Source organism: Martelella alba, from assembly GCF_006516955.1.
Lineage (GTDB): Bacteria > Pseudomonadota > Alphaproteobacteria > Rhizobiales > Rhizobiaceae > Martelella > Martelella alba.
The window spans coordinates 113448-171118 of the sequence record NZ_VHLG01000002.1 but is presented as its reverse complement, the minus strand read 5'-3'; the positions used below and the strand labels follow the sequence as shown (position 1 = coordinate 171118).

General features: G+C 59.9%; 49 protein-coding genes and 1 riboswitch (2 of these 50 cut by a window edge). Of the genes, 29 read left to right on the top strand and 20 right to left on the bottom strand.

Going from position 1 to position 57671, the window contains the following annotated elements; genetic code table 11:
- From FJU08_RS04315 to FJU08_RS04305, 3 genes are all read left to right on the top strand, one after another.
- Positions 1-354, top strand: partial view of a threonine synthase gene (locus FJU08_RS04315; RefSeq protein ID WP_210245184.1) — the 3' end only. 939 nt of this gene lie to the left of the window's left edge; only the last 354 of its 1293 coding nucleotides appear in the window; its start codon lies off the left edge, out of view; its stop codon occupies positions 352-354.
- Positions 344-1315, top strand: a complete 972-nt coding sequence (locus FJU08_RS04310; protein WP_141147748.1) for an LLM class flavin-dependent oxidoreductase — start codon at positions 344-346, stop codon at positions 1313-1315. The genes FJU08_RS04315 and FJU08_RS04310 overlap by 11 nt, the downstream gene beginning before the upstream one ends.
- A gap of 61 nt (positions 1316-1376) precedes the next feature.
- Positions 1377-2198 (top strand): IclR family transcriptional regulator, encoded by an 822-nt coding sequence (locus FJU08_RS04305; RefSeq protein WP_141147747.1) that lies wholly within the window; start codon positions 1377-1379, stop codon positions 2196-2198.
- On the opposite strand, the gene FJU08_RS04300 is transcribed toward FJU08_RS04305, so the two are convergent.
- Positions 2195-3850, bottom strand: coding sequence for a U32 family peptidase (locus FJU08_RS04300; protein ID WP_141147746.1), 1656 nt, complete (start codon positions 3848-3850; stop codon positions 2195-2197). The two genes, FJU08_RS04305 and FJU08_RS04300, sit on opposite strands and share 4 nt — an antisense overlap.
- A 308-nt stretch (positions 3851-4158) precedes the next feature.
- On the opposite strand from FJU08_RS04300, the gene FJU08_RS04295 reads away from it, so the two are divergent.
- From FJU08_RS04295 to FJU08_RS04245, 11 genes are all read left to right on the top strand, one after another.
- On the top strand, positions 4159-5145 hold the full coding sequence (locus tag FJU08_RS04295) for a GAF domain-containing protein (RefSeq protein WP_181409741.1): 987 nt from the start codon (positions 4159-4161) through the stop codon (positions 5143-5145).
- 168 nt (positions 5146-5313) lie between these two features.
- Positions 5314-6825 (top strand): aldehyde dehydrogenase, encoded by a 1512-nt coding sequence (adh, locus tag FJU08_RS04290; RefSeq protein WP_210245188.1) that lies wholly within the window; start codon positions 5314-5316, stop codon positions 6823-6825.
- Positions 6826-6959: 134 nt separating this feature from the next.
- Positions 6960-7337 carry a DUF779 domain-containing protein gene (locus FJU08_RS04285; protein WP_235890597.1) on the top strand — a complete coding sequence of 126 codons (378 nt, stop codon included), beginning with the start codon at positions 6960-6962 and terminating at the stop codon, positions 7335-7337.
- Between the two features lie 280 nt (positions 7338-7617).
- Positions 7618-8979: a M16 family metallopeptidase gene (locus tag FJU08_RS04280; protein WP_181409740.1), complete on the top strand. Its 1362-nt coding sequence runs from the start codon at positions 7618-7620 to the stop codon at positions 8977-8979.
- Complete coding sequence (locus FJU08_RS04275) at positions 8976-10364, top strand: peptidase M16 family protein (RefSeq protein WP_141147742.1); 1389 nt, start codon at positions 8976-8978, stop codon at positions 10362-10364. The genes FJU08_RS04280 and FJU08_RS04275 overlap by 4 nt, the downstream gene beginning before the upstream one ends.
- A 374-nt stretch (positions 10365-10738) precedes the next feature.
- Entirely contained in the window at positions 10739-11887 is a 1149-nt protein-coding gene (fucO, locus tag FJU08_RS04270) for a lactaldehyde reductase (protein ID WP_141147741.1), read from the top strand.
- 248 nt (positions 11888-12135) lie between these two features.
- The gene (locus FJU08_RS04265) at positions 12136-13248 is read left to right on the top strand and encodes an ABC transporter ATP-binding protein (RefSeq protein WP_141147740.1); all 1113 of its coding nucleotides are present in this window, start codon (positions 12136-12138) and stop codon (positions 13246-13248) included.
- A 43-nt stretch (positions 13249-13291) separates the two neighbouring features.
- Positions 13292-14248: an ABC transporter substrate-binding protein gene (locus tag FJU08_RS04260; protein WP_141147739.1), complete on the top strand. Its 957-nt coding sequence runs from the start codon at positions 13292-13294 to the stop codon at positions 14246-14248.
- 33 nt (positions 14249-14281) lie between these two features.
- Complete coding sequence (locus FJU08_RS04255) at positions 14282-15955, top strand: ABC transporter permease (protein WP_141148128.1); 1674 nt, start codon at positions 14282-14284, stop codon at positions 15953-15955.
- A 227-nt stretch (positions 15956-16182) separates the two neighbouring features.
- On the top strand, positions 16183-18006 hold the full coding sequence (locus tag FJU08_RS04250; RefSeq protein ID WP_141147738.1) for an SLC13 family permease: 1824 nt from the start codon (positions 16183-16185) through the stop codon (positions 18004-18006).
- Between the two features lie 138 nt (positions 18007-18144).
- Entirely contained in the window at positions 18145-18648 is a 504-nt protein-coding gene (locus FJU08_RS04245) for a GAF domain-containing protein (RefSeq protein ID WP_141147737.1), read from the top strand.
- A gap of 104 nt (positions 18649-18752) precedes the next feature.
- Here the strand turns inward: FJU08_RS04245 and FJU08_RS04240 are convergent, their stop codons facing one another.
- From FJU08_RS04240 to FJU08_RS04225, 4 genes are all read right to left on the bottom strand, one after another.
- Positions 18753-20039, bottom strand: a complete 1287-nt coding sequence (locus FJU08_RS04240; protein ID WP_141147736.1) for a TRAP transporter large permease — start codon at positions 20037-20039, stop codon at positions 18753-18755.
- A 3-nt stretch (positions 20040-20042) separates the two neighbouring features.
- Positions 20043-20570 (bottom strand): TRAP transporter small permease, encoded by a 528-nt coding sequence (locus FJU08_RS04235; RefSeq protein WP_141147735.1) that lies wholly within the window; start codon positions 20568-20570, stop codon positions 20043-20045.
- Between the two features lie 90 nt (positions 20571-20660).
- On the bottom strand, positions 20661-21647 hold the full coding sequence (locus FJU08_RS04230) for a C4-dicarboxylate TRAP transporter substrate-binding protein (RefSeq protein ID WP_141147734.1): 987 nt from the start codon (positions 21645-21647) through the stop codon (positions 20661-20663).
- A 36-nt stretch (positions 21648-21683) separates the two neighbouring features.
- The gene (locus FJU08_RS04225; protein WP_141147733.1) at positions 21684-22385 is read right to left on the bottom strand and encodes a GntR family transcriptional regulator; all 702 of its coding nucleotides are present in this window, start codon (positions 22383-22385) and stop codon (positions 21684-21686) included.
- A 154-nt stretch (positions 22386-22539) separates the two neighbouring features.
- On the opposite strand from FJU08_RS04225, the gene uxuA reads away from it, so the two are divergent.
- The 11 genes from uxuA (at position 22540) to ribH (ending at position 35251) form a co-directional block, all read left to right on the top strand.
- On the top strand, positions 22540-23736 hold the full coding sequence (uxuA, locus tag FJU08_RS04220) for a mannonate dehydratase (protein ID WP_141147732.1): 1197 nt from the start codon (positions 22540-22542) through the stop codon (positions 23734-23736).
- Positions 23737-24201: 465 nt separating this feature from the next.
- Entirely contained in the window at positions 24202-25554 is a 1353-nt protein-coding gene (locus tag FJU08_RS04215; protein WP_141148127.1) for an extracellular solute-binding protein, read from the top strand.
- A 66-nt stretch (positions 25555-25620) separates the two neighbouring features.
- Positions 25621-26934: a carbohydrate ABC transporter permease gene (locus FJU08_RS04210; protein WP_141147731.1), complete on the top strand. Its 1314-nt coding sequence runs from the start codon at positions 25621-25623 to the stop codon at positions 26932-26934.
- An 11-nt stretch (positions 26935-26945) separates the two neighbouring features.
- Positions 26946-27770: a carbohydrate ABC transporter permease gene (locus FJU08_RS04205; RefSeq protein WP_141147730.1), complete on the top strand. Its 825-nt coding sequence runs from the start codon at positions 26946-26948 to the stop codon at positions 27768-27770.
- Positions 27770-28828, top strand: coding sequence for an ABC transporter ATP-binding protein (locus FJU08_RS04200; protein WP_141147729.1), 1059 nt, complete (start codon positions 27770-27772; stop codon positions 28826-28828). Before FJU08_RS04205 ends, FJU08_RS04200 begins: the two co-directional genes overlap by 1 nt.
- Positions 28829-30286, top strand: coding sequence for a glycerophosphodiester phosphodiesterase family protein (locus tag FJU08_RS04195; protein WP_141147728.1), 1458 nt, complete (start codon positions 28829-28831; stop codon positions 30284-30286).
- Positions 30283-31305 (top strand): LacI family DNA-binding transcriptional regulator, encoded by a 1023-nt coding sequence (locus FJU08_RS04190; RefSeq protein WP_210245183.1) that lies wholly within the window; start codon positions 30283-30285, stop codon positions 31303-31305. The genes FJU08_RS04195 and FJU08_RS04190 overlap by 4 nt, the downstream gene beginning before the upstream one ends.
- A 29-nt stretch (positions 31306-31334) precedes the next feature.
- Positions 31335-32141, top strand: a complete 807-nt coding sequence (locus tag FJU08_RS04185; RefSeq protein ID WP_141147727.1) for an inositol monophosphatase family protein — start codon at positions 31335-31337, stop codon at positions 32139-32141.
- Positions 32142-32247: 106 nt separating this feature from the next.
- A riboswitch (FMN riboswitch) is annotated at positions 32248-32393 on the top strand.
- A gap of 115 nt (positions 32394-32508) precedes the next feature.
- On the top strand, positions 32509-33549 hold the full coding sequence (ribD, locus tag FJU08_RS04180) for a bifunctional diaminohydroxyphosphoribosylaminopyrimidine deaminase/5-amino-6-(5-phosphoribosylamino)uracil reductase RibD (protein WP_235890574.1): 1041 nt from the start codon (positions 32509-32511) through the stop codon (positions 33547-33549).
- A gap of 30 nt (positions 33550-33579) precedes the next feature.
- Positions 33580-34779 (top strand): 3,4-dihydroxy-2-butanone-4-phosphate synthase, encoded by a 1200-nt coding sequence (ribB, locus tag FJU08_RS04175; RefSeq protein ID WP_141147726.1) that lies wholly within the window; start codon positions 33580-33582, stop codon positions 34777-34779.
- A 31-nt stretch (positions 34780-34810) separates the two neighbouring features.
- Positions 34811-35251 (top strand): 6,7-dimethyl-8-ribityllumazine synthase, encoded by a 441-nt coding sequence (gene ribH, locus FJU08_RS04170; RefSeq protein ID WP_141147725.1) that lies wholly within the window; start codon positions 34811-34813, stop codon positions 35249-35251.
- Between the two features lie 10 nt (positions 35252-35261).
- Here ribH and FJU08_RS04165 read toward each other — a convergent pair whose 3' ends face one another.
- The 9 genes from FJU08_RS04165 to FJU08_RS04125 form a co-directional block, all read right to left on the bottom strand.
- Positions 35262-36380 (bottom strand): bifunctional transcriptional activator/DNA repair enzyme AdaA, encoded by a 1119-nt coding sequence (locus FJU08_RS04165; RefSeq protein ID WP_141147724.1) that lies wholly within the window; start codon positions 36378-36380, stop codon positions 35262-35264.
- Between the two features lie 71 nt (positions 36381-36451).
- Positions 36452-39772 (bottom strand): error-prone DNA polymerase, encoded by a 3321-nt coding sequence (locus tag FJU08_RS04160; protein WP_141147723.1) that lies wholly within the window; start codon positions 39770-39772, stop codon positions 36452-36454.
- A 9-nt stretch (positions 39773-39781) separates the two neighbouring features.
- Positions 39782-41260, bottom strand: a complete 1479-nt coding sequence (locus tag FJU08_RS04155) for a Y-family DNA polymerase (protein ID WP_141147722.1) — start codon at positions 41258-41260, stop codon at positions 39782-39784.
- On the bottom strand, positions 41160-41765 hold the full coding sequence (locus FJU08_RS04150) for an ImuA family protein (protein WP_141147721.1): 606 nt from the start codon (positions 41763-41765) through the stop codon (positions 41160-41162). The genes FJU08_RS04155 and FJU08_RS04150 overlap by 101 nt, the downstream gene beginning before the upstream one ends.
- A gap of 141 nt (positions 41766-41906) precedes the next feature.
- Positions 41907-43544, bottom strand: coding sequence for a hypothetical protein (locus FJU08_RS04145; protein ID WP_141147720.1), 1638 nt, complete (start codon positions 43542-43544; stop codon positions 41907-41909).
- Between the two features lie 314 nt (positions 43545-43858).
- Complete coding sequence (locus FJU08_RS04140; protein ID WP_141147719.1) at positions 43859-44695, bottom strand: ABC transporter permease; 837 nt, start codon at positions 44693-44695, stop codon at positions 43859-43861.
- On the bottom strand, positions 44692-45405 hold the full coding sequence (locus FJU08_RS04135; RefSeq protein WP_141147718.1) for an ABC transporter permease: 714 nt from the start codon (positions 45403-45405) through the stop codon (positions 44692-44694). Before FJU08_RS04135 ends, FJU08_RS04140 begins: the two co-directional genes overlap by 4 nt.
- A gap of 186 nt (positions 45406-45591) precedes the next feature.
- Positions 45592-46371 carry a transporter substrate-binding domain-containing protein gene (locus FJU08_RS04130; protein WP_141147717.1) on the bottom strand — a complete coding sequence of 260 codons (780 nt, stop codon included), beginning with the start codon at positions 46369-46371 and terminating at the stop codon, positions 45592-45594.
- Between the two features lie 42 nt (positions 46372-46413).
- Entirely contained in the window at positions 46414-47211 is a 798-nt protein-coding gene (locus FJU08_RS04125) for an ABC transporter ATP-binding protein (RefSeq protein ID WP_210245182.1), read from the bottom strand.
- Between the two features lie 175 nt (positions 47212-47386).
- Here FJU08_RS04125 and FJU08_RS04120 point away from each other — a divergent pair, with 175 nt between their 5' ends.
- The 4 genes from FJU08_RS04120 to FJU08_RS04105 are packed head-to-tail and all read left to right on the top strand — an operon-like array spanning position 47387 to position 51677.
- On the top strand, positions 47387-48256 hold the full coding sequence (locus FJU08_RS04120; protein WP_235890573.1) for a dimethylarginine dimethylaminohydrolase family protein: 870 nt from the start codon (positions 47387-47389) through the stop codon (positions 48254-48256).
- A gap of 3 nt (positions 48257-48259) precedes the next feature.
- A complete protein-coding gene (locus tag FJU08_RS04115; protein ID WP_141147716.1) occupies positions 48260-48898 on the top strand; it encodes a TetR/AcrR family transcriptional regulator in 639 nt (212 codons plus the stop codon).
- Between the two features lie 3 nt (positions 48899-48901).
- Positions 48902-50095: a pyridoxal phosphate-dependent aminotransferase gene (locus FJU08_RS04110; RefSeq protein WP_141147715.1), complete on the top strand. Its 1194-nt coding sequence runs from the start codon at positions 48902-48904 to the stop codon at positions 50093-50095.
- A 1-nt stretch (position 50096) separates the two neighbouring features.
- The gene (locus FJU08_RS04105) at positions 50097-51677 is read left to right on the top strand and encodes a 5-guanidino-2-oxopentanoate decarboxylase (protein WP_141147714.1); all 1581 of its coding nucleotides are present in this window, start codon (positions 50097-50099) and stop codon (positions 51675-51677) included.
- On the opposite strand, the gene FJU08_RS04100 is transcribed toward FJU08_RS04105, so the two are convergent.
- The 6 genes from FJU08_RS04100 to fabB form a co-directional block, all read right to left on the bottom strand.
- Complete coding sequence (locus tag FJU08_RS04100) at positions 51665-52072, bottom strand: carboxymuconolactone decarboxylase family protein (RefSeq protein ID WP_141147713.1); 408 nt, start codon at positions 52070-52072, stop codon at positions 51665-51667. The genes FJU08_RS04105 and FJU08_RS04100 overlap by 13 nt on opposite strands.
- Complete coding sequence (locus FJU08_RS04095; protein WP_141147712.1) at positions 52059-52433, bottom strand: MerR family transcriptional regulator; 375 nt, start codon at positions 52431-52433, stop codon at positions 52059-52061. Before FJU08_RS04095 ends, FJU08_RS04100 begins: the two co-directional genes overlap by 14 nt.
- Positions 52434-52782: 349 nt before the next feature.
- Positions 52783-53847: a porin gene (locus tag FJU08_RS04090; RefSeq protein ID WP_141147711.1), complete on the bottom strand. Its 1065-nt coding sequence runs from the start codon at positions 53845-53847 to the stop codon at positions 52783-52785.
- Between the two features lie 567 nt (positions 53848-54414).
- A complete protein-coding gene (gene kdgT / locus FJU08_RS04085; protein ID WP_141147710.1) occupies positions 54415-55419 on the bottom strand; it encodes a 2-keto-3-deoxygluconate transporter in 1005 nt (334 codons plus the stop codon).
- 258 nt (positions 55420-55677) lie between these two features.
- Positions 55678-56487: an enoyl-ACP reductase FabI gene (fabI, locus tag FJU08_RS04080; protein ID WP_141147709.1), complete on the bottom strand. Its 810-nt coding sequence runs from the start codon at positions 56485-56487 to the stop codon at positions 55678-55680.
- A 4-nt stretch (positions 56488-56491) separates the two neighbouring features.
- Positions 56492-57671, bottom strand: the 3' portion of a protein-coding gene (fabB, locus tag FJU08_RS04075; protein ID WP_141147708.1) for a beta-ketoacyl-ACP synthase I. 44 nt of this gene lie beyond the right edge of the window; the window shows 1180 of its 1224 coding nt (coding positions 45-1224); its start codon lies off the right edge, out of view — the gene reads right to left on this strand; the stop codon is at positions 56492-56494.

Sequence of the window (57671 nt, the reverse complement as noted above, 5' to 3'; positions counted from 1 at the left end):
TCAGGCCCGGCTTCGATAGCAGTTGGCATTGCCTGTGCGGTGAGCAGTTATCGCGGGGCGGTGGCGATTGAAAGCCGGGCCGACCGGGCGCTTCCTGCCTCTGAAACCGAGATCGCCGCGATGCGCGCGCGGCTTGCTGCAACCGGTCTCTATCAGGAATTTTCCGGGGTTGCCGGTCTTGCCGCCGCCAGTGAGGCGACGTCGCGAGGGCTGGTGCTGGATGGAAAAGTGGTTGCCATCATGACTTCGTCGGGTCTGAAGGACGTGACACCGACGGGAGCGGAAATCTACGGCGAAGATACGCTTGACGGGCTGATTGACACATTGCGGGAAGGAACGGGCGATGGCGCATGAAATCGGGTTCTCGCTGGAAGGCGGTGAAAACTGGACTGAGACGCTGGCCATGGCGAAGATGATGGACGAGGGTGGGGTCGATACGCTCTGGCTCGCCTGTCATCTGTTCCAGCGCGAGCCGATTGTCCGGGCAACGGCCATTCTCGGGGCGACGAAACGGCTCAAGGTCGCGCTGATGGCGATGAGCCCTTTCAGCATGCATCCGGTCTATATCGCCATGGCGGCGGCAACGCTGGACGAGATGTTTCCCGGCCGGGTCACGCTCTGCCTCGGCGTCGGCGCACCGCGTGACCTTGAAGCCGCCGGCATTGCTGCGGAAAAACCGTTGCCGGTGATGCGCGAGACGGTCGATCTGGTGCGTGCGCTGCTGTCTGGCGAGACGGTGGCCTTTGCTGGACGCCATTTCAATGTCAGCGGCCGGGCGCTGGAAACCGGGCAACGCGCCGTCCCCATCATCCTTGCTGCGTCACGCGAGAAGATGCTCCATCTTGCGGGCTCCCACGCCGACGGCTTGTTGATCAGCGCGGCAACGTCGGTGCCTTTCATTGAGAGCTGTTTCCAGCATGTGGCCGCTGGCGAGGCGGAAGCCGGCCGACGCGGCAAGCGGATCGGCCTTGTCTATTGCGCGATCGAGGATGAGGCGGAAAAAGCCTATGACGGTCTTCGGCGCAAGATGGCTTTCATCCTGCGCGGCATGCATCACAAACAGAATATCGTGCTGGGCGGTGCAACGCTCGATCAGCAGGCTCTGGCGAAAGCCTATGCGGATAGCGACTGGGACGGCGTTGACAGACTTGTCTCCGATGATGTGGTCCGCCGCCACGCCATTGCCGGAACGGCCGAGGATGCGGCGCGGCGCATGAGCGAATATGAGACGGTCGGGCTGGATCAACTGGTGATTTCGGGTGTTAAGACGGCTGACGAACTGCAGCATCTGCTTGATCATATGAACATTGGATGATGCGGTGGGGCGGTCCCGCCACGTTAACTCATTTTGACGATTGGAAAGTGCTTTGCTAGAATTGGACGAACAAGGAATAACCGACCTGCCGAAGTCCACGACCGATCTCGACGCCAATCAGTCGCTTTCCAAGGCTCTTCAGATCATCAAGATGCTGAGCGCCACCGAAGGCGATATCGGCGTGCGTGAACTTGGCCGCAGGCTGTCGATCCCGCCAAGCGTGGTGCATCGGCTTCTGGCGACGCTGAAAAATCATGATTTCGTCGAGCAGGATCCGCGCACCATGCGTTACCGCGTCGGTTTCGGCCTTTACGGCGCCGGCCAATCCTATCTGATGCAGCGCACCCTTGCCGATGCTGCACTGGAAGAATTGCAGCAACTTTCGATGAAATTTCAGATGAGCGCCTATCTCGGCGTGTTGCATGACACCGAGATCGTCTATTTCCTGTCGTTGCCCGGTGCGCCGATGTCAGTCAATCCGCAGCCGGGCCGCACCGTGCCGATCCACACCACGGCACTTGGCAAGGTCATTCTTGCCGGCATGGACAGCGACGAACTTGAAGCCTGTGTGCGCCGGCTGGATTTCCGCCGGCATACCGACAAGACGGTCACGGATATTGGCCATTTCCTGAAGGAAGTCGAGACCTGCCGCATCGCCGGTTATGCGACCTGTCTGGAAGAAAATCTCGACGGGATCTTTGCGGTCGGCGTGCCGGTGCATGACGAGCGCGGTGATGTAGTCGCCGCCATCAGTCTCGGCAATTCCGATGGTCCGGAATTTCACCGCCTGCTCGAACCGATCATTGCCGAACTGCACAAGGCGGCCGGACGGATCAGCGAGAAACTCGGCCGTCCGGTCAGGGTCAGGAACGGGAAGGGCTAGCCCATCCGTTCGCGCATATTGCGCTCCAGCATTTCACCCGGCTTCTTCTTTTCCAGAAGGGCGCGGGCCTTTGCATAGTCCGGGTCGTTCCAGAAGATCAGACAGCCATTGCAGCCGCGGCCGCAGCAACCCTCGACGCCGCGGCGTGAGGTGCGGGCCCGCTTGTCCATGGTTTCGGCGCTGATGGCATCCTGAAGCTTTTTCGCCTGGTTGCGCCACGCGCCCTCGCGTGCGGTATCGCCCAGCTCGATCTTCTGGGCGAGGCGGTCGAGTTTCAGCCGCCGCCATTCTTCCTCGCTCAAAAGGCTTTCCTTGCGGATGATTGTGAAAGGCGGGAATTTCGCCCGCATGTCCTCAGCGGCTTCGTGATCGAAGGCGGTGAAGGGCACGAAAATGCGGTGTTTGCGGGCGCCTTCCACGGTTTCAAGCGTCTCTTCCGGCGCACCATCCAGCTGGAAGCCGTAAAGGCGCAGCAGAACCGGCTGGGCATCGGCGTCGGGTGGCAGGAATTCCAGCACGTCACCGGCATCGAGCCGGTTCTTCAGTTCCACCACAAGCCCGTCTTCGCGCGCTTCGTGCACGATCCCGGCATATTCCCATGGGGCGGTGGTGCGGGTGTTTTCGTAATTATGCGCATAGTTCTGCAGCCGGCCCTCATGAAAGGCGATGGTATAGCCACGGTTACCCGCACCCTCCAGCGCCTCCATATAGGGTTCGGGCGACCAGTTCTCCGGGTCCCGATACCAGGCATCAATGGCCCGGCGATAGGCGCGGGCGACGCTTGCCACATAATAGGCGCTCTTGTTGCGCCCCTCGACCTTGAGGCTGTCGACGCCGATCGACAGCAGGTCGTCAAGCTTTGGCAGCAGACACATATCTTTGGAATTGAGGATATAGGAGCCGCGCTGATCCTCCTCGATCGGCATCAGTTCACCCGGCCGGCAGCCTTCTTCCAGCACGAATTCGAACAATTCGAGATTTTCCTGCGAAAGCGGCAGCTCCTTGATGGTGCCGTCCTTGAGCCGCATGTGAACCTTGTATTGCCAGCGGCAGGAATTGGCGCAATTGCCCTGATTGGCGCCACGCTCGGCCATGAAATTCGACAGAAGACAGCGCCCGGAATAGGTCATGCACATGGCGCCGTGGATGAAGCTTTCCAGCCGGACATCAGGGCAGTGGTCCCGGATCTCGCGCATTTCGGCAAAGGTGACCTCGCGGGCCAGCACCACCAGATCGGCGCCCTGATCCTTCCAGAAATCGACCGTCAGCGAGGAGCAGACATTGGCCTGGGTGGAGATGTGAAGCGGGATGCCGGGCGCGTGCTTGCGCACATAGTGGAACACGCCCGGATCGGCGATGATGACGCCGTCGGGACGGATCTCTCTCAGCGTTTCGACATAGAGGCCAAGCTTTTCGATATCCTTGTTATGGGTGAAAAGGTTCAGCGTCAGATAGACCCGCACATTGTGGCTATGGGCAAAGGCAATGCCCTCTTTCACGTCTTCGAGCGAGAATTGCGACTTGGTGCGAAGTGACATGTCTGGCGTGCCGAGATAGACGGCATCCGCGCCGTACAAGACGGCGACCTTTAGCCGTTCCAGCGAGCCGGCAGGCATCAGAAGTTCGGATCGGCGATCTGGCAGTTCGGTCATGGCAAGGTGCTCCCGCCGGGGTGGCTGTCCCGGCATTTCGTGCCGGTTCTATAGGGCGGCGGGCGTGGGCATGCGAGAGACTCTGTCAATCGTTCTGGCGAAAATCAGGCCTCACGCGCGTTTTTGCCGGATTTGTGGCATTCGCGACCCGCTTGTATTTGTCTTTCGTCAAGGCTGACGGGCGTCGATCTTTCCTGTATCATCATGCGATCAGTCACCGGAATGAGGAGCCGGCGGCTGATCCAAGCGGCCCGGCGTCCTGACATGAGCGATGAAAGAGGCCGCATCGATATCGGGAGGAGATATCCATGGCCGTGACGAGACAGACGGCGATTGGTGGCATGCATGCCGACAAGGTGCTGGCAACGGCGCTTTCGGCGCGCGGACCGGCTGCATCGCCCATTGCCGCCTCGTGGTGGCGTTCCATTGTTCAACACAATCTCGATCCGTCGGGTGTCGCAGGCATGCGGCCCGAACGGCTGGATGCTAAGGCGCTGAAGGAGCGCCGCCAGCGCAGCGATCTCATGCTTTCGGCTGCGGGTGGCCGGCTTGATTTTCTGTTTCGCTGCGTCTCGCAATCCGCCTGTGGTGTGTTCCTGAGTGATGCCGATGGCGTGGTGCTGGACAAGCGCTGGCGGGACGGTGATCAGGAAAGTTTCGAATTGTGGGGGCTGCGTCCGGGGCGCGTCTGGGCGGAAGCGGTGGAGGGCACCAACGGTATCGGCACCTGCCTTGCCGAACTTCGTCCGGTGATTATCCATCGGGACGAACATTTCTTCGATCGCAACATCGCCATGAGCTGCATTGATGCACCGATCTTCGGCCCCGACGGCACGCTGATCGGCGCGCTCGATATTTCGTCGGCCCGCAGCGATCAGACCGCGTCGGCCAATCAGATGATTGCCGCCCTGGTTCAGCAGACGGCCCGGCTGATCGAGGCGGATTGCTTTCGCCGCGCCCATGACGGTCATCGCATCACCCTTGTCGACGGGCATGAGGAGGCCGGCGAGGCGACGGCGCTTCTGGCGCTCAGCGCCGATGATCTGGTGGTCGGCGCCACGCGGGCGGCCCGTCAGGCACTGGGGCTGCAGCTTTCAGGCAGCTTTGCCCCCGTGCCCGCCGGGGATCTTCTCGGGCATGGTGATGAGCGGCGCGGCTTCGATCCGGCCGAGCGGGCCGTTCTGGTGCAGGCGCTGGCGCGGCACAGCGGCAATGCCAGCCGGGCGGCACGCGATCTCGGGATCGGCCGGGCAACGCTTTACCGCCGGATGAAGCGGCTGGGCATGGCGCCGTGATCTGCGCCGCAATGATCTGGCGCCTGGCATTTCGCTTTTGTCCGCAAAACTGTCTCGCCGCTGAGACAGCTTGATGCAATTTAACACATCGCCGCGGTGACAGCTAAGAACAGGCGGCGCACACTTCCTGTCAGTTCTGAAAGATCTGGGAGGAGAATCATGAACGAAATGCTGAAACCCGAAGGGCTTCTGAAATCCCCCTTCAAGGCGCGCTATGACAATTTCATCGGCGGCAAGTTTGTTCCGCCGAAGAACGGGCGCTATTTCACCAATACAACACCGATCACCGGTGCGCCGATCAATGAGATCGCGCGATCCGATGCCGATGACATCAATCTCGCACTTGATGCTGCCCATGCCGCCAAGGGCAAATGGGGTTCGACCGCGCCGACCGAGCGCGCCCGTGCACTGCTGAAGATCGCCGATACGATCGAGGCCAATCTGGCGCTGCTGGCAACGGCGGAAACCTGGGACAATGGCAAGCCGATCCGCGAGACGATGAATGCCGATATTCCGCTCGCCGCTGACCACTTCCGCTATTTCGCCTCGGTGCTGCGCGCCCAGGAAGGCTCGATGAGCGAGATCGACGATGATACGATCGCCTATCATTTCCATGAGCCGCTCGGCGTTGTCGGTCAGATCATTCCCTGGAACTTCCCGATCCTGATGGCTGCCTGGAAACTGGCACCGGCCATTGCCGCAGGCAATTGCGTGGTCATCAAGCCGGCGGAACAGACACCGGCCTCGATCATGGTGCTGGCCGAGCTGATCGCCGATATCCTGCCGCCCGGTGTGCTCAATATTGTCAATGGCTTCGGTCTTGAGGCGGGCAAGCCGCTGGCCCAGAGCCCGCGCATTGCCAAGATCGCCTTTACCGGCGAGACGACGACCGGCCGTCTGATCATGCAATATGCCACCGAAAACCTGATCCCCGTGACGCTGGAACTCGGCGGAAAATCGCCCAATATCTTCTTCAAGGATGTGATGCGCGAGGATGACGGCTTCCTCGACAAGGCGATCGAAGGCTTTGTGTTCTTCGCGCTCAATCAGGGGGAGGTCTGCACCTGCCCCAGCCGTGCGCTGATCCAGGAGGATATCTATGATGCCTTCATGGAAAAGGCGATTGCCCGCACCAAGGCGATCATTCAGGGCGATCCGCGTGCCGATAACACGATGATCGGCGCTCAGGCGTCCAGCGAGCAGAAGGAAAAGATCCTCAGCTACTTCGATATCGGCCGTCAGGAAGGTGCCGAAGTGCTGATCGGCGGTGCTGCTGCCGATCTCGGCGGTGATCTCTCCGGCGGTTATTACATCCAGCCGACGATCCTCAAGGGCCACAACAAGATGCGGGTGTTCCAGGAGGAGATCTTCGGCCCGGTCGTGTCCGTCACCACCTTCAAGGACGAGGCGGAAGCGCTTGAGATCGCCAATGACACGCTTTACGGCCTCGGGGCCGGCGTGTGGTCGCGCGATGCCAATACCTGCTATCGCTTCGGCCGTCACATTCAGGCGGGCCGCGTCTGGGTCAATAATTACCATGCCTATCCGGCCCATGCCGCCTTCGGCGGCTACAAGCAGTCCGGTATCGGCCGTGAGACCCACAAGATGATGCTCGATCATTATCAGCAGACCAAGAACCTGCTGGTGAGCTACTCGACGGACAAGGTCGGCTTTTTCTAGGCCGTCACCTTCGGTGGTGATGCGGATATTTCCGGTTCGCAACGGGCGGAATGGTTCTCGCCCGTTGCCTCGCAAAGCGAATGCGGGAGGTTTTCATGGACGAGCAAGCGATCAGCTGTGTGACCGATCAGGATCTGCCTGATGGCGCGACGCGCCACTGTCGCGTCACCGCGACGGATGCGGCGCGAGCGCTGATCCGCGAGATCCGGGCCGACCATGGAGACATCATGTTTCATCAGTCGGGTGGCTGCTGTGATGGCTCGTCGCCCATGTGCTACCCGAAATCAGAATTCCACCTTGGCACAAGCGATGTGCGCCTCGGTGAAGTGGAAGGGGCGGAGGTCTATATTTCCGGCCCGCAATTTGTAGCCTGGAGACATACCCAGCTGATCCTCGATGTCGTTCCCGGGCGCGGCGGCATGTTCAGTCTCGACAATGGACGTGAGAAACGTTTCCTCACCCGTTCACGTCTGTTTTCTGAAGAAGAGCTAGCCGCGCTCGATCCTCCCTGACCGTAGTGGACGCGAAGACGCCCCCTTTAAGGGGGCACCGGTGCAAAGGCACTCCAAAGCGCTGGCGTTAAGGATGCCGATTGCTTGATTGCCTCTTGTTCGCATCCGGACGGGAAGGCGAATGCATTGAAAAATATATAGTAATTATTTTTGCTTTATGTCTGGTCTATCCCGAAAATGGCCGCAGAGAGGCGGCGCTTGCCCATCATTGCTGATCGGAATGGTGGCTTTTCCATTGTGTCGCGGAAATCTGTCACCCCGTTGATGCATGGAGAAAAGCTTGAGACGGATAGTTATCGCCTGGGGTGCCGGCCTTATCTGTGCGCTGGGTGCTGCCACCGTGATCTGGTGGTTGGGCGGCGCTTCGCCAAAGGTCGTTTTCGAGCTCGAAGGGACGCCGTTCCGGCGCGCCATTCTGATTCAGGACCCGAATGCCCCGGATATCCGCACCACGATCAATGTTCTCGTTGGCGAAGCGGATATGCAGGGCCCGGAAGGGCAGGCACATTATCTTGAACATCTGCTGGCGCGGCAGATTGGCATGCTGGCGCATGGCTCCAGTGATGCCCGCAAAGCCAATGCGACCACAACGGATCTCCTGACCTATTACTGGTATGCCAGCGACAGGGACAGTTTCGACAAATCCGCTGCCGATCTCATGCGCATTTTTGATCCGCTCACGATTGATGAGGACTTTGCGCGCGAAGAACGGGAAATCGTTGTCCGCGAATATGATCTGCGCATGCTTGAAGCACCCTTTCGGCGGGCCGATACGGCTCTTGAACGGGCGATTTTTGCCGGTACGGGGCTGGCGCGCGATGTCATCGGTACGCCGGAGGAGATCAGGCACTTCACCCTGAAGGATGCCGGAGCAATCCATGAACGGTTCTATCGGCCGGAAAATGCTGTTCTCGTTGTCCAAGGCAATATCCGTCCTGACGAGGTTATAGCCGCCCTGCCGAAAGACCTGCCGGCCTGGACCGGTGACAGAAAGATAGTGCCGCCGGTCTTTGATTTTCAGCCTGCAGCCCGCCACGCCAGACAGGTTCTGCAGGAAAAGGATGAAAAACCCTTCCTGCTTGCTGAAACACTTGTGGAATTGCCGCAGAAAACGCCGGTTCTCGAAACCTGGCGGCAGGCAAGCCTGTTCGCAGATATTATGGAGACGGCGTTGCCCGGTGGGCTTTTTCGGCCGCTGTCCTTCGATGCCTTTGTCGCGACAGATCTGGACGTGTGGTACGCGGCAAGGGACGAGCGGCATTATACGTTAAAGATAAGCCTGTATCCCGATCGCGGCATTGTGCTTGATGAGGCGCAACGCCTGCTTCGCCAGACCCTGGACGGCATCGTTGAAAACGGTATTCCGGCTGATAGTTGCGAGCGTGTGCGCAAGCGGAGGGCGGCAAAACATACCGCCGATGACGATCCTCGCATCAAGGCAAATAGAATGGCCAGCGCCATCGGCTCTGCGCTGCGGATGCGGAGCCTGCCGCTGGACCTTGCGGAGTTCGAATATAGGGGCGAGGCGAGCTGTAAAAGCCTGAATGCCTTTGTGAAAACGCTCCGGGGCAATGCGGCGAGCGCCGTCGTCTTTGTTGAACCCATCCCGTCACCGGCGCAGTCAGAGGCATCGGAACAATGATACGAATTGCGATTCTGGCCGGTATTCTCCTGATCTGCAGCGGTTGCAGCAGCAAGGCCCCGATCGTTCGGGAGGAAACATCGGCAACAGGCATCGACTACGCCTTCATTCCGATGACCGATATTGCGGATCGTCGCAAAGCCAAGGACGATGCCCGCGTTGCCATACGGGTTATCTGGGCATCGGACTGGGCGGCGCGCAGCGATCGCAACCAGATGCTTCCGGGGTTTGCGGCCGGCCTTCTGCCTTATGCCGGATGGCCGGTTTTGAAACCGGCCGATACGATCGAGCAGATGGCCGATTACAGGGCGAGCTATGCGCTTCACGCCTGGCCTGGCGGCGTCACTTTGGGGCTTTCGGTGCCCAGGCAATATCTGAATGCGGCGGTTGAACACCTCAACACACTTCTGACACATCCGGCACTCGAGTCGAAATGGTTTGACCGCTATCAGGATGAGCGGAGGCGCGACATCACTGAAACCGGCCTGAAAACCTGGTCCAGGCTCTGGGCCGCAGCGTCCTATATGATCTTTGACGATACGCCGCTTCGTATCGCCGTTGCCAGAGATCGGGCGGACCTTGCCGGTGCGATCACGCAGGATGATGTGCGTGTCTGGAGCAATCAAACATTCCAGCGGGCTGGCGCAAAAGTGGCAATTGCCGGCCCCCTGTCCGCCAGCGAGGCGGATGCCGCTATTGACCAACTCTTTGCCGGGCTTGCTGAGGGGGAAATTGTTGAGGTCCCTCCCTTTGCTCTTGCCGTTAAGCCGGAAAAACTGCTCCTTGTCGATCCCGATGCCGGGAAATCTGTCATGGCCTTTTTCGGGCAGATGGATGAGGCGGGGCGCGAAGCGCAGTTCGAACATTATTTCGATAACAGGATCCTGCACCAGATCCTCAATACCGGTATGCTGACCGATGTGGCGCGCGGCGGAGAACGGGCAAGCTACGGTTTCTCGGGGCGTATTCTGCGCTATGCCACTTTCGTGCCGCGCGAGCTGGTGCTGTCCGGCGAGGTTGAAACCGCCAAGATTGCAGCGATTGACGATGCCATTCGCGACGGATACGGGCAGTTCCTGAAGGGCGACATGTCATCTGCAGGCGATCGCCGGAAAGCGATCAAAGGCGATATGGATCTAAAGCGGCGTGATGTCGATGTCGTCGCCGACAACGCGGTGACGCTGATGTCAGTGGGCTTTGGGCCGCAATCCGTGATCCAGTGGCTGAATCAGATCGACCTGGTCGATGAAGACAGCCTGCGCGACACGCTGTCAACCTATCCGCCAATGGCTGCACTCTCCACGATAGTCGTTTCGAAAGACCGAAATGCCCTGCCAGGCGCCTGTGTGATTGCGGCCCCGGAAGAGGCTGTGGGCTGCCCTTAGAAGATTTATGCACGACCGCCATGAAATTCAGCTTCATGGGACCGTGGGAACGTTTCGTGTCGGGTGACTGTAACAAGGACCTTTCCCAATGCGCCTTCGGCCCGTTTTTACGATGAAAAGTGCCGCTTAAGGCCATTACAAACCGCATCACTTGCGCAAAGGCAATGCGCGCGGCGTGTTCTCGTTGTTAGTTTCGGGAGCGGCCGGGGTCTTGATGCCTCGAATGTCCCGGTCGGGCAGCAGGGCGCGCGGATGCCACCCTTTGTCGGCTCTCTCTTCAACGTCAAGACCGCTCGGGGCACGGCCTGGCAGACCAGGTTTCAAGGCGATACGCCGCGCGTGCTCGACGGCGATGCCGCAGGGAAGGAAACAAAATGTATCGGATGATCTTGAATGAGACGTCATATTTCGGTGCCGGTGCGCGGTCCGAGCTTGTGGGCGAAGTGCAGCGGCGGGGCTATAGCAAGGCGCTGATCGTCACCGATGATGTGCTGACCAAAGCGGGCGTTGTCGCCAAGGTAACGGCGCTGCTGGACGCGGCGGGGCTGCCCTATGCCATCTACGACAAGGTCATGCCGAACCCGACCATTGCCTGTGTCTTGGCCGGCATTGATGCCTATAAGGCGGCCGGTGCCGACTATCTGATCGCGATTGGCGGCGGCTCGCCACAGGATAGCTGCAAGGCGATCGGTATTGTCATCAACAATCCCGAATATGCCGACATCCGCTCGCTTGAAGGTGTTGCGCCGACGAAAAAGCCGTCCGTGCCGATTATTGCGCTTGCTACGACGGCTGGCACGGCGGCCGAAGTCACCATTAATTATGTGATCACGGATGAGGAAAAGAAGCGCAAATTCGTCTGTGTCGACCCGCATGACATTCCGCAGGTTGCCATTATCGATAGCGAGCTGATGGCATCGATGCCGACTTCACTGAAGGCGGCAACCGGCATGGATGCGCTGACCCATGCGATTGAGGGCTATATCACAAAGGGGGCCTGGGAACTGACCGATGCGCTGCATATCAAGGCGATCGAGATCATTGCCCGTTCGCTGCGCGCCTCCTGCGCCGGTGAGCCGGAAGGGGTGGAGGAAATGGCGCTCGGCCAATATGTCGCCGGCATGGGCTTTTCCAATGTCGGGCTCGGCCTGGTTCACGGCATGGCCCACCCGCTTGGCGCCTTCTATGACACGCCGCATGGCGTTGCCAATGCCATCCTGCTGCCGACCATCATGGCCTATAATGCGGACTTCACCGGCGAGAAATACCGCGATATCGCCATCGCCATGGGGGTTGAGGGGGCTCTTGCCATGAGCCTCGCCGAGGTTCGCAAGGCAGCAGTCGATGCGGTGCGTCAGCTCTCTGTCGATGTCAAAATTCCGACCAAGCTGAGTGATGTCGGTGTGAAGGCAGAAGATGTCGAGGCACTGTCCGAAGCCGCCATGGCTGACGTCTGCACCGGCGGTAATCCGCGTGAGGCAAAGATCGAAGAGGTTCGTGCGCTCTATCGCGCGCTTCTGTGACGCCGACGCTACAATTTGAGGCAAGGATGTCAGGCCGGTGCGCAAACGCACCGGCTTTTCCCGTTCCGTCGCCACCAGAGGGCGATGCGCCGGAAAGGCCGCGATAGGGTTCCAATGGAAATTTGTTAGCGCTGGCTTTCGCTGGTCATAAAACTGTTATGTGAATTGCTTATGACACAGGCGGCATTTTGTGATCGGCGCCTGTCCTCCATTGGTCTAAGGCGGCACGATGAGGGGAATGAAATTCAATGTCGCCTGCAAGCGCAGCACCGGTTGACTTGGTGCGGGAACGGTCACATTCGGCTGGAGCCCGCGTCGACGTGTCGGGTGTTGCCAAGCATTTCGGCGACAATGCGGTTCTCAAATCCATCAATCTGTCGATTGCCCCGGGTGAGGTCGTGGCCCTTCTGGGGCCCTCGGGCTCTGGCAAGACAACGCTGCTGCGTATGCTTGCCGGGCTCATGGCGCCGAGTGAAGGTCGCATCGCCATCGGCGATACGGTGGTGGCCGATGCGGCGACGGGAAAGCTGGTGCCGCCGGAAAAGCGGTCCATTGGCATGGTGTTTCAGGATTATGCGCTCTGGCCGCATATGAGTGTCGCCGGCAATGTTGCCTTTCCGCTGGAGGTGCAGCATGTGGACCGTGCCGAGCGCAAGACGCGCGTTGCCGAAGCGCTGGATCTGGTGGCGCTTGGCCCCTTCGCCGAGCGCAGTCCGGCCACTCTTTCGGGCGGGCAGCAGCAGCGTGTGGCGCTGGCGCGTGCCGTTGTTTCACGGCCGTCCCTCATTCTCTTTGACGAGCCGCTTTCCAATCTCGATCGCGAATTGCGCGAACAGCTGGTGGTTGATATCGCCGCGCTTGTGCGATCGCTCGGCATGACCGGCGTCTATGTCACGCATGACCATGCGGAAGCCTTTGCCATTGCCGATCGCGTCGCGGTCATGGCCGATGGTTATATCCTGCAGATCGCCGCACCGGAGACGCTGGTGCAGCAGCCGGCCAATGCCGAGGTCGCGTCCTTCCTCAAGCTTGGTCTGCTGATCCCGGCGCGCAAGAGTGCCGCCGGTATCGTGGTCGAGCGCGAAGGCACGGTGCTGCAGCCGCCGCAAGGCTTTGCCGGTGACGATGGCAAGGGCCATTTGTTCGTGCCGCGCGCCGCCCTTGAAATCAGCGGACCGGGCGAGGGGTACCTTGCCGGACGAGTCGTGCATTCGATGTTCCGGGGCGACGGTTATTCGCTGCGTTTGCAGCTTGATTGCGGCATCGATGCTGATCTTGCCAGTGCGCAACCGAGCGCCGACGGCGCGGCGGTCAGTCTTTCATTTGCCTGGGAAACCGTGCGCTGGTTTGGCGATAATTGAACTGAATTTGAATGCAACCCATTGCTGGATAGGGGACTACAGTATGAAGAAGACATTGGGCATTATTGCTGCCACGACCTTGGGACTGCTGATGGCCGGAACCGCATCGGCTGAAAGCCTGACGGTCTACAGTGCCGGTCCCGGTGCGCTGATCGAAAAGCTTGCTGCCGGCTACAAGGCCAAGACCGGCGATGATATCGTCGTCTTTCAGGCCACCACCGGCAAGGTGATGGCGCGTCTTGCGGCCGAACAGTCCAATCCGGTTGCCGATGTGGTGATCTCGGCGTCCTGGGATACGGCCACCGACTTCGACGCCCAGGGCCTGCTGCTCGATTATCAGAGCCCGAACGCCGAAATGGTACCCGATTTCCTCAAATCCTCCGATTATGTTGCCCAGGGCATTTCCGCTCTGGCGCTCGCCTGGAACACGACAAGCGATGTTCCCGAGCCGAAGGACTGGTCCGATCTCGCCGATCCGGCTTACAAGGACATGGTCACCATGCCGGATCCGGCAAGCTCCGGCTCTGCCTATGAGCTGGTATCGGCACTGGTTGCCGATCCGAATATCGGCTGGGATCTGTTTGAAAAGCTGCATGATAACGGCATGATCGTGCCGGGTGCCAATGCGCAGGCGCTGAATCCGGTCCTGCAGGGCTCGCGCGCTGTCGTCTTTGGTGCTGTCGATTATCAGACCATGGGCATGATCGCCAAGGGCGAGAGCATGAAGGTGATCTTCCCGACCACGGGCACCGTGATTGCGCCGCGCCCGATGATGATCCTGAAGTCTTCGACCCATCAGGATGCGGCCAAGGCTTTCATCGACTATGTGTTGTCCGATGAGGGGCAGGCGGCCGTTGCCGGTGCCTTCCTGATGCCGGCGCGGACTGATGTTTCGGCTGATCGTCCGCTGATCTCCGACCTGAAGCTGCTGACGGTTGACGCCGGCGGTGATCGCGAGGCCACGCTCACCAAATTCGCGGATATCTTCGCTTCCAACTGAGCATAAGCCTTGAAACTGACGCGCAGTCACAAGATGAACGACAATGTCGGGGGCGGCTCCATAGCCGCCTTCGTCATTCCCGTGCTTCTGATTCTGATCGCCTTTCCGCTGGTCTTCATCCTGCTGCAGGCGATTTTTCCCGAAATCGGTGCTGGCTCGCTTGCCGGGCCGTTTTCTGCCTTTGGCAAGACGCTTGACGATCCCAAGATCGCGCTTTGGACACTGAACACGCTGAAGCTTGGGGCGGGCGTTGTTCTCGGCTCGGCGATCATCGGCATACCGCTCGGCATGCTGCGCGGCCTGTTCAAAGTGCCGGGCGCGCAGCTGTTCGATCTGATCTTTCTCGTTCCCTTCACCATTCCGCCCTATATCGCCGCCATGGGCTGGATCTTCACGCTTCAGTCACACGGCTATCTCGATCAGGTGACCGGCATCAATCTCGGACGTTTCCTGTTTTCCTACTGGGGCGTTGTCTTCGTGATGACGATGAACGTGTTTCCGGTGGTCTATTTCGCCGTTTCGCGCAGCGTTGCAGCAATTTCCGGGCGCTATCTGGAGGCGGCCCGGGTTCATGGCGCCTCTGCCTGGGTCAGTTTTCTGCGCATTCTCCTGCCAATGGCGGTGCCGGCCATTGCGGCGGGCCTGCTTCTGGTCTTTTCCATGTCGATTGAGGAATTCGGCACGCCCGCCGTGCTTGCGGCGCGCTCCGGCTTTCTGGTGCTCGTCACCGGCGTTGAACAGCGGCTTTCCGATTATCCGATCGATCTTCCGGGCGCGTCGATCCTGTCGATTATTCTCGTCTGTCTCGCCTTTACCGCCTTCATGACGCAGAATTATATCGTCAACAAGCGCGACTACGGCACCATGTCGGGCAAGCCATCGCGGGCCGAGCCGATGGCGCTGAAGCGTTTCAAGCTGCCGGTACTGATCTTTTTCTGTGGCGTGGCCTTCATCGGCACGGTCATGCCAATCGCAGGTGTTCTGATCACCGCCTCGACGCGGACAATCTCCGGCGGGCTGAAGCTTTCCAATCTCTCGCTCGATAATTTCCGGGCGCTGGCCGATAATACGTCCGGGGCAATCGAAGCGCTGACGACAAGCTTCATTCTTGGTGCTTCCACCGCACTGATCACCGGCATTATTGGTGTGCTGACCGCACTTGTGACCGTGCGTCAAAAGACCAAGACCGCGCGCTTTCTTGATTTCCTGAGCCTCACACCCAACACGATTCCCGGCATTGTCCTGGCTGTCGGCATGATTCTGGCCTGGAACCAGCCTTGGCTGCCCCTGACCGTCTACAACACGCCGCTGGTGCTGATTTTCGCCTATTGCTGCCTGCTTTTGCCCTATACGGTGCGCTATGCGACGACGGCGGTCCGGCAGATGGGAACGGGGCTTGAAAATGCCGGACGCGTCAGTGGTGCCGGAACGCTGACGGTGATTTTCCGCATCATCATTCCGCTGATCCTTCCCAATATGATTGCCGCCATGCTGCTGGTGTTCGCGATCGCCTCACGCGAGCTTGTGGCGACCATTCTCCTGGCGCCGCTCGGAACCTCGACGATTGCGACCTTCATCTGGAAGCAGTTCGAACAGGGCTCGGTTGGTCTTGGCATGGCGATGAGTGCGGCTGCCATCCTGATCACGCTTTCCGTTCCTGCGCTCGCCGGTCTGATCACGAAGCGATTCGGTGGTTCGCGCGGTTGAATCTGACTGATCGCGCTGTTGCGGGTGGTGGTTTTCATCTTTGTGCAGAAGGTGCTGGCGAAGGTCGCGGCCCGTAAAGACAGGGTTGGCGGGCCTCATATTGCCTTTCGGCTGGATTTCCCCACTTCGACATATTACTGCCAAATTGACAGCGACCCACAGACAGCGTTTAGTCTGTGGCTTTCATTGCTTGATTAGTTTGTTTGTTCAGAGGATCGTTTGCCGGAATGGAATATTTCCATCTCACCGCGACTTTTGCCATCGTCCTCTTCACGATCGTGCTGTTTGCGATCGACCGCTTCTCCATCGAGACCATATCGCTCAGCGTTCTGGTAACCTTGCTGTTGCTGTTCGGCGTTTTCCCCTACACCGATAGCAGCGGTCATGTTGTTTCGATCGAGAATCTCCTGTCCGGTTTCTCCTCGCCCGCACTGGTCACGGTTCTGGCGCTGCTGATTGTCGGCAAGGGGCTGTTTGCCACCGATGCGCTGGAAGGGGTCACCAACCGGATTGGCAAGCTCTACAGCCGGAAACCTCGTATTTCGGTGGCTGTCATTCTGATCGTGGCCGGCACAACCTCCGCCTTTTTGAACAATACGCCGGTTGTGGTGATCTTCATTCCGGTTCTGGCTTCGCTGGCCGCCAGTTTCCGCCTGCGCGCCTATCAGATATTCATGCCACTATCCTTCATCACCATTCTTGGCGGCATGACGACGACAATTGGCTCGTCGACCAATATGATCGCCGCTGGCATGGCGGCCAAAAGCGGTATCGATATCGGTCTTTTCGACATCTCTGGCCTCGGGGTCATCCTGGCGCTGATCGGCTATGTCTATGTGCTGTTCGTCTTGCCGCGCATCCTGCGCAGCCGTCAGTCCGAGCTGATTGCCAATCCGAAGCAGAAGGGCGCGCTGTTTCTGGGCGAGATCGCGCTCAATCCACAGAGCCGTTTTCTCGGGCTCACACCCACATCCGGCTTTTTTCCAGAGCTTGCGCCTTTCACGCTTCACTCGTTGGTGCGCGACGGGCGGCTGATGCTGCCGCCCTATGACGATACGCTGGAACTGGCTGCCGGCGACAAACTGCAGCTGACCGGTTCCCGAAAGGCCTTCATGAAGCTGGCCGCGCAGGGTGAGGCTGCCGGTATTGCCCAGACCGGGCAGATCGAGACGGCGGGCGCCCGAAAGGTCGGTGCAGACTATCATCTGGCTGAAGCCGTTGTCGCGCCGGGGTCGCGCTTTGAGGGACGGACGATCCGTTTCTGTGGCATTCAGGCCGCCTTTGGCGTCGCTATTTACGGCGTGCTGCGCAAGAACCGCATGGGCCGCGGCGCGCTTGATTACCTGAGACTGGAGGCGGGCGATACAGTTCTGGTCGGTGGCGGCCACGAAGCGATCGGCTCGATGCGCGGCAATCACGATATTCTGCTGCTCGAGCATTCCGCCGAAAGCGTGCCCCCGCGCGACAAGGCGCTGGTGGCAAGCCTGATCTTTGGCGCCATAGTGTTGCTGTCGGCAACCGGCATCTCGCCCATCGTTGTCAATGCCGTGGTGGGAGCGCTTTTGATGATCCTCACCGGCTGCCTGACGCTGGAACAGGCCGCGCGTGCCTTCGAACGGCAGCTTTTCCTGCTGATCGGCGCCTCGATTGCCATGGCAACGGCATTGCAGGCAACAGGTGGCGCGGCGCTGATTGCCAAGGGGGCAGTGTCTCTGGCTGGCGATACATCTGCCGTTGGCGTGATCACTATTCTGTTTGTCACGGTGGCGCTTTTGACCAATATTCTGTCCAACAATGCCTCGGCGGCGCTGTTCATGCCGATCGCGCTTGATATGGCCGACAGGGTCGGCGCACCACCCATGGCCTTCGTTGCAGCGGTCATCTATGCGGCCAATTGCTCCTTCGTCACCCCGATTGCCTACCAGACCAACATGCTGGTCATGGGGCCGGGGCATTACAGTTTCGGTGATTTCGTGCGGGCTGGCACACCGCTTCTGATTTTGATGACGATCTCCTTCGCGCTGCTGGCGCCCTGGTATTACAATCTCTGACCCCATGCGACCGCCGCTGCTGTTTTGCCCTGCGCCAGCGGTAGATGCGTGCGTGGAGATGTCTGGTCATTACCCGGATTGTCGCGACAATGCATTCGGGCGAAGAAAACGCGCCACCGGCGCATAACGGAGACGAGAATGAGCAATCCTGACTACCTGGCCTTCACCCGCGCAATGGCGTCTGACGAGGCGCAGCCGGAAACTGCTTTTGCAGCGCTGGAGGCGCTGGCAAAGGAAATTGTCGGCGTCAAACTCTTCACCGTGATGATTGCCGATACGGCTGCCCGCGTCTCCGAACGGGTCTATTCCAACATGCCCGATGTCTATCCGGTATCGGGCACCAAGCCCTATAATGAAACCTACTGGTCGGATGTGACGCTGAAGCGTCGGGAAACCTTTGTCGCCAACACGATCGAGGCGATCGCCGAGGTCTTTTTCGATCACAAGCTGATCAACGAGCTTGGCTGCCAGTCGGTCATCAATGTCCCCGTCACTGTTGATGGCCAGGTTATCGGCACGATCAACTGCCTGCATGAAGAAGGTTTCTACACGCCGGAGCGTGTCGCCGCCGCCGAGGCGCTGAAACTGCCCGGCGCTGTCTGCGTGCTGTTGCGTGAAAAGCTGAAACAGGCCGTCGCCTGATCTTCCGGGCGCATTTTCTGACATGAAATGGGCCGCTCCGGCTATCCGGTGCGGCCCTCTTTTCGGCCCCCGTGCGTGGCCTTTTCGCATCATGCTGGCAGAGCTCAGCCGCCGCCATAGGCAAGATTTGGCAGGAACAGCACAACACCTGGTGCAAACAGCAGCAGTGCCACCAGCAGGATGATCGCCGCCATGAAAGGCAGGGCCTCGCGGACAAACTCCTCAAGTGGCGTGTCGAGCAGGCTACAGACGGTAAACATGGCGACGCCGACCGGCGGCGTCATCGAGCCGAAGGTGACGATGGTCATCATCAGGATGCCGAAGTGGACCGGGTCGACTCCGGCCTTGACCACGACCGGCACCAGAATCGGTGTCAGAAGCAGAACCAGGATCGTGCTTTCGAAGAACAAGCCGGCGATGAACAGGCCGATCAGGATGACGGCGACAATCAGGATCGGGTTCGACAGGCTTTCCAGCATGAAATGCGCCACGCTCTGCGGCACCTGCAGGAAGATGATGGCAAAACCGATCATCCCGGACATCAGGATGATCAGCATGATCAGGCCGATATCAGACATGGCGTGGCCGAAAGCGCGCTTGATCGCCTCAAAGCTCATGACACCATGGGCGAAGCGGCCAACGGCGATGGCGTAGACCACGGCAAAGGCACCGACTTCCGATGGCGTGAACAACCCGCCACGGATCGAGCCGATCAGAAGCACCGGGAACAAAAGGGCCCATTTGGCATCCCAGGCGGCCTTGCCGAAGGCGCGGGCCGTGGGCTTTTCCATGTCCTGCATCACATAGCCGCGTTTGCGGGCCACGAGCCAGGCGGTCACCATGAGGAAGACCATCATCAACAGGCCGGGGATGATGCCGGCCATGAACAGCCGTCCGATCGAGACCTGCCCGACATAGCCGTAAAGGATCAGGCCGATCGAGGGCGGAATGGTCGCGGTGATCAGCGAGGACAGCGCGATGACGGCCGAGGAATAGCCCTTGGAATAGCCATTTTCGATCATCTGCGGCCCGAGCACGCGGGCTTCCATGGCAGCATCGGCGACCGCCGAGCCGGAGACGCCGCCCATCAGCGTTGACAGGATGATGGCGACCTGTGCCAGACCGCCGGCCATCCAGCCAACGGCGACTTTCGAGAATTTGAACAGCCGGTCGGTGATGTCGCTTTCATTCATCAGATGCCCGGCCAGCACGAAGAAGGGTACGGCCAGCAGCGGAAAGCTCTGTGATACGGTGGCGATCTTCTGTACGCCGATCGAGACCGGCATGACATCGGAGGTGAGAAAGAACACGAAACCGGAAATGCCGATCGCAAAGGCGATCGGAGCGCCCAGAACCATGAGGGCGAAAAAGACGATGCCGATAAGGCCCATGGCTTAGACCTCGCTCTGTGCGGCCGCATCAAGCGCGTCGGCCGTGCTGGTACGGGAGAAGACGAGATAGCGCTTTTCCTTCAGATGCTTCCATGACTGGTAGAGATTGCCGAGCATGGACAGCGACAGCATGGCACAGCCGACAGGAACCGCTATCGTCACATAGGCATAGGAAAGGCCGCTATCGCCGAACTGGCGTTCGCGGTTGAGCATGGTGAGCTTGTAACCTTCTACCGCCAGCAGCATCAAAAAGGCGATGAACAGGGCCGTCAGCAATGTTTCCAGGATCAGCCGGTTACGGTGGGACAGCTTGCGGGCGAGATAATCAACGCCGAGATGGGCGCGTTCGCGCATGGCGCGGGCGGCGCCTAAAAAGCAGAGCCAGATGAAGAGAAGCTGGGCCAGGTCGACCGACCAGATCAGCGGATGGCCGAAAAAGCGCATCAGAGCGGCGATGAACACCAGTATGGTGATGACACCCAGCAGAATTGCGCCGACGGCAAATTCGATACGTGCGAGAAATCCAGGCATGAGAGCCCCCATGACGTGACAGGGAAAAGGCCGCGCGTTTTTGAAAACGCAAGGCGCGGCCTTCTGTTTCAGGGCATTCCGTCGGTGTGCTTACTGGCCTGCGGCAATCGCCTGCAGCTGGTCACGTAGTTCGCCATAGCCGAGTTTGTCGTAAACGCCAGCGGTGGCTTCCTTGAACGGGGTCACATCGATCTCGTTGACTTCAACGCCTTCGGAAATCAGCTGTTTTTCGATGCCGGCCAGCGCATCCTGAGTGCCGTAGGAGGCGATATCGCCCGCCTTAACGGCCTCATCGGTGAGCACGGTCTGGAGATCCGGCGGCAGGCTGTCGAACCAGCCGGCAGAAGTGATCAGGCCGGTGATCAGGTTGATATGGCCGGTCTTGGTGACGACCTTGATAACCTCGTCCAGCTTGGCGCCGACCACGGCGGGAAGCTGGGCTTCAGCACCATCGATCACGTTTGACGACAGGGCGGAATAAACCTCACCCCAGGGCAGCGGTGTCGGGGTTGCGCCCATGGCGGCGATGGTCTCGGTCCAGACCGGCGCGCCCGGCGTGCGCATGCGAATACCCTTCAGATCGGCGGGAACGGTGACTTCCTTTTCCGTCAGCAGATGGCGTTCACCCTGCCACCAGTTGAAGGAAAGCACCTGCAGGCCGGAATTGTCATGCAGCTTTTCGGCCCAGCCATTGAACTGGTCGGACATGACCACCTTGCGGATCCCTTCATAGCCCGATGCCAGGAACGGCGCGCCGAGCACACCGAACTCATTTTCGAAGACGGCAAGGCGGCCGCCATCGACAACAACGGCGACTGGTGCGCCGGCGCGGGCCTGCTCCAGAACGTCCTCATCCGGTCCGAGCTGCGAATTCGGGAACAGGCGCACTTCCAGCTTGCCGTCCGATGCCTTGGCGACATTTTCCTGGAAGGCCTCAAGCCCCTTGTAGAGCGGGTCCGACGTGGCAAGCGCCGTGTTGACGTTAAGAGTATAGTCAGCGGCAAGCGCGCTTGAGGCCATAAGCCCTGCGGCAATGCCTGCGGCGGCGAGTGCAGTCAGTTTGAAATAAGCGGTCATCCAAGTCCTCCCTTTGATGATAACGCATGAAGAGGATCAGTCCCTCTGGTCCTCGAAAAATTCCGGCTTGTCGCCGAAAATGGCCGGCAGATCGCTGAGGATCTCCCGCAAATGGCCGCGGATCGCGGTTTCCGCAGATGTCTGGTCAGACGCCTCGATGGCATCGACCACAGCTTCATGCTGGGCGGTGAGCTTGAGCATGGGAAAGCGCAAGAGCGACAGGTAGCGCACCCGGTCCATCTGCACCTTCAGCCCCTCAAGCAGCTCCCAGGCGCGCTTCTTGCCTGCGGCTTCTGCCAATGTGCGGTGAAACAGCTCATCCAGCTTGATGAAAGCGTTGGCATCATCGCGCGCAGCTTCCTTCTGCCGCACCAGTTGGGCGCGCAGTTCGGCAATCACGGCAGGGTCATGCTTGCGGGCGAGAAGCCGGACGATATCGGCCTCGATTGCCTCACGCACGAAGCGGGCATCCATCACAGCTGCCTGCGAGATGCGGCGGACGAAGGAACCGCGCTGCGGGCGGATCTCCAGCAGGCCTTCCTCCGAAAGCTTGATGAATGCCTCACGCACCGGCTGGCGGCTGACGGAAAAGCGGGCCGCAATCTCCGATTCGGAGAGCCGCGTGCCCGGCGGCAGCTCATTTCTGAGAATGAGGTCGCGCAAAATGACATGCAGCTGAGCAGCAACGGGGCCGCTGGGCTCAATCGATGCCGGAAAGGGCAAAATAGTCTCTGTCATTGCATCTTCCTCCCGATAATCATGTTGCACCATACTTCCATACTAGTCAACAGTGGCTGAGAGTGGTAGGAAACAGACGTGGCGGTGGCCGCTCTGTCGCATGTGCTGCGGGCGGGCTGTCAGGCATAATGAAAAACGAAGCAGGGAGAGTAGAATGAGGCAGACCTGGCGTTGGTTTGGCCCGGTTGACCGGGTTTCGGTCGATGACATGTTGCAGGCGGGTGTCGAAGGTGTGGTGACAGCGCTGCATCATGTGCCGACAGGCGCGGTCTGGACGCCGGCGGAAATCGCCAAACGTCAGGATGAGCTGGGGAAAATGCGCGATGGTGCTGCTTCTGGTCTGAAATGGGAGGTTGTCGAAAGCCTGCCGGTTTCGGAAGACATCAAGAAGCAGAAGGGCGACTGGCGTGCGCATATCGAAAATTACAAGATCTCGATGGCCAATCTCGCAAGCGCCGGTATTGAAGTCATCTGCTATAATTTCATGCCGGTTCTCGACTGGACCCGGACGGATCTAGCCTATCGCCTGTCTTCGGGCGCCACCTGTATGCGCTTCGACTATGCCGATTTTGCTGCTTTCGATATCCATATTCTCAAACGCGCTGGTGCAGCGGAGGATTTTCCCGACGATATTCAGGCACTTGCCGCCGAACGGTTCGCCGCCATGAGTGATGCGCGGAAGGCCGAGTTGGCAAAAAATGTCGTTTTCGGCCTGCCGGGCTCGGCTGAAAGCTTTTCGCTGGATGATGTGCGTCTGCACCTCGGTGAATATGCGAAGATGTCGCCGGATGGTCTTCGGGCAAATTTCATCGCCTTCCTTGAGGAAATCGTGCCGGTGGCCGAGGAGCTTGGCATCCGGCTTTGCTGCCATCCCGATGATCCGCCGTTCGGCCTGTTGGGCCTGCCGCGGGTGATGTCCACGGAAGCCGACTACAAGGCTTTGATGGAGGCTGTCGATATTCCGGCCAATGGCATCACGCTCTGCTCCGGTTCGCTTGGCGCCAGGCCCGATAATGATCTGCCCGGCATGATGGAGCGGCTTGGCGACCGGGTCCATTTCCTGCATCTGCGCAATGTGAAGCGCGAGACCGGCAATATTCGTGGTTCCTTCTATGAATCGGAACATCTTGGCGGCGATACCGACATGGTGGCGCTGGTGGCGGCCGCCCTTGCCGAGGAAAAGAAGCGCAAGGCAGCCGGGCGCTCCGACTGGAATATTCCCTTCCGCCCCGATCATGGTCTTGATATTCTCGATGATCAGGCGCGCCAGGCCCAGCCCGGCTATCCCGCCATCGGCCGGCTCAAGGGGTTGGCCGAACTGCGCGGCATTGTTGTGGCACTCAGTCGCTGAGCCGGGTTTTCCTTTGCTGCAGTGTGGAAACGGGCGGCGTGCTGCGCCGCCCGTCAGGCTGCTGACAAAGCCATTCAGATTGCCTGTTTGGGGTGGAATAGCCTCACCCTCCGTCGTCATCCCCGTGCTCGTCACGGGGATCCAGGCTCTTCAGGGCATTGGATTATAAGAACCTTTCGCCGCGCGGACGCGCACCGGCTGGATGCCTGTGGACCAAGCACAGGCATGACATCAGTAAAAGGGGGCGAGGCTTGTCAACAATCTGACGGGCGGTGCGCTGCGCTGCCCGTTTTGCCATTTCACTGCAACATTTGCGGGTGAGGCGGAATAGTCTCCCGCCTGTCGGAAAAGTTTCAAAAAGCTGAAATCTTTCTGTCGCGTGCCGGGTTCATAAGAGCATTGCAAACGCGTGCAATAGTCGTTGCACGCGCGTGCAAAACCGGACACCAAATGGGCAGGACCGTTATGACCATCACGAATTTCACCAAGCGATTTGCCATTGCCGCAACACTTCTCGCCGGCACCGCGCTTTCCGCTGCAGCCGAAGATCACACCATCACCGTATGGGCCGGTGGCACCGGCGACAGCGCCAACTACCGCGTCGACAACATTGAGGCGGCGGCGAAAATCCTCGAGCAGGAAGCCGCGATCCGTGGCGACGACATGACAATCACCGTCGAAAAGCAGGTCTGGTCGGGCTGGGACGATTTCCGCCAGGCTGTGACGCTGGCCGGTGAAGCAGGCAATGGCCCCAACATCATCGTCGCCGGTCATGATGACATTGCCCCCTGGGCACAGGCTGGCCTGCTGCGCCCGATCGAGGACTATGTTTATCTCGACAGCTGGCCGCTCAGCCAGATCTACGCCAACCTCTGGGATGTCGCGACCGTCAACGGCCAGGTCTGGGCCGTGCCGCAGGATGCAGAAGCCCGCGTCATGTTCTGGAATATTGCGGGGCTGAAGGCGATCGGCTGGAGCGATGATGACATCGCCGCCTTGCCGGAAAAGGTCAAGTCGGGTGAGGTCACCATGTATGATCTCGTCGATGCCGTGAAGAAGATGCAGGATGCAGGTGTTGTCGATGCTGGCAATGGCTTTGCGCCGCGTCCCTCCAACGGTCTCGATCAATGGCAGTTCTACCAGTCCTTCGGCGGCGAGATCGCCGATGAGGCAACCGGCAAGCTGGTGCTTGATACCGCCGCCATGACCAAGACCTTCCAGTTCATCACTGATGCGGTGAAGGATGGCGTCATGCCGTCGACCTATCTTGGCCTGCCCTGGGATACCTGGCATGCTTCTGTTGCCGCCGGCAAATATGGTGCCTGGATGGGCGGTTCCTGGCACTATGCACAGTGGACCCAGACCAATGGCATGACCGATTTCTTCGACAAGGTTCAGGCAACCCTGATCCCGGCCGGTGACAAGGACGGCCGCGCCAATTCGATCACCCATCCGCTGGTTTACATGCTGTCGTCGCTCGGCAGCGAGGATGATGCCGAGATTTCGGCCCAGCTGATTGAAATCGCCTCGAACCCGGAACTCAACGCCCTCCACGCCGTCAAGTCCGGCCATCTGGCTATTGGTGAGGATGAGGTCAAGGTTCCGTTTTACGCCAATGACCGCTGGCTCGCTGAGGCGTCCGCCTTCCTGCCGGATGTGAATTCGGTGCCGAACAACGTCAATGTCGGTCTCTACCAGAACGACTATTTCGCTGATCTACAGTCCGTGTGGACCGGTTCTTTGACGCCGGAACAGGCTGTCGATGAGCTGAAGACCAAGGTTCAGGCCGATTTCGGCGATGGCATCACCATCCGCTGATCGCTGATATTTTCGGGCCGGCGCGTCGACGCCGGTCCGTTCCTTCTTGAATTCTGGCAGGGCGCGATGCGATACCGAACAAGCCTGATGGGACTGGCGTTTCTGGCGCCTACACTCATCCTTCTGGCGGCTTTTTTCATTCTTCCGGTGATTTTCACCGGCTTTTTCTCCTTCACCAATATGTCGACCTCGACCGGGATCGGCCGTGGCGACTATGTGCTGACGCCAAACCTGATCCGGGATCTTAAGGGCGAGGGCGTTGATCCTGCGGCGCTTCAGGCCGTGGCATCCGAAAGCATAGTGGTGGATGCCGGCAGTGTTGCCGCTGCCAAGGCGGCCGGCATCGATGCGGCCTTTGCCGATGAAATCGGTGCCAGCCTTGCCGGCAGGAACTTTACCAGCACGCGTGATTTTCAAAATGCCCTGCGCCAGCTGAAATCCGCACCGCGGTCTCCGCGCGCGCTGAAGGAGGCGCAAAAGGCCTTCACCAGGACGGCGGTCAATGTTCGCTATGCCTCTGCCGCCGATCTGTCGGGCACGCTTGCAGCGGTCGCGCCCGATGTCGAGCCGCAGACCCGCGATCTGATCGTTAAGCGTGCCTATACCGGTTCGGTGATGACGACGGATAACTTTCGCAAGCTTGCCACCCAGCCGGAAACCTGGCGTCTGGTACTCAACACCGTGCTCTATGTCGGGCTGACGCTCGCCTTCTTCAATGTCACGCTTGGTCTGGTTCTCGCGCTTTTGATGTTCTACCTGCCGAAAAGGGTGACCGGCATTTTCAGTGCGCTCTGGCTTTTGCCGCGTATCACGCCGGTGGTGCTTTATGCGGTGCTGTGGAAGTGGTTTACCTGGGATAGCGGCTTTCTGCCGACGCTGGCCACCATCATCGGCCTGCCAAGCTTCAACTACATGACCGGCTCGATCGGCACAGCCTGGGTGATCCTGATCTGCTCAAACGGCTTTATTGGCGCCTCTTTCGGGCTGATCCTTTTCTCTGGTGCCTTGCGTGCCATTCCCGTCCAGCAGCTATGGGCCTCGGAAGTGGATGGCGCCAGCCGCATGCAGCAGATCCGCCGCATCATCCTGCCGCAGCTCAAGTGGCCGATCCTGTTCGTCACCTCCTATCAGACCCTGTCGCTGCTCTCATCTTATGATCTCATCTGGCTGACGACCAATGGCGGGCCGGGCAAATCGACCATGGTCTGGGCGCTGGAGACCTTCCAGACCGCCTTGTTCAACTATTCGGGCAATCTGCAATATGGTCTCGGTGCAGCCATGGCGCTGGTCATGGTGGTGATCGGCCTTGGTCTGTCAGTCATCTATCTCAGACTGTTCAAGTTCAACGAACTGGTCGCAAGACCAAAGATCGAGTTCTGAGGGAGGCTGCCATGACACGTAATTTTTCCATGCTGCCGGTTATCCTGATCCTTGCGCTGCTCTCCTCGCCAATCATCATCATGTACGCCTATCTGGTGATCGATACCTTTTCGAACACGCCGGCCGGTGCGCTTTTTCCCAATGAATTCACCTTATCGCACTGGCGCTTTCTGATCGATCCGTCGATTGCCGGCAATATCTGGGTGGCGACCCGTAATTCCTTCATTTTCGGCGCTTCCATGGTGCTGATCGTGCTGACGATCTCATCGACCGGCGGCTATGCGCTGTCGCGGCTCAACCTGCCGTTCCGCTCCTTCTTTCTCGGTGGTCTTTTGGTGCTGCATGCCTTTCCGGCGGTCACGCTTTTGATCGGCATCTTTCTGGTGCTGAATTTCACCGGTCTCTACAACACCATGACCGGCGTCATCCTGGTCAAGGGTGCGCTGATGCTGCCCTTCGGCGTCTGGATCATGAAGGGCTTTTACGATGCCGTGCCGTGGGAAATCGAAATGGCTGGCGTTCAGGATGGAGCCAGCCGCTTCACCGTTTGGCGGCGGCTGGTGCTGCCGCAGGTCAAGCCCGGCTTTGTCGCCCTCGGTGTCTTCGCCTTTCTCGATGGCTGGGGTGAGTTTCTGCTGCCGCGGGTGCTGGCGCCGGGCTCAGATTTCGAGGTGCTCTCGGTACTGCTCTCCAAGCTCTCCTCGTCCGAATCCATCGGCTTCGACTTCTCGCTGTTTCAGTCGGTCGGCCTTTTCTACACCCTGCCGGTGCTCGTCCTTTTCGTTCTGTTCCAGAACCGGCTCATGAATATCTTCAATGGAGGCACGAAGGGCTGATGCGTCTCGTACTCGATAATTTTACCAAGACCTTCGACGACGTCAAAGTCATCGAGAACATGAATCTGACCGTGGAGGACGGCGAGATGCTGGCGCTTCTCGGGCCATCCGGCTGCGGCAAATCGACAACGCTTTTTGCCATCTGCGGTATTCACCGGGTCAATGGCGGCCGCATTCTGTTTGGCGAAAAGGATGTCTCGAACCTTCCCTCGCAAAAACGCAATGTCGGGGTCGTGTTTCAGAATTATGCGCTTTATCCGCATATGACTGTGTTTGAAAACATCGCCTTTCCGCTTGAGGTGCAGAAGAAGGACAGGGGCGAGATCGACCGCGCCGTGCGCGCGATTGCCGAGCTGATCCATATCGAGGAACTGCTCCAGCGCCGCCCGGCGCAATTGTCTGGCGGTCAGCAGCAGCGCGTAGCGCTGGCCCGTGCCATCGTCCGCCGTCCCGACGTGTTGCTGCTTGACGAACCGCTGGCCAATCTTGACGCCAAGCTCCGCCTTGAAATGCGCTCGGAAATCCGCCGGATTCAGCTTGAAACCGGCATTACAGCCATTCTCGTCACCCATGATCAGGTTGAAGCCATGAGCATGTGCGACCGGGTGGCGATCATGAACAAGGGCGAAATCCTGCAGATCGCCAAGCCGACCGAAATGTATCGCGAGCCCGAAAGCCGCTTTGTTGCCGGCTTTCTCGGCAATCCGCCGATTGTCTTTCTCGATGGCCGTGCGGCGGAAAATGGCGGTTTCGAAATGGATGCCGGTGTGAACCTGCCGCTGCCTGAAAGATTGCGCGGGATTGAGGCCGGCAAGCGCCTGGCACTTGGCATCAGGCCGGAATTTTTCGGCAATGACGGGCATGCCCCACTTGACGGTGCGGTTCGCTTTATCGAACCGCAGGGCCGCGAAATGCTGTTTGATGTCGAAGTGGCACCGGGCGTGATGCTGCGCTCGATCCAGCCGGTACGCACCGATATTGCGATGGGGGATCAGGTCAGCTGGAAGGTGAATACCGATCATGTTCTGGTCTTCGATGATCAGGGAGCGCGCCTCTAGATGACCGCTGTCACCCCTTGCCATGTCTGGCCGGCCCGGCGATTTGCCGGCCGCCCTTCCGTCATCGCCCATCGCGGCGCTTCGGCCCATGCAACAGAGAATACGCTTGAAGCCTATGCGACGGCGGCGGATCTTGGTGCGGATATGTGGGAAATCGATGTGCACCTGACCGCCGATGGCGTGCCGGTCATCTCCCATGATGCGTCTGCCGAAGCCGTGTTCGGGATCGCCCATGTGATTGCGGAGACGGATTTTCGGACCTTGCGGCACGATGTGCCGGGCGTTCCGACATTGCGGGAAGTGGTTGATCTGGCGCGGGCGCGCGATCAGGCGCTCTATGTCGAGATCAAGGGGCCGGGTTCGGGCGTTGTGGCGATCGCAGCGCTTGAGGAATGGGGTTTTGAAGCTGCTGTCTTCGGCAGTTTCAATCACGATGAGGTTCGTGCCATGGCGGCGGTCGGAAGCCGCTATCAGATCTCGGTGCTGGTGCGCAAGGGCGAAGACCCTTTTGAGGCCCAACGCGATACCGGCGCCGGGATCATTCATCTGTGCTGGGAAAAGGCTGGCGACCGTCCGCAGGATCTGGTGACACCGGAACTGATCGCAAGAGCCGCTGGCGAAGGGATCGGCATCGTGCTCTGGCATGAGGAAAGGCCGGCGGTGCTTGAAGATCTCGTTACCCTGCCGGTGCTTGGCATCTGCTCCAACCAGCCCGAACTGATTGGCGGCTTCTCGGCCCTGCCATCGCGAAGGACGGTGGTTGTCTGCCATCGCGGGGTCAATCATCTGGCGCCGGAGAATACGAAGGCCGCCGCTGTTCTCGCCTATGATCTAGGCGCTGACATACTGGAGCTTGATGTCCGCGAGACCGCCGATGGCGCCATTGTCGTCATGCATGACAAAACGCTGGACCGGACCACGGATGCGACTGGTTTTGTGGTTGAAACCGCGCTTTCAGCACTCGAAGGGGTTGACGCGGGGCGCTGGTTCTCGCCCTTCTATGCCGGTGAGAGTATTCTAACCCTGCAGGCGGCAATTTCGCTCTGCAAGGCGCGGGGGCGGCAGATGTATATCGAGAACAAGGCGGTCCGGCCGGAAAAGCTTGTCGCGCTTGTCAGGCAGATGGACTTTCTCGATCAGTGTTTCTTCTGGTCTGCCGATATGGCGCTGATGGACGGCATGCGTGCGGTCTCGCCGGGTGTGCGGCTGAAATCCAATATTGCCCATCATGGTTCGATCGATGCGATGATTGACCGGCTGCAGCCGGTGATCGCAGAGATCCAGCTGGAAGACTGGGAGGACGAGGCCCCTCTGTGCCGGGCGCGCGGTATCACGCCGATGCTGCATTATTTCGGCGATGATCCGGTTGTTTTCGAGCGGATCGCCAAGCTCGCCCCGGAGATGATCAATCTCAACCGTGCCGACATGCTGCTCGATTGTCTGAAAAGGCTTTCATGATGGGCGAAGACAGCCAGCAGCGTTTTCGCCAGCCAACGGCGGATGATGTCGCCCGCCTTGCCGGTGTGTCGCGCTCCGCCGTTTCGCGCAGCTTTACACCGGGGGCAAGTGTTGCGCCGGCAACGCGGGAAAAGGTGCGCGAGGCGGCGGAAAAGCTCGGCTACCGCGTCAATTTCCTTGCGCGCAGCCTGTCGACGCAGCGCACCAATCTCGTTGCCATGGTTGTTTCGGATCTGGAGCATTCGCTGCGTTCGATCCTGGTTGACAAGCTGGCGCGTGGACTGGTGGCACGGGATTTCCGCCCCTTTTTGCTGCCCTGGAGTGCTGGCGACAATATCAGCCAACTGATCGATATGATGCTTCACTACAACGTCTCCGGTGCAATCGTGACCTCCGACACGCCGCCGCGCGCGATTGCCGAGGAATGTATCCGCCATGGCGTGCCGCTGGTTCTGGTGGAAAAGGCGCCGGTTGGTGGCAATATCGCCAGTGTCCGCCATGATCACACCGAGGCGGGCAGGCTCGCCGCCGACGAGCTTTACCGTTCCGGCTGCCGGAGGCTGGCCTATGCGGGGCAGCGGCGTCTTTCCTATTCGATCGGAAAGCGTCGCGATGCATTCGCGCTACGTGCAGCAGAGCTTGGCATCACGCTTACCGATCCGTTTTTCGGCGAGCGGCAGAACCATGAGGGTGGTGAAGAGGCGGCGCGGGCCTTCCTTGCCGCCATGCCCTCCGTCGATGGCATCTATTGTGCCAATGATTTCTTTGCGCTCGGCTTTCTCGACGGGTTGAAGCGTGAAGGCGGTCTTCGCCTGCCGGACGATCTTGCATTGGTTGCCTGCGACGATATTCCCGAGGCTGCATGGGCAAGCTATAACCTGACCACGGTGCGCCAAGACCCTGCCGCAGTCGCCAGTGAGGCCCTCACGTCACTCGGTCGTGCTATGGCTGAGGAGGAAACGGGCGAGACCATATTACCTGTCACACTGATCCGGCGGGCAACGACGCGCGCCCTGTAATTTCTGCAAGCCAAGAGACAATCATCCGCATGAATGACATTTCAGATTCGCAGGCGGCGCGCATCGCCGTCGCCAAGTCCATCATCGTCAAGGCAGGAGCAACCGCGCTTGGCTATTTCGAGCGGTTTCACACGCTCAGCGTCGAGCACAAGACCTCAGGTCAGGATACGGTGAGCGAAGCTGACCGCAATGTCGAAACCGAAATTCGCACGGCACTTTCGGCCGCTTTTCCCGAAGACGGGCTCTGGGGCGAGGAGCATGGCCGCCGCGATGGCGCATCAGCCTATACTTGGGTCATAGATCCGATCGATGGCACGGCGGCCTTTCTGCATGGTATGCCAAGCTGGACCGTGGTCATTGCGCTGTTGAAGGGTGGTGAAACAGTTGCAGGGCTGATCTTTGCTCCGGCGGAAGACAAGCTGTTTTTCGCGGAAGCCGGCAAGGGCGCCTTTTGCAACGATCGTCCGATCCGCATTGACAATGCCACACCGCTTGATGGCGGGCTGGTGGTGATTGGTCCCGGTGCGCCGCATTTTGCCGCGCATGTCGGCGGTATTATCACCCGGCTGATGGCGGCAGGCGGCATGTATATGCGGTTCGGCTCGGCGGCACGGTCTCTCTCCATGGTTGCGTCCGGTAATCTGCTCGGCTTTTATGAGCCCGCGCTCAGTTCGTGGGATTGCCTCGCAGGCCTGTTGCTTGTGCGTGAGGCGGGTGGGGAAACGGAAGGTTTTTCAAAGGAAAACGACTGGAGTAATCGTCAGCCTGTACTGGCGGTGACCCCGGCTGCCGCATCAGAACTGAAAGCGGTGATCGGTCCGCGCGGGGCAGTCTGAACTGACGTTGAAACACAGTGTTCAATCTTCGGTTACGGCTGCGATGTCGCGCTATCTTGCGCTGGCGATGATTTGTGCCTATCTTCCCGCTACCGGTAATGACCGGTGATGTTCTCAGGGCGGGGTGAAATTCCCCACCGGCGGTGTTTGCCTTCTGGCATCAGCCCGCGAGCGCCTGCCATCTCGGCAGGGTCAGCAGATCCGGTGTGAATCCGGAGCCGACGGTTAAAGTCCGGATGGAAGAGAACGACAGGACGGGATAGCTGCGCCTTGTTGAAATAGGGCGCGGGGGCTGCTTCTTTGAGAAACAGGAGCGGTCAAAACGTCTGTTGATGCCCTGATTGCGTCTTTTGCAAAGGACGAGTTGATGATGGGCAGTGATAAAGCTTTTCGCCAGGAATCCGGCAGTCTGCCGCAGCAGGTGCTGCTTGACGCTTTTCGTCAGGCGCTTGACCTTGCGTCCGCCTATGCTGGCGCAACCGCGCCCAACCCGCCGGTCGGCTGCGTTTTGCTGGATAGCGCCGGGCGGGTTCTGGCAAGGGGCGCCCATGAACGGGCCGGAACCGGCCATGCCGAGGCGAGAGCGCTGGCTGCGGCGCGTGCCAATGGCACATTGTCCGCGGTTCACACCGTCGTCGTCACGCTTGAGCCCTGCAATCATGTCGGGCGCACACCGGCCTGCAGCATGGCTATTCTTGCGTCCCCCGCGCGTCATGTGCTGGTGGGGGCCGCCGATCCCAATCCGCATGTTGCAGGCGGCGGCATGGCCCGGCTTCGCGCCGGAGGGCTGGATGTCCGCCAGATCGCCAGCCTTGGCGGTGCTGCGGCAGAGGCTCTGGCAAACGAGGCGGCGCGTCTGATCGCCCCCTTTGCCAAGCACAGCGTGACCGGGCGTCCCTTTGTCACCGTCAAGCAGGCATTGATGACTGATGGCAGCATGATCCCGCCTGAAGGGCAGAAGACCTTTACCAGCGCGGCGTCGCTGGATCTTGCCCATCGGCTGCGCCGGCGGGCCGATGCAATTCTCACCGGTTCAGGCACTGTGCTTGCCGATGATCCGGCGTTTACGGTGCGCCGTGTTGCCGATTTTCCTGAAAAGATGCGGTTTCTGACCATTCTCGACCGCCGAGGCCGCGTTTCGCAGGCCTATCTGGCGGCTGCCCGCGATCGCGGTTTCCAGCTTTTGCCGGCGGCAACGCTTGACGAGGCGCTTTTCAGGCTTGGCGCTGCCGGTGTTCTGGAAGTGCTGGTGGAAGCCGGACCGGCATTGACGGCGGCTGTGCTTTCGGCGGGTCTGTGGGATGAGCATGTGGTGATCACCCGGAGCGCAGGGACTGGCGCCGATGACGTGCGCATTCAGCGGCGGACCATGAATGAATTTTCGGCTGTGACCGAAAGTGCGGCCTGATCGCTGCACCTGATGAAAAGGAAGACGACCATGAACACTGTTGAACCCGCGCTTGCCGCGCTGAAGGCTGGCCGCATGGTGGTGCTTGTCGACGACGAGAACCGCGAGAACGAGGGCGATCTGGTGGTTGCGGCCGAGTTTGCCACCACCGAGGCGGTCAATTTCATGGCAACGCACGGGCGCGGGCTGATCTGCCTGGCACTGACGGCGAAAAAGATCGATCAGCTCGGTCTGAAGCCGATGGTGGAAAAGAATGATGCCCCGCATGAAACGGCGTTCACCGTGTCAATCGAGGCACGTCATGGTGTTACCACCGGCATTTCGGCACGCGAGCGGGCGCTGACGGCGCGTGTTGCCGCCGATCCGGCGTCCGGGCCGCAGGAGATCGTCTCACCCGGCCACATGTTTCCGCTGAGAGCAAAGAATGGTGGGGTTCTGGCGCGCAATGGCCATACGGAAGGGGCGGTCGATCTCGCCCGCCTCGCCGGATTGACGCCAGCCGGGGTGATCTGCGAGATCATGCGCGATGATGGCGAGATGGCGCGCCGGCCGGATCTGATCGCCTTTGCCGAAAAGCATGACCTGCCCTTGCTGACGATTGCCGAGCTTGCCGAATATCGCCAGATCCACGAAATGCTGGTGGAGGAAGTCGCCGATGCGGCGCTGCCGACCGGGCTTTCGAATACGGAATTCGTCGCCCATGCCTTCCGTGAGACCCTGAGCGGGCAGGAGCATCTGGTGCTGGTCAAGGGGCCGCTTGGCGATGCGCCGCTGGTACGGGTGCATTCGGAATGCCTGACGGGTGATGTGTTCGGATCGCGCCGCTGCGATTGCGGTGAGCAGCTTTCCGCCAGCATGGAGCTGATCGGCCAGAATGGCGGCGTGCTGATCTATCTGCGCGGACAGGAAGGGCGCGGCATCGGCCTTGCCAACAAGATCCGCGCCTATCACCTGCAGGAACAGGGGCTTGATACCCATGCCGCCAATCTGGCGCTTGGCCTGCCGGCCGATCAGCGCAGCTATTGGCCGGCCGCCCATATTCTGCGCCATCTCGGTATCAGCCGGGTGAAGCTTTTGACCAATAATCCCGACAAGGCCGACAGCCTTGCCGCTTTCGGGATCGCGGTGGAAAAGCGCATGCCGCTGATCATCGCCGCCAATCCGTTCAATGAAAATTATCTCGCCGCCAAGCGGTTGAAATTCGGGCATTTCCTGCCCGCCGCCGAATAGTCCCCATCGCCAGAGAATAAGGAAGAAAACCATGTCGCACCGTCTTGCCATCGTCATCAGCCACTTCAACGAGCGCGTTACCTCCGGCCTTCTGACCGGAGCTCTGGCCGAGCTTGAAGCGCGTGGCCATGCTGTTTCGAAAGACGATATCTTTAACGCTCCGGGTGCCTTTGAAATTCCGCTGGTCGCCAAGAAACTTGCGCTCAGCGGCAAATTTGCCGGCGTCGTCTGCATTGGCGCCGTCATCAAGGGCGAAACGGCCCATTTCGAATATATTTCCGATGCCGCGGCCCATGGGCTGATGCAGGCGTCGCTGGAAACCGGCGTGCCGCTCTCCTTCGGCATTCTGACGACCTATACCGCTGATCAGGCTTTCCGTCGTTCGGCCGATGATGCCCATAACAAGGGTCGCGAGGCCGCCGCCGCCGTTGTCGAGGCGTTGGAGGTGCTGGGCAAGGTTGCCGCTGCCTGATTGCGGCGCTTCAGCGGGCGGGCGGGGGCATAGGCCCGCCGCTCAGCACCTCTGATGCCTGATGCGGTGCTGGAGGTGGCCTGCGATAGTCGCGTTCGATCTCCAGCAGGCGCTGCTTGCGCCACAACCCGCCGCCATAACCGGTCAGCGACCCGTCGGCACCGATGACCCGGTGGCAGGGCACCATGAGGGCGATCTGGTTTGCACCATTGGCACGGGCGACAGCCCGTGTCGCCGCCGGATTGCCGATCAGCCGGGCAATCTCGGCATAGGAGCGGGTCTCGCCGGCGGGGATCTCGCATAGCGCATCCCAGACTGTGCGGCTGAAGGCGCTGCCTGCCTGATAAAGTGGGGTTTGAAACTGTGCCATGCGGCCGGCGAAGAAGGCGGCAAGTTCGGCTTCCGCCTGTTCTGTGATGGCGGTGCGGCCAATGCCGAGACGATCCCGCGTTGCCTGACGCAGTTTTTTCAGTTCCGCCGGAAGTGCCTTTCGCTCGGTGAATTCAAGCAGATGCAGATGGGTTTCGCTGGCGACGGCAATCATGTCGCCAAGCGGGGTGGCAATCCAGCTTGCCTTCAACACGGCCGGGCCGCGCAGCTCTGACGGTAAGCAGCCGAGAAGCCGGGCAAAAGCCGCCCGGAACGCGCTTGGCGAGTCAAAACCGGCCTCGTGCTGGGCGGTGATCATCTTACCGCCACCGGCCAGCGTCTCGAAACCTTCCCTTAAGCGTCGCTGGCGCGCCATTTCCAGGAATGTCATGCCGTAATGGCGCTTGAACGCCCGGCGGACGGTGGAAAGATCATGGCCGAGCGCTGCGATACGCGCTTCGCTCCAGCGGATATCCGGACGGGCATCAAGGGCTTTGAGCAGGGCCGCAATGGTCGGGTCCTGGCTGGCCGCTGCCTGCAGCGGATGGCACCGCTTGCAGGGGCGGAACCCGGCTTCGATACAGGCGCCGATGGTGGCGTGAAAGCTGCAGTTTTCCCGCCGGGGCTTGCGCGCCGGACAGGTGAGCCGGCAGAAAATGCCGGTGGTGGCGACGCAGACATAGGCCTGCCCGTCATAATGCGGGTCGCGGGCCAGAAGCGCCTGATAAAGTGTCTCGTGGTCAGGTAGATCAAATAGCATGGCTTTTGATAACATTCCCCGATGATCCGGTCTGTCGGAAATCGGGCGTTGATTTTAAATTCAGGCCTTGCTCAATGGAAATCCCGGCTTGGAAACAGCTTCTTTGCCTGTTCGCGCGGATGGTGGGCGCGGGGGCCGAGCTTTGGCCGCCGTGGCGCGTCATCACTCTTGGGATCGGTGATGCCGATCGCATCATCCATCGGGTGGCCGAGTTCGCTCAAGAGATGCGAACAGTCCTCGATCACTTCGGCAATCACATGCACCACGCTGCCTTCGCGCTGCAGCGGGCCGGTTACTTTCAGCAGCCTGCCGCCCATCACGATGCGGCGGTAGCGTTCATAAACCTTTTTCCAGACAACGATATTGGCGACGCCGGTTTCGTCCTCAAGCGTTAAAAACACCACGCCGGAGGCGGTGCCGGGGCGTTGCCGGGTGATCACCAGACCGGTAACGCTGACCCGGCGCTGAGGCGTTGTCGCAAGGGCGGAATGCAGTGTCAGCCCGTTAATCCGGGCGCGCAGCAGCTCCATCGGATGCGCCTTGAGGCTGAGCCGCAGCGCCACATAATCTTCCACCACCTGTTCGCCGAGATTCATCGCCGGCAGGATGACATCCGGCTCGCGGATATGTTCGCCGTCAATCGGATCGGCAAACAGCGGCAGCGGCTTTGGCGCACGGATCGCCTTGACCCGCCACAGCGCATCGCGCCGGGAGAGCCCGGCATCGGCAAAGGCATCCGCCTCGGCCAGACGTTCCAGCACGGCAGGCGCAAGGCCGGCGCGCAGCCACACATCCTCCGGGGTCTGGTAGCCGTTGCCGCGCGCCTGTTCCAGCCATTCGGCATCTTCCTTGCGAAAGCCGCGGATCTGGCGCAGCCCGAGCCGCAGGGCATGGTCGCGGTCACTGCGCCGTTCCAGCGTGCAATCCCAGGCGCTGTGATTGACAGAGACCGGACGCACCTCGACCTGATGCTCGCGGGCATCGCGGATGATCTGGGCCGGAGCGTAAAAACCCATCGGCTGGGCATTGAGCAGCGCACAGGCAAATGCTGCCGGGTAATGGCATTTGAGCCAGGCCGAGACATAGGTGAGCATGGCGAAGGCGGCGGCATGGCTTTCGGGAAAGCCGTAATCGGCAAAGCCCTCGATCTGGGCAAAGCAGCGGGCGGAAAAATCGGCGTCATAACCATTGTTGAGCATGCCGGTAATGAACTGTTCCTTGAACCCGCCAATCGTGCCCATGCGGCGGAAACTGGCGAGCGAGCGGCGCAGCCGGTCGGCATCCTCGGCGGAAAAACCGGCGGCTACCACGGCAATCATCATCGCCTGTTCCTGAAACAGCGGCACGCCGAGGGTTTTCTCCAGCACCGAACGCAAGTCGGTATTCGGATAGGTGACATCCTCCAGCTTCTGCCGGCGCCTGATATAGGGCTGGACCATGCCGCCCTGGATCGGTCCGGGACGCACGATCGCCACTTCAATCACCAGATCGTAAAAGCTGCGCGGCTTCATGCGCGGCAGAAAATTCATCTGCGCCCGGCTTTCCACCTGAAACACGCCGATGGCATCGGCGGCACAGAGCATGTCATAGGTCGCCTCATCGCCCTGCGGCACCATGTCGATGGTCAGTTCCCGCCCGTAATGCTGTTCAACAAGATCGAAGGATTTTTTCAAGCAGGCCAGCATGCCGAGGCTCAGCACATCGACCTTCAGAATGCCGAGCGCGTCGATATCATCCTTGTCCCATTCGATGATGGTCCGGTCTTCCATGGCGGCATTTTCGATCGGACAGAGCTCGTCGAGCCTCCCTCTGGTGATGACGAAGCCACCGACATGCTGCGACAGGTGCCGGGGGAAATCGATGATCTCGCCGATCAGCCTGATGGTTTGGGACAGTCGCCGGTCAGAAAGATCGAGCCCGATCTCGCGCAACCGGTTGGGATCCGCACCTTGGTTGGAAATGCCCCAGATCTGGCCGGAAAGACTTGCTGTCACGTCGTCGCTGAGCCCCATTACCTTGCCAACCTCGCGAATGGCCGAGCGTGAGCGGAAATGGATCACCGTGGCACAGAGCCCGGCGCGGTGCCGGCCATATTTCTTGTAGATGTGCTGAATGACCTCTTCACGCCGTTCATGCTCAAAATCGACGTCGATATCGGGCGGTTCGCCGCGATGTTTGGAGACAAAGCGCTCAAACACCATGGCAATCATGTCCGGACTGACATCGGTAATGCCGAGCGCATAGCACAGGATCGAATTGGCGGCCGAGCCGCGCCCCTGGCATAAAATGCCAGCCGAGCGGGCATAATCGACAATATCGCGCACGGTGAGGAAATAGGCGGGAAATTTCAGCTCCTCGACCAGCGCCAACTCCTTTTCTGCCAGGGTCCTGTAGCGGTCGGGAATGCCGCCGGGCGCGCGCCGGTGAAGCCCCTCCCAGCAAAGCCGTGTCAGCCTTTGCATCGGGCTTTCGCCATCGGCGATCTCATCGGGATATTCATAGGAGAGTTCCGACAATTCAAAGCTCACGCGGGCGGCAATTTCCACTGTGCGGCGAATGGCTGCGGGATAATCGCCATAAAGGCGGGCCATGTCGGCCGCTCCCTTCAGCCGGCGCTCGGCATTTTGCAGTGCCAGCCGGCCGATTTCGTCGATGGTGATATGGTGGCGCATGCAGGTCAGGACATCGGCGAGCTGCCTGCGGCTGGCGTGGTGCATCAGCACATCACCAACCGCGACCATCGGTGCGCCGGTTTTATGGGAAAGGGCGGCCGAGCGGGCAAACCAGGTCTGGTCGGAACCATCATAGCGCGGCGCCGCGCCAACAAAGACATGGCCGGGAAAGCGGTTCAGGAGCCGCGCAATGATATCGGTCGTCTGCGGGCCGGTATCGGGTGGCAGTGCGATCAGGATCGCGCCTTCTGCCCATGTCATCACATCCTTGAGAAAAAGTGTGCATTCGCCCTTCTCCGCCCGTTGCTTGCCAAGGCTCAAAAGCCTTGCCAGCCGCGCATAGGCCGGGCGGTCCGTCGCCAGTGCCACGAATTCGACGGCGCAATCGGAAAGCACCAGCCGACAGCCGATAATCAGCCGTGGCAGGCGCTGGACCGTGACGGGCAGGCCCGGCTGTCCAGAAAGTGGCTGACGCGAGGATGGGTCAGTGCGATGGGCCGCACGCAGGGCGATTGCCTGTTCCTGCTGCTTTTCGTGATGCTTGCGGCGGATCTCCTTCAGGGCGGAAAAGGCGCGGACCACACCGGCAAAGGAATTGCGGTCGGTGATCGCAATCGCTTCCAGCCCGAGGGCAGCAGCGCGCGCCACCAATTCTTCCGGATGCGAGGCACCGGTTAAAAAGGTGAAATTGGAGGTGACGCAAAGCTCGGCGTAATTCATGGGGCAACCTCACGCAAACTGACCCTGCACGAACCAGTTGGGTGCCTGGGGCGTGTGAAACATGAAAAGCCGAAACCCCTCTCTGGTTTCCACCCGCCAGTAATCCCTGAGGCCCGAACGCCAGTCGGGATCATCGAACCACCATTCCGGCGCAATCCGCTCCGGCCCTTCGGCGCGGGCCGTATGAAGGCCGATGCGCCGCCAGGTGAAGCGGGCTGGCGGATTGCGGCTTTGTGCGGCCTGATCGGAGAGCAGCGGCTCCGGCGTGAAAAGTGTCAGTGGGCGCGGGCGGGGGGCTGCCCACTGCCCCTCCGGCTTCGACCATGCGGCTGGCGCCATGAAGAAGCTGCGTTCGGGAATATGGCTTTCAGCCGGCTGAAAGCGCTGGATATTGTCAAGTCCGATCCGGGTGCCGAGCCGGGTGACAAGATCGTCCAGCGCTTCGCCCTTGACGGTGCCGCGCACATCAATCTGCTCGGCCGGCAGGTCTTCGACGTCAATCGCTTCCAGCCGGGCGCGTTCGATCCCGAAACCGGCATCGATCTTGTCCAGCGAGCGCTCGAACAACCGGGAAATCCGTATCGCATCGCGCATTGGCCGGGCAAGGCGCAATTCGGCAATGGTGTCCGACTGGTCAACACGTGACAGGGTGAGCACCAGCCTGCGTGCCCCGGCCTCGCGGGTCTTCAGCCTGTCGCAAAGCCGTGCCAGCAACCGCTCCAGCACGGCTGTTACATCCGCCTTGAGACCAATCGGCTCGGGCAGGTTCATCCTGACGCCGTAATGCGGCGGTTCGGCAAGCGGGGAAATGGTCTCGCCGCGTGCCCCGGTCGCCTGATCAAGCCGCTCCAGCAGTTCCATACCAAAGCGGCGGGCAAGGCTGGCACGCGGCAGCGCTGCCAGATCGGCGATGGTGTCGAGACCAAGCCGCTTCAGCGTTGTCGCCGTCTGCGGCGCAATCCCGAGGGCTGCAACGGGGAGTTTCGCAATGGCGGTAGCGGTTTCGCCTTCCGCAGCAATGCCAGGGGCAAAGCGGGCAAGCGCTGCCGCCGCCCCTCTGGTATCGGCAAGGCCCAGCCTTGCGCTCAAGCCTGCCCGGGCAAGGCGCGCCTTGAGATCACCGAGCATGGCCTCCTCTCCTCCGAAAAGATGGAGTGCACCGGTCATGTCGAGGATCAGCCCGTCGTCACCGTCGAGTCCGGCAAACGGCGTATAGCGTGTTGCCCAGCGCGCCAGCAGTGCCAGAAAGCGGGCGTCGCCATGGCGATCGGCCGGGTGGGTGATCAGATCGGGCACATAGGCGCGGGCATCGGCGAGCCCCATGCCGCGCTCGAGCCCCAGTGTTTCTGCGGCCTGGTTGAGGCAATGGAGTCGGTCATGATTGCCTTCATGAAGCGTGACCGCGAAGGCCCCTTCGATCGGGCGTCTCCTGAGGGCCCGATCGCTCGGCAGTCTCGGAAACCATATGGATACGATGCGTCTCTTCATTGAAACGGACAGTCCAGCTTCTATTTGTTCCTGTTTTGTTCTTTATAATGGACCAAAGCTGCAGAGTCGAGTCAGAGGGAGAAAAGAGCGGCCGGCAAAGCCAGCGGGTTTCCGCTGCCGGGTTGCCCATGCCCTCGGGAAAAAGGCAAAGTCCCGTTGCGTGGCCGGCTTCCGCAGCAAGCTGCAGCCGGCGACCGGGGGTGAGATCAAGCGGTCTGTCAAGTTCCAGCACGACGAGGGCAAGCGCGCCGGAGCGCAGACCTTCCTCGGCAGCGGCCAGGGTCTCCGTCTGGTCTTTCGTACGGGCAAGCAGCAGTTTTTCCGGATCGGCAAAGCGGGAAAGTGCGACCGGGTTGAGCGTGCCGGGCAGGAAACTGGCTCTGACCCACAGGCAATGGCCACCGCACGCCCCCATCAGGGCGGCGGCGAAAAAACGCGCTCCCGGTCCGTTCACATCATGGGTGCGGCCGGAACGGAGCGGAAAAAGGGTATCAAAGTCGTTCATGGCGCACATTATATCGCAACACGAACGAGAATGAAAAGGGAACAAAGCCGTGAACGCACCGCTCTCATTGTCACGCCATTCGGCCAATGTCGGTTAGGTTTGACGGATTGGCGCCGGCATGCCGGCGCCGAGCTCGCTTGCCTAAAACCGGCTGGGGTCCGATATGGTATTCTGCATGCCGGATGTGGATGGCACGGCTTTATCGGCGGCTGGAACGTCAAGGCGTGGCCTGGTGGACCGTGACTGCTCGGCGTTCTGGCGCGCTCCCGTATCGCCAAAGGGGGTGAAGCCGGTCAGCTCCGGGTCGCTCTGGTCCCGACGCCATTGAAGGGCGGCGGCGGAAAGCGATTGCGGCGATGAATGTGCGTTTCGGGTCAGACCGGTCGGCTCATTGGCGATTGGCACACGCTGTGTAAAACGATCATCTGCTAGGCGATATCCCCTTCGTCGCCGCAATTCTGTGCCTTCCCGATGAGGCTGTGCTGTCGGGTCGGGCGATTGCTGCCGGATCGGAACGGCGCGATGCCGGGTGGTGGTCGGTTGCGTGCCAGGATTAAAATTGAGACGCAAGAAACACGTAGCGACAAAGTTGTTGTTTTTCCCGAAAGCGTAGCTGGTGTCGGCCGGTCCTAATGCCGGGACGTTTGCCCAGGTCTCTGTCCGGTCGGGTGCGCAGTGGAAAGGCCCCATGAATTTTGTTCCCGCAATATGCTCGAGATAGGAGGGAAGGAAAGCAACGGTGCGGCAAAGTGCGGAGCCGATAAAGCGGCTATGTGAAGCAATACCAGCTTGAGGGTCAACGAGCATGGATAGCGCCCCGCCCGCGACAGTGCCAACCGACCAGGCCGCGAAGGCTTTCGGTGCACGGCTGTCTGCAACACATTTCCCGTTCACTCTGAGATCCCAGATCGAAACGGAGCCTGCTTCTCCCCCGGCGCTACAGCCGACCGGAAGATGCAGCGGCTTTTTATTGCCATTGATACCTTGAGCTTCCGCAGTGACGGTTCCGTAGGGATGGGTCAGATCCCCGCGGCCAAGCCATTCGCGGCGCATATGCAGGTTCTCAGAGATGAGCTTGCCATCAATGAGCTTGGCGGTCCCGCCAAAACCGATCTGATCGATCGTCATCGCGGATGCCCTGAAGTAGTCGCCAAAGGCGGTATTGCTGCCGATTTCATCATGGACATAAGCGGCCCAATCCAGCTTCAGGTTTTGATCGTCATCCTTGCGTATCTGCCCCTGAAGCTGAAGGGCGATCTTGGTCCAGCCATTCAGACCTGGAAGGATCGACGCAACCGCAGGCGCATATCCAAGCTGAACAAGGCCAAAGTTGTGATCGCGAAACAACCTCTTGGGCTTGCTTCCTATTTGGCGCAGTGCAGTCCGAAAGACACCGTTTTCTATTTCTTCTGTCATACGCTCGGCAATTGTGTTGTCAGCTGAAACGGCTGCTTCAATATCTCTGAGTGTCTGAACTGCGACTGCATTTGCGGCGTCTGTCTGTGACGCGCTGTCGGTCGAGCTGATCGACGATGTTGATGTGCTGCTGTTAATGTAGCCGGGCTGTGTGGTGACAATGTTGTCGCGCCGGCTCATAGAAACCTCCGGCGTGCCGTGTCGTGCATAAACGCTGGCCTCACGGGGTAGGTTCGCGCGCTGCAACGGCTGTCCGGCGTTCCTGCGTTGATGAATGTCGGAAGGCGGAAGTTCGGCAGGCGGCGGTTCGCCAGATGTGGTGACCTGATTGTATTCATTGGTGATGTCTCGAATTCCAATCATGCAATACTCTCCCCTCCGGACGCGCCCCTAAGGCGGCCGGTTCTTTGTTCAAACGGAGCCGGTCCCACAGGCGTTTTCAACCTGCAAGGATTAGCAACTATATGAAATTGCGCATCTTTTTCGGGAGGTGATCGCGTGCGATCATCCCTTTTAATGCGTCGGCACTGTCCATGATTGCTGATCCGTATGGCCGGTTGGCATGACCCGGCCACGGGTGCTTCTATGGTATTGAAAAGGATTACATGTTGTTTGTGGAATAGAAGATTTGCTTTTTCCTATAGCGGTAAAAAACGTGGTGCCGCAGTCAGGCGCGTTCAGCGCCTGACCGGGATCTTCTTTTCAAAATGGCGGAAAATCGCCACCAAAATGCCGGTAAGGCAGAAATAGAGGAAGGCAAGAAACAGTAGCGGTTCATAGGTGAGATAGGTTGACTGGCGGATCTGCCCGACCACTGAATAGAGATCGACGACGGTAATTGTGGCCACCAGCGGCGTCGATTTGAGCTGCACCACGGTTTCACCGGCAAGGGTGGGCAAGGCGCGCTGAATGGCGCGCGGCAGCCAGATCCGCCAGAGCATGGTGAAGCGGCCCATGCCATAGGCGCGGGCAGCTTCCAGCTCACCATGCGGCACACCTTTCAGCGCACCGCGCATCACCTCGCCCTCATAGCCGGCATAGGACAGCGTCAGCGCGAGGAGCCCATAGGGCCAGGCCTCACGCAGATAAGGCCAGAGAAACGAGTGGCGGATGCCGGGAATACCGGGAAACAGCGAGCCGAGACCGTAATAGAGCAGCCACAATTGCAGCAAAAGCGGCGTGCCACGGATCAGCGTGCAGAAGACCTGTGCCGGCCAGGCGAGAAAGCGCGGCCCGGTGACCTGAACGAGGCCGAGGGGAACAGCCAGAATGAAGCCGAAGATGGTGGAAAAGATCAACAGCAACACTGTTACCCACAGGCCCTTGACCAGAAGGCCGGCATATTGCGGCAGCCAGTCCCAGCGCATATCTACTGCCATCAGCACCAGAAGGGCGAGCGCGATCAGCATCAGGACAATGCGGTGCGGGCGCATCAGCGCGGCAAGGCGGGGAAAGGGCGGTGGTGTTTCGATCTCGGCGAGATCGGCTGTGATATCGTCGTTCTCTCCGCTCATGACTGGCTCCGTGTGAGCCCGCGCCGGGCGCGCTTTTCAAGCATTTGCAGAAGAATTGTGGAAACGAGCGTCACGGCGAGATAGAGCACGCCGGCGGCCGAGAAGAACAGGAAATATTCATGCGTCACGCCAGCGGCCTGGCGCGTGGCCAGTGTCAGTTCGGTAAAGCCAACCACGGCCAGAAGTGCTGTATCCTTGGTGGTGACGAGCCAGAGATTGGCAAGTCCCGGAATGGCATGCGGCAGCATGGCCGGCAGGGTGATCCGGCGCAGGATCATGGAAGGCGGCATGCCGTAGGCGCGTGCGGCCTCGATCTGTCCCTGCGGCACGGCCAGGATCGCGCCACGCAGAACCTCGGTGGAATAGGCCCCCTGCACCAGGCCGATGACGAGGATACCGGCCAGCATGCCAGAAATGTCAACGGAGGAAAAACCGAGCACGTCCATGAGATTGTTCAGGCTTGCTGTGCCGGCATAATAGAGCAGCACGATCAGCACCAGTTCCGGCACGGCCCGCACCACGGTGGTGTAGATTTCGAGAAGATCACGGATGATCGGTCCGCCATATAGCTTGCCGGATGAACCGGCAACGCCGATCACCTGACCCAGCAGGTAGCCGCCAGCGGCAACCTCAAGCGATGTGAGAAGTCCACGCAAAAGTGCGCCGCCCCAGCCCGGCGGCGACAAGGCAAGATTTTCCAGTCCCGTCATCTCATCCGTTTCGTCATGTCAGCCATCCCCGCAGGATTTTGCCTTTGTTCAGCCTTCTGGTGTTCCGGGCGCTTTGCATTCTACGTGTTTTGTCTGCCCGGCCTGGCGTGATTTATCTACCATGTTCAACCATACGCCAGTTTGAAGTATTCGGGCGACCTCTTTTGAAGGCCGCCCGGAACGTGATCAGTCACCGTAAATATCGAAGCTGAAATATTTCTTCGAGATCGCATCATAGGTGCCATCGGCACGCACGGCGGCAATCGCCGCGTTGAACTTGTCCTTCAGTTCGGTATCGCTCTGCCGCAGGCCGATGCCAATGCCGGGGCCGTAGATTTCCACATCGGCGGGTACGCTGCCGACGAGTTCACAGCAATCCTTGCCATTATCGCTTTCCAGGAAGGGCTGCAGTGTGACCAGATCGGCGATTTCGGCATCGATACGGCCGGAATAAAGATCCTGATTGACGTCGTCCTGGGTCTGATAGGTCTTCAGCGTGGCATCAGGGAAATGCTTCTTGGCATAGGCTTCATTGGTGGTGGAAACCTGAACGCCGAGGATCATGCCCTTCAGGGCCTCGTCAGTCGGCTCGATGCCCATCCCCTTGGCGGCAACGATGGCGCCGGGTGTGTTGTAGTATTTGTCGGAAAACGCGATTTCCTTCTCGCGTTCCGGCGTGATCGACATGGAGGACATGATCGCATCGATCTTGCCGGAGGTGAGCGCCGGGATCAGGCCGTCCCAGGAGATCGGTGTAACGACGCAATCCAGCTGGGCGGAAGCGCAGACGGCGTCCATGAAGTCGATTTCCCAACCGGTCCACTGGCCGGAGGCATCGGGAACGGTAAAGGGCGGATAGGGTTCGGCGGCAACGCCAACCTTGACGGTGTCGGCGGCGGCTGCAAGGCCTGCCGAAATGGTGATCGCGGCGGCTGTTCCGGCCAGCAATGCGATGATTTTCTTCATGATGATCCCTCTTGTTTTCAAAAGATCGCCCGTCATGGGCGTTTACTGAACCGAACTGATGAATTTCTGCAGGCGCTCCGATTTTGGCCGGTCGAACAAATCCTCGGGCGGGCCCTGTTCCTCGATCTGGCCGCCATGGACGAAGACGATCTCGCTGGCAACTTCGCGGGCAAATTTCATCTCATGGGTGACGAGCAGCATGGTGCGGCCTTCTTCAGCCAGATCACGGATGACGGTCAGCACCTCGCCGACCAGTTCCGGGTCAAGTGCAGAGGTCGGTTCGTCAAACAGCATGGCTTCCGGCTGGATCGCCAGTGCCCGGGCAATGGCGGCGCGCTGCTGCTGGCCACCGGACAGAAAGGCGGGATAGGCTTCGCGCTTCTCGTAAAGGCCGACACGTCGCAACAGTACTTCCGCTTCGGCAATCGCTTCGTCACGCTTGCGGCCAAGGACATGGACCGGCACTTCGATGACATTTTGCATCAGCGTCATATGCTGCCACAGATTGAAGCTCTGAAACACCATGGCAAGCCGGGAGCGGATGCGCTGGATCTGCTTGCGGTCCGCTGGCATCAGGCCACCATGGCCATCGGATTTGAGGGCGATTTCTTCGCCATGCACATGAACTGACCCCCTGGTTGGCCATTCCAGCATGTTGATGCAGCGTAAAAGTGTTGATTTACCGGACCCGGATCCGCCGATGATGGCAACCACCGAACCCTGTGCCGCTGAAAGCGAGATCCCTTTTAGAACCTCAAGCTGGCCAAAGGACTTGTGAAGGCCCTCGACCCGCACCGCTTCAGCGGAGGCCTGCTTCGCCTCCGTGGTCATTATCGTCATCTAAAGTCTCTCCAGCCATGGCCGGCAATTGCTGGCCTTGTCATGGTTGCCCTTCGTTCTTGTCTTGGCGCGGTTGTAAAATCATTGCGCGGGATCAATTGATACACTTGCGAAGTTGTTATGCAAGTGTATAACTACTGACACGTCACGCTTAACATTCAGGAGAATTTCGAACATGCAGTTCGGAGCGCAAACCATGGCGCTGCCCGTCAAGCGGGTTATCATGCGCAAGCCAGGCAAAAGCCTTCTTTCCGCCGATCCGGCGGTCTGGCATTACGGGGCAAGTTTCGATGCGGCCCGCGCGATCACGCAGTATGAGCGCTTCGCCGGTCTGGTGGCCGCTTCCGGCGCGGAAATCCTCTGGTACGAAGATGAGGGCGATGGTCTGGCTGATGCCATGTTCACCCATGATCCGTCGCTGGTGTCCGATCATGGTGCGATCCTGCTCAATATGGGCAAGGCATTGCGTCGCGATGAAGTGGCGGGCCATGCGCGCATTTATGAAAAGGCCGGTGTGCCGGTTCTCGGCCGTCTGAGCGGCACGGCGACGGTGGAAGGTGGCGACTGCGTCTGGGTTGATGAAAAAACGCTTGCCATCGGCCGCGGCGTGCGCAGCAATGAGGAGGGCATCGCCCAGATCCGGGCGATGCTGGCGCCCTTCGGTATTTCGGTCCTCGGTTTCGATCTGCCGCTCTGGCAGGGCGAAGAAGCCTGCCTGCATCTGATGAGCGTGATCTCGCCGCTTGCCGACAGGCTGGCCTTGGTCTATGCGCCGCTGCTGCCGGCAGCCTTCTATTTTCTGCTGAAGGAAAAGGGTTACACGCTGGTTGAAGCACCGACCGATGAGTTCATGGCGAGCAACGGGCTGAACCTCAATGTTCTGCCGACACGTCCCGGCCAGGTCATCGCGGTTGCCGGTTTCGACAAGACGAAAGCGGCCATGGAAGCGGCGGGTTGCACGGTTGAAACCTTTGAGGCCGATGCGCTCTGCATTGCCTGCGAAGGCGGGCCGACCTGCCTGACGCGCCCCATCCTCCGGGGCTGAGCGATGAACCGCAAACCCTTTCGACGGGCAACGGATGCCGAGCGCCGGGACGATCTGATCGTCGCGACGCTGGACTGCATCGCCGAAGGGGGACTGGCCAGCGCCACGGTGCGCCAGGTTGCCGAGCGCGCCGGGGTCAGCGGTGGATTGATCCGGCATTATTTTGCCAGCAAGGATCTGCTGCTGCAGGCCGCCTATCGTCGCATCATGGGGCGGATGACGGCGATTGCCTGCGATGCGGCCGAGGATGTTGTGGCACCGAAAGACAAGCTGCGCGCCTTCATCGTCGCCTCGCTGTCGCCGCCCATGATCGATGCCCGCATGCTGGGATTGTGGGCTGCCTTCATTGCCCAGGTCCGGGTGGACCCGGCCATGGAGGAGATCCATCGCCAAGCCTATGTCGAATTCCGCAGCGTCATCGAGACCATTCTGGCCGAAGCCTTTGCGGCGGAAGGCCGCAACGCCGATGCGGCGGAATGCCGGCGCCTGGCCACCCGGATCAATGCCGTTCTGGACGGCTTGTGGCTTGAGGGCTGTCTCGCCCACAGCCTTTTCAATGATGAAGAATTGAAGGAGGCCGGGATCGAATCCGTCGAGGCGATCACCGGTATCGGGCTCAAACAGGATCATGTTAGGGAGTAGATCATGCGCTATGCCGCGATTTCAAAACGCGTAGGCGGGCTTGGCTCGACCAAGTGGGCGATTCATCACAAGGCGCGTGCCCTTGCCCGTGCCGGTGAGGCCGTGATCGAACTCACCGTCGGCGAGCCGGATCTGCCGCCCGACCCCGTGCTTTATACCGCCATGGACAAGGCGCTGGCCGCCGGGCGCACCGGCTATTCCAATGGTCGCGGCGAGCAGCCCTTGCTGGACGCGCTTGCAAGGCGCTACAGCAAACGGTCCGGCCGCCCGGTGGCCCCGGACAATATCTGCTGCTTTCCCGGCACCCAGACCGCCCTTTTCGCCGTCATGCTGACGCTGGTTGAGAGCGGCGATGCGGTTCTGGTCGGTGATCCGCTCTATGCGACCTATGAAGGCATTATCTGCGCGACAGGGGCACGCATGCAGCCAGTGCGTCTTGCCGCCGACAATGGTTTTCACATGACGGCTGAGCAGCTGGAAGCGGCCATCACGCCCGATTGCCGGGCCGTTTTGCTCAATACGCCGCATAACCCCACCGGTGCCGTTCTCTCGGCTGCGGAAATTGTCGCGATCGGTGCCGTTGCCAAAAGGCATGACCTCTGGATCATCGCCGATGAGGTTTATGAGGAGCTTATTTTCGCCGGTCAGTTCGCCTCGCCGCTGGATTTTGCCGATCTGGCCGAGAGGACCGTTGTCACATCCTCGATCTCCAAATCCCACGCCGCGCCGGGTTTCCGCAGCGGCTGGTGCGTCGGGCCGGTGGAATTTTGCGACAGGTTGCTGCCGGTCGCCGAAACCATGCTGTTCGGCAACCAGCCGTTCATCGCCGATGCAACGGCTGAAGCGCTTGAGCATCCGAGTGGTGTTTCGGTGAAGCTGCGGGCGGCTTTTGCCCGTCGTGCAGCCCTGCTTGGTCGTCGCCTCTCAGGCCTGCCGGGTCTTTCCTGCTTCATGCCGGAAGCGGGTATGTTCATGGTGATTGATGTGTCTGCAACCGGGCTTGATGGTGAGGCTTTTGCCCATCAATTGCTTGATGTCGAACGCGTGGCCGTCATGCCGGGTGCTTCCTTCGGGCTGGAGGCCGATGGCTTTATCCGTGTGAGCCTGACGGTCCCGGATGAAATGCTGGAAGAGGCTGCAGACCGGATCGCACGCTTTTCCGGAACGTTTCTGGCTGATCAGCGGGCGGCGGGCTGACATGACGGTAATGACGGTTGGCGAGGCGCTGGTGCGCCTGTTGGAGAGGCGTGGCGTCGAGATTGTGTTCGGCATTCCGGGGGTTCATACGGCTGAGCTCTATCGCGGTCTTGCGCGTTCGTCGATCCGCCATGTGACACCGCGTCATGAACAGGGCGCCGGCTTCATGGCCGATGGCTATGCGCGGGTTACCGGAAAGCCTGGCGTCGCCTTTGTCATTACCGGGCCGGGGCTTTTGAACACGGTCACGGCCATGGCGCAGGCGCGGGCCGATTCCATTCCCATGCTGGTGATTTCCGGTGTCAATCATCGCGCGACGCTTGGTCGGAACATGGGGTGCCTGCATGAATTGCCGGATCAGCGGGCGATGATTGCAAGCTTTGCCCTTCATTCCGAGAGGCTGGAAAATGCCGACCTTTTGCCTGTTGTCGTGGATCGCGCCTTTGCCGTTCTGGGCTCTGGCCGGCCCGGCCCGGTGCATATCGAAATTCCGCTTGATGTGATGGTTGAACCGATCACATTGCTGCCCGAACCGGCGCCGGTCGCACCTTTGCACGCCGTCGATGCGGCAGATCTGGAACAGGCTGCTCAGCTGATGGCAAAGGCGAATGCGCCGGTCATTCTGGCAGGCGGTGGTGCAGCCTTCGCCGATGCGGCGCTTTCGGCGCTTGCCGTCCGGCTTGATGCGCCGGTGATCACCACCACCAATGGGCGGGGGCTCGCGGGGGCGACCGGGTTGGACGTTCCGGCCAGCCCCTCGCTGCCTGCTGTGCGTGAAGCCATCGCCGCCAGCGATCTTGTTATCGCCGTGGGGACCGAATTCGGTCAGACAGATTACGACATGTATGTCGATGGCGGTTTTCCCACCTTGCCGCCGCTCATTCGTGTTGACCGCAGTGCCAGCCAGCTTGCAAGTGGTCCGAAGTCTTCCGTGGCACTGGAAGGCGATGCGGCCGATCTGCTGGATGCGCTTGCAGTGCGCGTTCTGCCGGGACCTGCCGGTGCGGGCAGGGCGCGGGCGGAAAGCCTGCGCAAGGCCGCCCGCAGGGATGTGCCAGCCGCGCTTGATAGCGAGACTGCGCTTCTTTCAGCGCTCTGCGATGCAGTAGGCAGGGCCCGCTTCGTTGGCGATTCGACCCAGCTGGTCTATGCGGGCAATCTCTATTTCGCAGCCAAGGCTCCGCGTCTCTGGTTCAATGCGGCGACGGGGTTTGGTGCTCTCGGCTATGGGCCGGCTGCGGCCATCGGTGCAGCGCTTGGCGATCCTGAAATGCCGGTGATTGCCCTTGTCGGCGATGGCGGGTTACAGTTCTCGCTTGCCGAACTCGCAACGGCGGTGGACGAGAAGGTCGATGTGGTCTTTCTCGTGCATAATAATTTCGGCTATCGCGAGATCGAGACCTTTATGCTGGAGGCTGGCATTGCGCCGGTCGGCGTGAAACCCACGCCGCCGGATATGGAACATGTTGCCAGAGCATACGGGCTTGAATTTGCCCGTGTCAAAACGGCCGATGCGCTCATCAAAGCCGTTGGCGAACGCACCGGCCGCGGGGTTCATCTGGTCGAATATCAGACCGGCTGAGTGCTCGCAGCGTCATGCGCGGCAAAGGCGTCGCGGGCGACGTTGAGGCCGTTGAGCGCAGCCGGAAATCCGGCGTAGACGGCCATCTGCATCAGGATTTCGACGATCTCCTCACGGGCGATGCCGACATTCAGTGCCGCCTGGATATGGACTTTCAGCTGCGGTGCGGCCGTTCCCATGGCGGTGAGGGCAGCGACCGTTGCGATTTCGCGGTCGCGCAGCGAAAGGCCTGGCCGGCTGTAAATGTCACCAAAGGGGAATTCGAGCAGGTAGGTGGCAAAGTCGGGCGCGATATCGGCAAGCCCGTTTACCACGGCTTCACCGGCACTGCCGTCGATTGCTGCCAGAGCCCGGCGGCCGCGTTCCAGCCTGCTTTCCTGTTCACTTGTCGTCATTGGTCGTCCTTTCGCGCATGGTGGCATAGGTCTTGATCTTGTCGTCAAGCGCGTCCAGGGATTGCTGCAGGGACCGGATTTTCGCCGCCACGCTTTCGCGGTGGGCTTCAAGCAGCGCCAGCCGTTCGCCAATCGTAGCATCGCCCTTTTGCCGCCATTCAGCGTAACGCAACATCTCGCTGATGGGCATGCCGGTTTCCTTAAGCCGGTTGAGAAAGGCGATCCAGGTCAGGACGGTTTCGTCATAGTCACGATGGCCCGAGCGGTCGCGCACTGCCGGGGGAAGCAGGCCGATCTGTTCGTAATAGCGGATCGTGTGTACGGAAAGCCCGCAATGGCGGGCGAGGGCTCCAATTTTCATCGCGCTTTCATCCCTGTCGCTTGACGGCATGGAAGCTACGACTTCGAGTGCACTCGAGGTCAAGGGTATGAAATGCGAAAATTTGAAATTTCGGAGAGAACAGCAAAGGCCGGGCACCGGGATGCAGGTAGGAAAGTAAATTCGAAAGCGTGAAGGAGGTCAGTTCCGCTTTCGGGATATTGCAGCCCGATGCCCGACGGATTTGCCGGAACATACCGTCTAACCGTTTGACAGCAGGGGCGCCGGAAGCACCGCAGGGACAGGTGCTGGACGTTGCTGCCGGGACGGCACGGGACGGATACGCGCGGAGAAGCCGGTTGCCCGGCTTCTCCTGATCTTCAGCCTGCGATCAGAAATCGCGCTCGAGACGGAAATATCCGTCCCAGTTGTTCTTGCCGTTGTTCTTCAGCGTGCTGTTGTAGTCCGTGTACTGGACATTCAGCTTGGCCCACAGATTGTCGACGACCTGATATTCGAAGTAGACGCCGCCGCTCCACAGATCCGGGTCGCTGTCGAGGCCGGAAAGGGTATTGTCGGTCTTCAACTTGCTGTACTGGACCTGCGGGGTGATCGTCAGCTTGTCGGTGACATTCATGCGGTAACCACCGGCAACTGCCCATTCCGTGTAGCCGTAATAGTCGCTGCCGTCGTTGATATCCCAGGTTTCGCTGTAAGCGTTTGCGCCGGTGTTGTAGAGAGCGGCAAGCTCAAGCGAGCCGGGACCCATGGCGAAGTTGCTCATCGCACGCAGGCCGGCTTCTTCGTTATAGGTGTCGTAACCGACATCCAACTTGGCGTTGATGCCGCCCATTGCCATGCCGATACGGCCGGCAACGCCGATCTTTGCCGTGTCCGGATCCGCCGTCTTGATGCCGACCATGTCAGGTGTCAGCGCGTCAACAGCAAGACCGCCATAGAAGCCGGAGCCGATGAAGCCATAGCGGATTTCGGTCATCTTGGTGTTGCCGGAAAGACGGTCAACTTCACCCGTCAGGTCTTCATCCCAGTAGGTCTTGAAGTAACCGGCCTGGAAGCCGCCGAGGCCGACATAGGCCTGCGAAAGCTCAACATTGTCGCTGGTGCCGTCGCTGTAGGCATAGGCGTTGATCGCGATCCGGCTGGTCAGGGCGCCAAGCTCGGTGTCGGTCTTTGCCTGAATGTCCAGCTGACCCTTGGAGTAAACGTCCCAGCTGTTATTGTCCTGCGTTTCGACCTGGAAACGGACATAGCCGCCGATATCAAGGCAGGTCTCGGTGCCGGGGATGTAGAAATATCCCTTGCCGAAGGCATCGCAGGCCTCAACGTAATTATTGGTCGCCTGGGGCTCGACAGCAACGATGGCGTCGGCCGCGCGGGCGCCGGATGCAGCCGCAAGAAGGGCGGCCGAAGCGAGCAGTGCGCTTTGCAGTTTCATATATGTCTCCAATTAGCTCAGGCGGAGGAGGGGCTCCCGTCCGTCGCAAGTAAGGTGGGCGGGCAAGAATCTGATGATGCCGTCCGCCGCGGCCTATAAAGCGCCCGATCTGCGGAGAGATGCAATATTGCATGGTTTATTATCGTGGTCTGAAAGGCTCATATTTTCTCAGTGTGACATGAAAACGACACTAATATATTGAAAAATTTAATGAAATAATACTATAGGGCGATCTTAATTGTGACGCAACCTAAGAGATCAATCGATTGACTAAAATATATGTTCGATAATCGTACGAAGTCTGAATTATAATATGCATATAATGCATAGCTTATCTGTAAGATATGCAATCGCAAACATGTTGCGGACATATTGACGATGGCCAGATCGATCTGATTGCGGCTGGAGCACCGGGCGGTGACGGTTCGTCGCCTGACGTTCTAAAGCTATGATCCGGGCTAAATGAGGACGATGCCGGCTGGTCAAGCAAAAATAAGCGGCTCGACTTCTGTCGGGCCGCTTATGTCGTCCTCATTCTGGGGTGAACCGGTCGAAGGGCCGGAAAAATTAGGCCGGGTTGGCCGGTGAGGCGTCGGCGACAAGATCCGCTGCTGCGCCGCCATGCTTCTTCTTCATGTAATTGGCCCACATGCCGGTGAGGATCGGCACCAGAATTGCCGTGATCAGGCACGAGGTCGCAACCAGGGCAGTGGCCGAAGCGGCAGCCGGGGCCAGTTCTGGCACCATGGCCGCGATGATCATCGGGTTGGCGACAGCAGCGCCGGCCGTCGACGAGGCAGCAAGGCCAGCCGTGCCGTTGCCGCCGCCAATGAATTTGTCCGCCAGCATCAGCGGAATGCCGGTGATGATGATGACGATGACGCCAAGCAGAATGCCGCCAAGACCGGTTTGCAGGATGACGTGCAGGTCGATGCCATTACCAAGCGCGAAGCCGAAGAAGGGAATCAGCGTCTGCACACCCTTGCCGAAGAATTCCTTCAGATCGGGATCGAGATTGCCGAGTGCAAAGCCAATCAGGAAGGGCAGGACGGCGCCGACAAAGACATGCGGTTCGAAGCTTGCCACGCCGGCCGAGCCGAGAATGAACATCGAAACCAACGGCCCCGATTCAATCGACATCAGCACGAAGGCGCCAGCCTCTTCCTTGCTGCCATATTGCTGCATGACAGCGGCATAGAGGCCGCCATTGGTCATGTCCATGGCCGAGCAGATGGCAAGCGCCGAAAAGCCGGCGAAAAGCCCGGCCTCAACGCCGCCAATCGGCAGGAAGGTTGCCGCCACGAAGGTTGCGCCCCATGCGACGAGCGCCTTGACGATGACGAGATTGCCCGATTTGCGCAGCACCGTACCCGTTGCACGCAGGCTGATGGTTGCGCCCATGCAGAAGAACCAGACCGACAGGATTGGCACGGTTCCCGAAATGAGACCATTGGTGAATGAGCCGAAATAGGCTCCTGCTCCGGGTGCAAAGGTCTTGCACAGGGCGCCGAGCAGAAGCGGGACAAGCATGAGCCCGCCGGGGATTTTTTCGATTGTTTTCTTGATCTGCATTTTTCCGCTCCCGGAAATGGACCGTTGCGGTCCGCTATTGTTCTGCTTCGCGTTACATGCCTGTTTGGGTTGTTCCTCTATGATTGAGATCAACTGATGACGTCTGGAGCCGAAAACGTTTCAGATTTTCATTTTGTCTGTTCGCAACTGCAGCATTTTTGACGCAATTTGCGTTCCGCTCACTTCGGAAATCGCAAAGAAAAACCGCCGGAACCTGGTTCCGGCGGTCGAAATGCGTTGCATTCTGTCTTGCGTGGATCAGCGCTCGGGTTCGCCGCGCCGCATCATTTCCGGGATCGGCATCGACATGACATTATAGCCATTGTCAACGAAGTGGATTTCGCCGGTCACACCTGCCGAAAGGTCCGACAGGAGGTAGAGCGCCGAGCCGCCGACATCCTCGATCGTGGTAGACCGGCGCAGCGGCGTGTTGCGCTGCTGCCAGGCATAGACGAGGCGGGCATCACCGACGCCAGAACCGGCCAGCGTGCGCACCGGACCGGCCGAGATCGCGTTGACCCGAATACCCTGCGGGCCGTAGTCCGCCGCGAGATAGCGCATCGAAGCCTCAAGACCGGCCTTGGCGACACCCATGACGTTGTAATTCGGCACAACGCGGGTGGAGCCGCCATAGGTCAGGGTCAACATGGAGCCGCCATCCTTCATCAGCACCGCCGCACGCTTGGCGATTTCGGTGAAGGAGAAGCAGGAGATCACCATGGTTCGAACGAAGTTCTCACGTGTCGTGTTGGCGTAAAGCCCCTTCAGCTCGCTCTTGTCGGAAAAACCGATGGCGTGAACGAGGAAATCGATCGAGCCCCAGCGGGTTTTGAGCGCATCAAAGGTCTCATCGACGCTGTCGAGATTTTCGACATCGCAAGGCAGAATGAAGTCGGAACCAGCCTGGGCTGCCAGCGGCGTGACGCGTCGGCCAAGGGCTTCGCCCTGATAGGTGAAGGCAAGTTCGGCGCCCTGTTCATAAAGTGCCTTGGAAATGCCCCAGGCGATAGAATGGTCGTTGGCAACGCCCATGATCAGGCCGCGCTTGCCCTGCATAAGTCCGGTCATATGCTTATCCATTGTAGCGCTGGAAAACCAGCGTGGCGTTGGTGCCGCCGAAGCCGAAGGAATTGGAGAGAACCGTGTCGATCTTTGCGTCATCGATGCGGCTTCTGACGATCGGAACGCCCTCGAATTCTGGATCGAGCGTTTCGATATGCGCACTTTCGCCGATGAAACGTTCCTTCATCATGAGCAGCGCATAAATGCTTTCCTGTGCACCGGCTGCACCGAGAGAGTGACCGGTCAGCGATTTGGTCGACTGGACATGGGGGATCTTGTCGCCGAAGACTTCGCGTATCGCGCCGATCTCCTTGCTGTCGCCCACTTCCGTGGCGGTGCCATGGGTGTTGATATAGTCAATTTCGCCTTCGACCGTGGCGAGCGCCTGGCGCATGCAACGGATCGCACCTTCACCGGAAGGGGCGACCATGTCGTAGCCATCGGAGGTGGCGCCATAGCCGACCAGCTCGCCGTAGATCTTGGCGCCGCGGGCCTTGGCATGTTCCAGCTCTTCCAGAATGACGACACCGGCACCACCGGCAATGACAAAACCGTCACGATCCTTGTCATAGGCGCGTGAGGCCGTGGCAGGGGTTTCATTGAAATGGGTCGACATGGCGCCCATCGCATCGAACAGGTTCGACATGGTCCAGTCGAGATCTTCATGGCCACCGGCAAACATCATGTCCTGCTTGCCCCACTGGATCATCTCTGCAGCATTGCCGATGCAATGCGCCGAGGTCGAGCAGGCCGAGGAAATCGAGTAGTTCACGCCGTGGATCTTGAACCAGGTGGCAAGCGTGGCGGAAGCCGTCGAAGACATGGATTTGGGAACCGCAAAGGGACCGATCCGCTTCGGGCTGGTGTTCTTGCGGGTAATGTCTGCGGCGTCGACCAGCGTGCGTGTCGAGGGGCCGCCCGAGCCCATGATGATGCCGCAGCGCTCATTGGCCTCGTAATCGGCAGGCTCGAGGCCGGCATCGGCAATCGCCTGCTTCATGGCGACGTGATTCCAGGCGCCGCCTTGCGACAGGAAGCGCATGGCGCGGCGATCGACCATATCCGTCATGTCGATCTCGGGCTTGCCCCAGACCTGACACCGGAAACCGTGCTCGGCAAAGTCGGGTGAAAAGGAAATGCCGGATTTTGCCTCGCGCAGCGAAGCTGTTACTTGGGTCGCATCATTGCCG

Excerpts from the sequence above, each read along its gene's own strand:
- FJU08_RS04200 (WP_141147729.1), top strand. The coding sequence starts at position 27,770 with ATGCGTCTCGTACTCGATAATTTTACCAAGACCTTCGACGACGTCAAA.
- FJU08_RS04245 (WP_141147737.1), top strand. The coding sequence starts at position 18,145 with ATGAGCAATCCTGACTACCTGGCCTTCACCCGCGCAATGGCGTCTGAC.
- FJU08_RS04090 (WP_141147711.1), bottom strand. The coding sequence starts at position 53,847 with ATGAAACTGCAAAGCGCACTGCTCGCTTCGGCCGCCCTTCTTGCGGCT.
- FJU08_RS04230 (WP_141147734.1), bottom strand. The coding sequence starts at position 21,647 with ATGACCGCTTATTTCAAACTGACTGCACTCGCCGCCGCAGGCATTGCC.
- FJU08_RS04155 (WP_141147722.1), bottom strand. The coding sequence starts at position 41,260 with ATGAAGAGACGCATCGTATCCATATGGTTTCCGAGACTGCCGAGCGAT.
- FJU08_RS04165 (WP_141147724.1), bottom strand. The coding sequence starts at position 36,380 with ATGCTATTTGATCTACCTGACCACGAGACACTTTATCAGGCGCTTCTG.
- FJU08_RS04150 (WP_141147721.1), bottom strand. The coding sequence starts at position 41,765 with ATGAACGACTTTGATACCCTTTTTCCGCTCCGTTCCGGCCGCACCCAT.
- FJU08_RS04120 (WP_235890573.1), top strand. The coding sequence starts at position 47,387 with ATGCAGTTCGGAGCGCAAACCATGGCGCTGCCCGTCAAGCGGGTTATC.
- FJU08_RS04310 (WP_141147748.1), top strand. The coding sequence starts at position 344 with ATGGCGCATGAAATCGGGTTCTCGCTGGAAGGCGGTGAAAACTGGACT.
- FJU08_RS04125 (WP_210245182.1), bottom strand. The coding sequence starts at position 47,211 with ATGACGATAATGACCACGGAGGCGAAGCAGGCCTCCGCTGAAGCGGTG.
- FJU08_RS04235 (WP_141147735.1), bottom strand. The coding sequence starts at position 20,570 with ATGCCTGGATTTCTCGCACGTATCGAATTTGCCGTCGGCGCAATTCTG.
- ribH (WP_141147725.1), top strand. The coding sequence starts at position 34,811 with ATGTCGCACCGTCTTGCCATCGTCATCAGCCACTTCAACGAGCGCGTT.
- FJU08_RS04205 (WP_141147730.1), top strand. The coding sequence starts at position 26,946 with ATGACACGTAATTTTTCCATGCTGCCGGTTATCCTGATCCTTGCGCTG.
- ribD (WP_235890574.1), top strand. The coding sequence starts at position 32,509 with ATGATGGGCAGTGATAAAGCTTTTCGCCAGGAATCCGGCAGTCTGCCG.
- FJU08_RS04140 (WP_141147719.1), bottom strand. The coding sequence starts at position 44,695 with ATGAGCGGAGAGAACGACGATATCACAGCCGATCTCGCCGAGATCGAA.
- FJU08_RS04255 (WP_141148128.1), top strand. The coding sequence starts at position 14,282 with ATGAACGACAATGTCGGGGGCGGCTCCATAGCCGCCTTCGTCATTCCC.
- FJU08_RS04130 (WP_141147717.1), bottom strand. The coding sequence starts at position 46,371 with ATGAAGAAAATCATCGCATTGCTGGCCGGAACAGCCGCCGCGATCACC.
- FJU08_RS04160 (WP_141147723.1), bottom strand. The coding sequence starts at position 39,772 with ATGAATTACGCCGAGCTTTGCGTCACCTCCAATTTCACCTTTTTAACC.
- FJU08_RS04275 (WP_141147742.1), top strand. The coding sequence starts at position 8,976 with ATGATACGAATTGCGATTCTGGCCGGTATTCTCCTGATCTGCAGCGGT.
- fabI (WP_141147709.1), bottom strand. The coding sequence starts at position 56,487 with ATGACCGGACTTATGCAGGGCAAGCGCGGCCTGATCATGGGCGTTGCC.
- FJU08_RS04215 (WP_141148127.1), top strand. The coding sequence starts at position 24,202 with ATGACCATCACGAATTTCACCAAGCGATTTGCCATTGCCGCAACACTT.
- ribB (WP_141147726.1), top strand. The coding sequence starts at position 33,580 with ATGAACACTGTTGAACCCGCGCTTGCCGCGCTGAAGGCTGGCCGCATG.
- FJU08_RS04195 (WP_141147728.1), top strand. The coding sequence starts at position 28,829 with ATGACCGCTGTCACCCCTTGCCATGTCTGGCCGGCCCGGCGATTTGCC.
- FJU08_RS04135 (WP_141147718.1), bottom strand. The coding sequence starts at position 45,405 with ATGACGGGACTGGAAAATCTTGCCTTGTCGCCGCCGGGCTGGGGCGGC.
- FJU08_RS04115 (WP_141147716.1), top strand. The coding sequence starts at position 48,260 with ATGAACCGCAAACCCTTTCGACGGGCAACGGATGCCGAGCGCCGGGAC.
- FJU08_RS04095 (WP_141147712.1), bottom strand. The coding sequence starts at position 52,433 with ATGAAAATTGGAGCCCTCGCCCGCCATTGCGGGCTTTCCGTACACACG.
- FJU08_RS04100 (WP_141147713.1), bottom strand. The coding sequence starts at position 52,072 with ATGACGACAAGTGAACAGGAAAGCAGGCTGGAACGCGGCCGCCGGGCT.
- FJU08_RS04295 (WP_181409741.1), top strand. The coding sequence starts at position 4,159 with ATGGCCGTGACGAGACAGACGGCGATTGGTGGCATGCATGCCGACAAG.
- FJU08_RS04260 (WP_141147739.1), top strand. The coding sequence starts at position 13,292 with ATGAAGAAGACATTGGGCATTATTGCTGCCACGACCTTGGGACTGCTG.
- adh (WP_210245188.1), top strand. The coding sequence starts at position 5,314 with ATGCTGAAACCCGAAGGGCTTCTGAAATCCCCCTTCAAGGCGCGCTAT.
- FJU08_RS04225 (WP_141147733.1), bottom strand. The coding sequence starts at position 22,385 with ATGACAGAGACTATTTTGCCCTTTCCGGCATCGATTGAGCCCAGCGGC.
- kdgT (WP_141147710.1), bottom strand. The coding sequence starts at position 55,419 with ATGCAGATCAAGAAAACAATCGAAAAAATCCCCGGCGGGCTCATGCTT.
- FJU08_RS04110 (WP_141147715.1), top strand. The coding sequence starts at position 48,902 with ATGCGCTATGCCGCGATTTCAAAACGCGTAGGCGGGCTTGGCTCGACC.
- FJU08_RS04210 (WP_141147731.1), top strand. The coding sequence starts at position 25,621 with ATGCGATACCGAACAAGCCTGATGGGACTGGCGTTTCTGGCGCCTACA.
- fucO (WP_141147741.1), top strand. The coding sequence starts at position 10,739 with ATGTATCGGATGATCTTGAATGAGACGTCATATTTCGGTGCCGGTGCG.
- FJU08_RS04265 (WP_141147740.1), top strand. The coding sequence starts at position 12,136 with ATGTCGCCTGCAAGCGCAGCACCGGTTGACTTGGTGCGGGAACGGTCA.
- uxuA (WP_141147732.1), top strand. The coding sequence starts at position 22,540 with ATGAGGCAGACCTGGCGTTGGTTTGGCCCGGTTGACCGGGTTTCGGTC.
- FJU08_RS04145 (WP_141147720.1), bottom strand. The coding sequence starts at position 43,544 with ATGATTGGAATTCGAGACATCACCAATGAATACAATCAGGTCACCACA.
- FJU08_RS04190 (WP_210245183.1), top strand. The coding sequence starts at position 30,283 with ATGATGGGCGAAGACAGCCAGCAGCGTTTTCGCCAGCCAACGGCGGAT.
- FJU08_RS04300 (WP_141147746.1), bottom strand. The coding sequence starts at position 3,850 with ATGACCGAACTGCCAGATCGCCGATCCGAACTTCTGATGCCTGCCGGC.
- FJU08_RS04240 (WP_141147736.1), bottom strand. The coding sequence starts at position 20,039 with ATGGGCCTTATCGGCATCGTCTTTTTCGCCCTCATGGTTCTGGGCGCT.
- FJU08_RS04185 (WP_141147727.1), top strand. The coding sequence starts at position 31,335 with ATGAATGACATTTCAGATTCGCAGGCGGCGCGCATCGCCGTCGCCAAG.
- FJU08_RS04250 (WP_141147738.1), top strand. The coding sequence starts at position 16,183 with ATGGAATATTTCCATCTCACCGCGACTTTTGCCATCGTCCTCTTCACG.
- FJU08_RS04105 (WP_141147714.1), top strand. The coding sequence starts at position 50,097 with ATGACGGTAATGACGGTTGGCGAGGCGCTGGTGCGCCTGTTGGAGAGG.